The sequence below is a fragment of the Microbacterium esteraromaticum genome (genome assembly GCF_014084045.1).
In the GTDB taxonomy this organism is placed as follows: Bacteria; Actinomycetota; Actinomycetes; order Actinomycetales; family Microbacteriaceae; genus Microbacterium; species Microbacterium esteraromaticum_D.
The window spans coordinates 1,188,848-1,245,567 of the sequence record NZ_CP043732.1 but is presented as its reverse complement, the minus strand read 5'-3'; the positions used below and the strand labels follow the sequence as shown (position 1 = coordinate 1,245,567).

56 protein-coding genes and 1 tRNA gene (1 of these 57 cut by a window edge) are annotated in these 56,720 nt (G+C 69.3%); 32 read left to right on the top strand and 25 right to left on the bottom strand.

Annotated features, from left to right (window positions below; genetic code table 11):
• Positions 1-371: 371 nt before the first annotated feature.
• Together FVO59_RS05980 and FVO59_RS05975 are read left to right on the top strand one after the other, a co-directional pair.
• Entirely contained in the window at positions 372-929 is a 558-nt protein-coding gene (locus FVO59_RS05980) for a hypothetical protein (protein ID WP_182255663.1), read from the top strand.
• Between the two features lie 2 nt (positions 930-931).
• A complete protein-coding gene (locus FVO59_RS05975) occupies positions 932-1,522 on the top strand; it encodes a TetR/AcrR family transcriptional regulator (protein ID WP_182255661.1) in 591 nt (196 codons plus the stop codon).
• A 681-nt stretch (positions 1,523-2,203) separates the two neighbouring features.
• Here FVO59_RS05975 and FVO59_RS05970 read toward each other — a convergent pair.
• Positions 2,204-3,733 (bottom strand): FAD-dependent oxidoreductase, encoded by a 1,530-nt coding sequence (locus FVO59_RS05970; RefSeq protein WP_259363469.1) that lies wholly within the window; start codon positions 3,731-3,733, stop codon positions 2,204-2,206.
• Between the two features lie 154 nt (positions 3,734-3,887).
• On the opposite strand from FVO59_RS05970, the gene FVO59_RS05965 reads away from it, so the two are divergent.
• Positions 3,888-4,811, top strand: coding sequence for an N-acetylglucosamine kinase (locus FVO59_RS05965; RefSeq protein ID WP_182255657.1), 924 nt, complete (start codon positions 3,888-3,890; stop codon positions 4,809-4,811).
• Between the two features lie 255 nt (positions 4,812-5,066).
• Here the strand turns inward: FVO59_RS05965 and FVO59_RS05960 are convergent, their stop codons facing one another.
• A complete protein-coding gene (locus FVO59_RS05960) occupies positions 5,067-5,774 on the bottom strand; it encodes a ZIP family metal transporter (RefSeq protein WP_182255655.1) in 708 nt (235 codons plus the stop codon).
• A 73-nt stretch (positions 5,775-5,847) separates the two neighbouring features.
• Between FVO59_RS05960 and argG the strand changes: the two genes are divergently transcribed.
• From argG to FVO59_RS05930, 6 genes are all read left to right on the top strand, one after another.
• A complete protein-coding gene (gene argG / locus FVO59_RS05955; RefSeq protein ID WP_182255653.1) occupies positions 5,848-7,278 on the top strand; it encodes an argininosuccinate synthase in 1,431 nt (476 codons plus the stop codon).
• Between the two features lie 149 nt (positions 7,279-7,427).
• On the top strand, positions 7,428-8,054 hold the full coding sequence (locus FVO59_RS05950; protein ID WP_182255651.1) for a TetR/AcrR family transcriptional regulator: 627 nt from the start codon (positions 7,428-7,430) through the stop codon (positions 8,052-8,054).
• A complete protein-coding gene (locus FVO59_RS05945) occupies positions 8,051-11,029 on the top strand; it encodes a YhgE/Pip domain-containing protein (RefSeq protein ID WP_220465701.1) in 2,979 nt (992 codons plus the stop codon). The genes FVO59_RS05950 and FVO59_RS05945 overlap by 4 nt, the downstream gene beginning before the upstream one ends.
• Positions 11,026-13,209, top strand: coding sequence for a YhgE/Pip domain-containing protein (locus tag FVO59_RS05940; RefSeq protein ID WP_259363468.1), 2,184 nt, complete (start codon positions 11,026-11,028; stop codon positions 13,207-13,209). The genes FVO59_RS05945 and FVO59_RS05940 overlap by 4 nt, the downstream gene beginning before the upstream one ends.
• A gap of 104 nt (positions 13,210-13,313) precedes the next feature.
• The gene (locus FVO59_RS05935) at positions 13,314-15,956 is read left to right on the top strand and encodes a penicillin acylase family protein (RefSeq protein WP_182255647.1); all 2,643 of its coding nucleotides are present in this window, start codon (positions 13,314-13,316) and stop codon (positions 15,954-15,956) included.
• 9 nt (positions 15,957-15,965) lie between these two features.
• Positions 15,966-16,727: an alpha/beta fold hydrolase gene (locus FVO59_RS05930; protein WP_182255645.1), complete on the top strand. Its 762-nt coding sequence runs from the start codon at positions 15,966-15,968 to the stop codon at positions 16,725-16,727.
• Between the two features lie 224 nt (positions 16,728-16,951).
• Here the strand turns inward: FVO59_RS05930 and mnhG are convergent, their stop codons facing one another.
• The 6 genes from mnhG to FVO59_RS05900 are packed head-to-tail and all read right to left on the bottom strand — an operon-like array spanning position 16,952 to position 23,246.
• On the bottom strand, positions 16,952-17,350 hold the full coding sequence (gene mnhG / locus FVO59_RS05925; RefSeq protein WP_182255643.1) for a monovalent cation/H(+) antiporter subunit G: 399 nt from the start codon (positions 17,348-17,350) through the stop codon (positions 16,952-16,954).
• A complete protein-coding gene (locus FVO59_RS05920; protein WP_182255641.1) occupies positions 17,347-17,616 on the bottom strand; it encodes an MrpF/PhaF family protein in 270 nt (89 codons plus the stop codon). The genes mnhG and FVO59_RS05920 overlap by 4 nt, the downstream gene beginning before the upstream one ends.
• Positions 17,613-18,179, bottom strand: a complete 567-nt coding sequence (locus tag FVO59_RS05915; RefSeq protein WP_182255639.1) for a Na+/H+ antiporter subunit E — start codon at positions 18,177-18,179, stop codon at positions 17,613-17,615. The genes FVO59_RS05920 and FVO59_RS05915 overlap by 4 nt, the downstream gene beginning before the upstream one ends.
• Entirely contained in the window at positions 18,179-19,732 is a 1,554-nt protein-coding gene (locus FVO59_RS05910) for a Na+/H+ antiporter subunit D (protein WP_182255637.1), read from the bottom strand. The genes FVO59_RS05915 and FVO59_RS05910 overlap by 1 nt, the downstream gene beginning before the upstream one ends.
• Entirely contained in the window at positions 19,729-20,328 is a 600-nt protein-coding gene (locus tag FVO59_RS05905) for a Na(+)/H(+) antiporter subunit C (protein ID WP_182255635.1), read from the bottom strand. Before FVO59_RS05905 ends, FVO59_RS05910 begins: the two co-directional genes overlap by 4 nt.
• On the bottom strand, positions 20,328-23,246 hold the full coding sequence (locus FVO59_RS05900; protein ID WP_182255633.1) for a Na+/H+ antiporter subunit A: 2,919 nt from the start codon (positions 23,244-23,246) through the stop codon (positions 20,328-20,330). Before FVO59_RS05900 ends, FVO59_RS05905 begins: the two co-directional genes overlap by 1 nt.
• 107 nt (positions 23,247-23,353) lie before the next feature.
• Here FVO59_RS05900 and FVO59_RS05895 point away from each other — a divergent pair, with 107 nt between their 5' ends.
• The gene (locus tag FVO59_RS05895) at positions 23,354-24,169 is read left to right on the top strand and encodes an aldo/keto reductase (protein WP_182255631.1); all 816 of its coding nucleotides are present in this window, start codon (positions 23,354-23,356) and stop codon (positions 24,167-24,169) included.
• A gap of 32 nt (positions 24,170-24,201) precedes the next feature.
• On the opposite strand, the gene FVO59_RS05890 is transcribed toward FVO59_RS05895, so the two are convergent.
• The gene (locus FVO59_RS05890; protein WP_182255629.1) at positions 24,202-25,281 is read right to left on the bottom strand and encodes a LacI family DNA-binding transcriptional regulator; all 1,080 of its coding nucleotides are present in this window, start codon (positions 25,279-25,281) and stop codon (positions 24,202-24,204) included.
• Between the two features lie 70 nt (positions 25,282-25,351).
• On the opposite strand from FVO59_RS05890, the gene FVO59_RS05885 reads away from it, so the two are divergent.
• The 3 genes from FVO59_RS05885 to FVO59_RS05875 all read left to right on the top strand — a co-directional run bounded on the left by FVO59_RS05885 (position 25,352) and on the right by FVO59_RS05875 (position 28,028).
• Entirely contained in the window at positions 25,352-26,575 is a 1,224-nt protein-coding gene (locus FVO59_RS05885; RefSeq protein ID WP_182255627.1) for an MFS transporter, read from the top strand.
• A gap of 9 nt (positions 26,576-26,584) precedes the next feature.
• Positions 26,585-27,280 carry an endonuclease NucS gene (gene nucS / locus FVO59_RS05880; RefSeq protein WP_182255625.1) on the top strand — a complete coding sequence of 232 codons (696 nt, stop codon included), beginning with the start codon at positions 26,585-26,587 and terminating at the stop codon, positions 27,278-27,280.
• A gap of 79 nt (positions 27,281-27,359) precedes the next feature.
• Positions 27,360-28,028, top strand: coding sequence for an HAD hydrolase-like protein (locus FVO59_RS05875; protein WP_182255623.1), 669 nt, complete (start codon positions 27,360-27,362; stop codon positions 28,026-28,028).
• Positions 28,029-28,121: 93 nt separating this feature from the next.
• Here FVO59_RS05875 and FVO59_RS05870 read toward each other — a convergent pair whose 3' ends face one another.
• Positions 28,122-28,328: a cold-shock protein gene (locus tag FVO59_RS05870; RefSeq protein ID WP_110555044.1), complete on the bottom strand. Its 207-nt coding sequence runs from the start codon at positions 28,326-28,328 to the stop codon at positions 28,122-28,124.
• 552 nt (positions 28,329-28,880) lie between these two features.
• Between FVO59_RS05870 and FVO59_RS05865 the strand changes: the two genes are divergently transcribed.
• From FVO59_RS05865 to FVO59_RS05840, 7 genes are all read left to right on the top strand, one after another.
• On the top strand, positions 28,881-29,840 hold the full coding sequence (locus FVO59_RS05865) for a hypothetical protein (RefSeq protein WP_182255621.1): 960 nt from the start codon (positions 28,881-28,883) through the stop codon (positions 29,838-29,840).
• Positions 29,837-31,321, top strand: coding sequence for a hypothetical protein (locus FVO59_RS05860; protein WP_182255619.1), 1,485 nt, complete (start codon positions 29,837-29,839; stop codon positions 31,319-31,321). Before FVO59_RS05865 ends, FVO59_RS05860 begins: the two co-directional genes overlap by 4 nt.
• 133 nt (positions 31,322-31,454) lie before the next feature.
• Complete coding sequence (locus FVO59_RS05855) at positions 31,455-31,628, top strand: CsbD family protein (RefSeq protein ID WP_182255617.1); 174 nt, start codon at positions 31,455-31,457, stop codon at positions 31,626-31,628.
• Positions 31,629-31,721: 93 nt separating this feature from the next.
• Positions 31,722-32,018, top strand: coding sequence for a glutamate-cysteine ligase family protein (locus FVO59_RS16390; protein WP_259363467.1), 297 nt, complete (start codon positions 31,722-31,724; stop codon positions 32,016-32,018).
• Positions 32,015-32,779 (top strand): carboxylate-amine ligase, encoded by a 765-nt coding sequence (locus tag FVO59_RS05850; RefSeq protein ID WP_259363521.1) that lies wholly within the window; start codon positions 32,015-32,017, stop codon positions 32,777-32,779. Before FVO59_RS16390 ends, FVO59_RS05850 begins: the two co-directional genes overlap by 4 nt.
• Before the next feature lie 17 nt (positions 32,780-32,796).
• Positions 32,797-33,618 (top strand): shikimate 5-dehydrogenase, encoded by an 822-nt coding sequence (locus FVO59_RS05845; protein WP_182255612.1) that lies wholly within the window; start codon positions 32,797-32,799, stop codon positions 33,616-33,618.
• Positions 33,619-33,668: 50 nt separating this feature from the next.
• A complete protein-coding gene (locus FVO59_RS05840; protein ID WP_182255610.1) occupies positions 33,669-33,986 on the top strand; it encodes a DUF7882 family protein in 318 nt (105 codons plus the stop codon).
• A 237-nt stretch (positions 33,987-34,223) separates the two neighbouring features.
• On the opposite strand, the gene FVO59_RS05835 is transcribed toward FVO59_RS05840, so the two are convergent.
• Positions 34,224-34,307: transfer RNA gene (locus FVO59_RS05835), tRNA-Leu, on the bottom strand.
• 199 nt (positions 34,308-34,506) lie between these two features.
• Here FVO59_RS05835 and FVO59_RS05830 point away from each other — a divergent pair.
• From FVO59_RS05830 to pknB, 7 genes are all read left to right on the top strand, one after another.
• Complete coding sequence (locus FVO59_RS05830; protein WP_182255608.1) at positions 34,507-35,199, top strand: FHA domain-containing protein; 693 nt, start codon at positions 34,507-34,509, stop codon at positions 35,197-35,199.
• Positions 35,200-35,305: 106 nt separating this feature from the next.
• Positions 35,306-35,797, top strand: coding sequence for an FHA domain-containing protein FhaB/FipA (locus FVO59_RS05825; protein ID WP_182255606.1), 492 nt, complete (start codon positions 35,306-35,308; stop codon positions 35,795-35,797).
• Between the two features lie 14 nt (positions 35,798-35,811).
• Positions 35,812-37,110 carry a PP2C family protein-serine/threonine phosphatase gene (locus tag FVO59_RS05820; RefSeq protein ID WP_182255604.1) on the top strand — a complete coding sequence of 433 codons (1,299 nt, stop codon included), beginning with the start codon at positions 35,812-35,814 and terminating at the stop codon, positions 37,108-37,110.
• Positions 37,107-38,489, top strand: coding sequence for an FtsW/RodA/SpoVE family cell cycle protein (locus FVO59_RS05815; protein ID WP_182255602.1), 1,383 nt, complete (start codon positions 37,107-37,109; stop codon positions 38,487-38,489). Before FVO59_RS05820 ends, FVO59_RS05815 begins: the two co-directional genes overlap by 4 nt.
• A gap of 70 nt (positions 38,490-38,559) precedes the next feature.
• Positions 38,560-40,014: a peptidoglycan D,D-transpeptidase FtsI family protein gene (locus FVO59_RS05810; protein ID WP_182255600.1), complete on the top strand. Its 1,455-nt coding sequence runs from the start codon at positions 38,560-38,562 to the stop codon at positions 40,012-40,014.
• Positions 40,011-41,807: a serine/threonine-protein kinase gene (locus tag FVO59_RS05805; RefSeq protein ID WP_182255598.1), complete on the top strand. Its 1,797-nt coding sequence runs from the start codon at positions 40,011-40,013 to the stop codon at positions 41,805-41,807. Before FVO59_RS05810 ends, FVO59_RS05805 begins: the two co-directional genes overlap by 4 nt.
• Positions 41,808-41,847: 40 nt before the next feature.
• Positions 41,848-43,578, top strand: a complete 1,731-nt coding sequence (pknB, locus tag FVO59_RS05800) for a Stk1 family PASTA domain-containing Ser/Thr kinase (RefSeq protein ID WP_182255595.1) — start codon at positions 41,848-41,850, stop codon at positions 43,576-43,578.
• On the opposite strand, the gene FVO59_RS05795 is transcribed toward pknB, so the two are convergent.
• The 3 genes from FVO59_RS05795 to FVO59_RS05785 are packed head-to-tail and all read right to left on the bottom strand — an operon-like array spanning position 43,554 to position 45,072.
• On the bottom strand, positions 43,554-44,198 hold the full coding sequence (locus tag FVO59_RS05795; protein ID WP_182255593.1) for an anthranilate synthase component II: 645 nt from the start codon (positions 44,196-44,198) through the stop codon (positions 43,554-43,556). The two genes, pknB and FVO59_RS05795, sit on opposite strands and share 25 nt — an antisense overlap.
• Complete coding sequence (locus FVO59_RS05790; RefSeq protein ID WP_182255591.1) at positions 44,195-44,350, bottom strand: hypothetical protein; 156 nt, start codon at positions 44,348-44,350, stop codon at positions 44,195-44,197. Before FVO59_RS05790 ends, FVO59_RS05795 begins: the two co-directional genes overlap by 4 nt.
• Positions 44,350-45,072: a class E sortase gene (locus FVO59_RS05785; RefSeq protein WP_259363466.1), complete on the bottom strand. Its 723-nt coding sequence runs from the start codon at positions 45,070-45,072 to the stop codon at positions 44,350-44,352. Before FVO59_RS05785 ends, FVO59_RS05790 begins: the two co-directional genes overlap by 1 nt.
• Positions 45,073-45,189: 117 nt before the next feature.
• Between FVO59_RS05785 and FVO59_RS05780 the strand changes: the two genes are divergently transcribed.
• Positions 45,190-45,429 (top strand): cell division protein CrgA, encoded by a 240-nt coding sequence (locus FVO59_RS05780; RefSeq protein ID WP_182255587.1) that lies wholly within the window; start codon positions 45,190-45,192, stop codon positions 45,427-45,429.
• A 209-nt stretch (positions 45,430-45,638) separates the two neighbouring features.
• Here the strand turns inward: FVO59_RS05780 and FVO59_RS05775 are convergent, their stop codons facing one another.
• On the bottom strand, positions 45,639-46,523 hold the full coding sequence (locus tag FVO59_RS05775; protein ID WP_182255585.1) for a rhomboid family intramembrane serine protease: 885 nt from the start codon (positions 46,521-46,523) through the stop codon (positions 45,639-45,641).
• A gap of 25 nt (positions 46,524-46,548) precedes the next feature.
• Positions 46,549-47,106 (bottom strand): peptidylprolyl isomerase, encoded by a 558-nt coding sequence (locus FVO59_RS05770; protein WP_182255583.1) that lies wholly within the window; start codon positions 47,104-47,106, stop codon positions 46,549-46,551.
• Positions 47,107-47,249: 143 nt separating this feature from the next.
• Between FVO59_RS05770 and FVO59_RS05765 the strand changes: the two genes are divergently transcribed.
• Together FVO59_RS05765 and FVO59_RS05760 are read left to right on the top strand one after the other, a co-directional pair.
• Positions 47,250-47,747, top strand: coding sequence for a DNA helicase (locus FVO59_RS05765; RefSeq protein ID WP_182255581.1), 498 nt, complete (start codon positions 47,250-47,252; stop codon positions 47,745-47,747).
• Positions 47,744-48,232 (top strand): aminoacyl-tRNA deacylase, encoded by a 489-nt coding sequence (locus tag FVO59_RS05760; RefSeq protein WP_182255579.1) that lies wholly within the window; start codon positions 47,744-47,746, stop codon positions 48,230-48,232. The genes FVO59_RS05765 and FVO59_RS05760 overlap by 4 nt, the downstream gene beginning before the upstream one ends.
• A gap of 4 nt (positions 48,233-48,236) precedes the next feature.
• Here FVO59_RS05760 and FVO59_RS05755 read toward each other — a convergent pair whose 3' ends face one another.
• The 3 genes from FVO59_RS05755 to FVO59_RS05745 form a co-directional block, all read right to left on the bottom strand.
• The gene (locus FVO59_RS05755) at positions 48,237-48,671 is read right to left on the bottom strand and encodes an NUDIX hydrolase (protein WP_182255577.1); all 435 of its coding nucleotides are present in this window, start codon (positions 48,669-48,671) and stop codon (positions 48,237-48,239) included.
• Between the two features lie 39 nt (positions 48,672-48,710).
• Entirely contained in the window at positions 48,711-49,022 is a 312-nt protein-coding gene (locus FVO59_RS05750) for a DUF7882 family protein (RefSeq protein WP_182255575.1), read from the bottom strand.
• Between the two features lie 95 nt (positions 49,023-49,117).
• Positions 49,118-50,065, bottom strand: a complete 948-nt coding sequence (locus FVO59_RS05745; RefSeq protein WP_259363465.1) for a helix-turn-helix transcriptional regulator — start codon at positions 50,063-50,065, stop codon at positions 49,118-49,120.
• Between the two features lie 156 nt (positions 50,066-50,221).
• On the opposite strand from FVO59_RS05745, the gene FVO59_RS05740 reads away from it, so the two are divergent.
• Positions 50,222-50,677, top strand: coding sequence for a hypothetical protein (locus tag FVO59_RS05740; protein WP_182255573.1), 456 nt, complete (start codon positions 50,222-50,224; stop codon positions 50,675-50,677).
• Between the two features lie 6 nt (positions 50,678-50,683).
• Here the strand turns inward: FVO59_RS05740 and FVO59_RS05735 are convergent, their stop codons facing one another.
• The 6 genes from FVO59_RS05735 to FVO59_RS05710 all read right to left on the bottom strand — a co-directional run bounded on the left by FVO59_RS05735 (position 50,684) and on the right by FVO59_RS05710 (position 56,207).
• Positions 50,684-51,814, bottom strand: a complete 1,131-nt coding sequence (locus FVO59_RS05735; protein WP_182255570.1) for an aminotransferase class V-fold PLP-dependent enzyme — start codon at positions 51,812-51,814, stop codon at positions 50,684-50,686.
• Between the two features lie 166 nt (positions 51,815-51,980).
• The gene (locus FVO59_RS05730; protein WP_259363464.1) at positions 51,981-52,787 is read right to left on the bottom strand and encodes a sulfite exporter TauE/SafE family protein; all 807 of its coding nucleotides are present in this window, start codon (positions 52,785-52,787) and stop codon (positions 51,981-51,983) included.
• A 50-nt stretch (positions 52,788-52,837) separates the two neighbouring features.
• Positions 52,838-54,382, bottom strand: coding sequence for a gamma-glutamyltransferase family protein (locus tag FVO59_RS05725; protein ID WP_182255568.1), 1,545 nt, complete (start codon positions 54,380-54,382; stop codon positions 52,838-52,840).
• Complete coding sequence (locus FVO59_RS05720) at positions 54,379-55,104, bottom strand: FadR/GntR family transcriptional regulator (RefSeq protein WP_182255566.1); 726 nt, start codon at positions 55,102-55,104, stop codon at positions 54,379-54,381. The genes FVO59_RS05725 and FVO59_RS05720 overlap by 4 nt, the downstream gene beginning before the upstream one ends.
• A 57-nt stretch (positions 55,105-55,161) precedes the next feature.
• The gene (locus tag FVO59_RS05715) at positions 55,162-55,518 is read right to left on the bottom strand and encodes an RraA family protein (protein ID WP_182255564.1); all 357 of its coding nucleotides are present in this window, start codon (positions 55,516-55,518) and stop codon (positions 55,162-55,164) included.
• Entirely contained in the window at positions 55,410-56,207 is a 798-nt protein-coding gene (locus FVO59_RS05710; RefSeq protein WP_182255562.1) for a hypothetical protein, read from the bottom strand. Before FVO59_RS05710 ends, FVO59_RS05715 begins: the two co-directional genes overlap by 109 nt.
• A gap of 169 nt (positions 56,208-56,376) precedes the next feature.
• Here FVO59_RS05710 and FVO59_RS05705 point away from each other — a divergent pair, with 169 nt between their 5' ends.
• Positions 56,377-56,720 carry the 5' portion of a hypothetical protein gene (locus FVO59_RS05705; RefSeq protein WP_182255560.1) on the top strand. The gene runs 478 nt beyond the window's last position, so the window shows 344 of its 822 coding nt (coding positions 1-344); the start codon lies at positions 56,377-56,379; its stop codon lies off the right edge, out of view.

Genomic DNA, 56,720 nt, shown 5'->3' with positions numbered 1-56,720 from the left:
AAATCCGGCAGACCGACCCGGATCCGGATGCGTTGACCACAGGCATCCGGATCTCGGCAGACCCGCCGGATCTCGGGCGCCCGGTCCAGCGCCTCCCCCAGATCCGGAGGACCGCCCCACATCCGGATGCTTCAGCCACAGGCATCCGGATCTCGGAGGGCCCGCCGGACCTCGGTCGCCCGGTCCGGCAACGCCCCCAGATCCGGAGGACCGACCCACATCCGGATGCTTCAGCCACAGGCATCCGGACCTCGGCACACCTGCCGGATCTCGGGCGCCCGGGAGAGGCTGCCGGAGCACCGACATTCCATCGAATCTGTTCCATGACGCCGCGTTTGAGTACACTCGTACTAACAAACGGGGGAGGCGCCATGATCCTGACGGCGATCGTGATCTGCGAGGTGGCATTCTGGGTGGCGATCGTCGCGGGACTCGCCACGCGGTACCTGCTACGGCGACCCGGCCTCGGCGCCGCACTTCTCGTTCTCGCTCCTGTGATCGACGTGATCCTGCTCGCGCTCGTCGCGATCGATCTGCTGGGCGGCGGCACCGCCTCATGGCAGCACGGACTCGCGGCGATCTACATCGGCGTCTCGGTCGCCTACGGAAAGCGCATGATCGCCTGGGCCGACACCCGGTTCCGTCACCGATTCGCCGGTGGACCCGCACCCGAGCGCCTCACCGGCGCCCGCTACACGACGAAATGCTGGCGCGACGCCCTGCTCACCGGCATCGCGATGAGCATCGCCGCCGCGATCCTCGGTGCGATCATCCTGCTCGTCGGCGATGCGGAGCGCACGGCAGCCCTCTCGAACTGTTTCGGCACGCTCGGGATCATTCTCGCCATCGACCTCATCTGGGCCCTCAGCTACACGGTGTGGCCGAAGCCGGCATCCGCTCCCCCCGCGAGCGTCGTGCCAGAATCCTGACCATGCCGCGAAGAATCGACGCCGACGAGCGCACCGAGCAGATCGCCGCCGCCGCCGTGCGCGTGCTCGAGCGCGACGGACTCGCCGGGCTCTCGGTGCGCGGTGTCGCGGCCGAGGCGGGCATCGCCGCCGCGTCGCTGCGGCGCGCGTTCCCCACCCAGCATGCGCTGCGCGTCTACTGTCTCGAACTCATCGAACAGCGCGTCACGAGCAGAATCCTGGCACTCGACGTCACCGGCCGGCCACTGGCCGACGCCCTGCTCGCGCAGCTTCTGCCCCTCGATGCCGTTCGGCGCGCGGAGCTGCTCGCCCAGGTTCAGCTCGGCGTGCTCGCCCTCACCGACGATGAGCTGCGACCCGCCGCCATCGCCCTGAGCGCCGCCGTCGACAGGGCATGCGCTGCCGCCATCGAGATCCTCGCCGCCGCGGGGCGGCTCGGCCAGCGGCGCGATCCCGCCTACGAGGCCAGACGACTGCGTGCGCTGATCGACGGCATCGCGATGCACGGGCTCTGGAGAGGGCATCCGCAGGCCGCCGAGCAGATGCTGGAGACCCTCGGGCGACACCTGGATGAACTGGCGGGGAACCGCTGACCCGACGCCGCTCGCGGCATCGGGTCAGCCGCGTACGGGCATCCGGTCGCCGAGATCCGGCCGCCCGCCCGAGATCCGGATGCTTCGGCCACAGGCATCCGGATCTGGGCACACTTTCCGGATCTCAGACGCCCGGCGCTCGCGGTCGGTCGCCTCACCGCCGGGCTACGAGGCGCCCGGTGAACGGACTCGCCGACGCGTGACCTGGCTGCCGCCACCGCCCTGAGATCCGGCAGACCGACCCAGATCCGGATGCTTCGACCACAGGCATCCGGATCTCAGCGCACCTGCCGGATCTCAGGCGCCCGGCGCTTGCTCGCAGTCGCCGCACCGCCGGACCACGAGGCGCACTCGTGCCGCCGTCACGGCCCCGAAATCCGGCAGACTGACCCAGATCCGGATGCTTCGACCACAGGCATCCGGATTCCGGCACACCTGCCGGATCTCAGGCGCCCGGCGCTTGCTCGCAGTCGCCGCACCATGGGACCACGAGGCGCACCGGTGCCGCCGTCACCGCCCTGAAATCCGGCAGACCGACCCAGATCCGGACACTTTGGCCGCAGGCATCCGGATCCCGGCGCACCTGCCGGATCTCGGGCGTCGGGGCGGCCGACAGCGACGGACAACCCCCAAACACTCCCGGACAACCCCCGAACACCCCCGGAAAACCACGCGATCGACCTACGGCAGCTCCTCCACGGGCACGTGCTCGTCGCCGGGCAGCTCTGGCTCATCGATGGGCTTGAGGTCCTCGACCGCAGGGCCTTCCAGCAGAGTGCCGTCGGCGGCGAAGCGAGAACCGTGCAGCGGGCAGTCCCACGAGCGCTCTGCACTGTTCCACGACACGATGCCGCCCAGGTGCGTGCAGACCGCCGACATCCTGCATGTGACCCCGTCGACGGTCGAGACCGCGGCGGGCTCCTTGTCCTCCGCGCCGACCACGCCCTCGCCCTCGCCCGGAGGCTCGTCGGGCAGCGGGTGCAGACTTCCGACCCACCCCGATGCCAGCTCGCCAGCCACCTGAGCGTTCGCGACGACACTGTTCGCGACGTCCTTCGGCAGCGTGACGCGGTGATGCAGCGTCTTCGCCCACGAGATGTTCCCGTCGAGGATGTCGGCGGTCATGCTCAGTGCCGCGGCGACCCCGTTGGTCATGCCCCACTTGTTGTAGCCGGTCGCGAGTGTCACGTGCTTGCCCGTGCGGGGCATCCACCCGACGAACGGCACGAGGTTCATCGACCGGTAGTCCTGCGCCGACCAGGCGTGGGTGCGCTCAGCACCCGGGAAGTGCTTCTTCGTCCACTGCTCCAGGTCGTCGACGAGACGCTGCGTGTCGTCCTCCCTGCCGACGACGTGGCCGTTGCCGCCGACCACCAGCAGCTCCTCCTGTCCGGTCGGCGCCGTGCGCAGCGACCGGCTCGGCGAATCGATCGAGAGGTACATCCCCTGGGGCAGCTGCCCCGGCACCCGGTACGCCTGCGCATATGAGCGCAGCGGCTTCACCTTGGCGAAGTACAGACCGCGATCGAGGATCGGGATGCCCGTGGCCAGCACCACCGTGCCCGCCCGCACGTCCCCGAGCGAGGTGGTGACCTTGCTCGGCTCACCCGTCTCGACGTCTTTCACCCTGGCGCCCTCGATGATCACGCCACCGCGCTCGCGCAGATCGGCGGCGAGCGCGGCCAGCACGTCCATCGGCTGGAACTGGGCCTGGTCGCGCAGGCGCAGGCCGCCGTGCGTCTCGAACGGCAGGTCGAGGGTGTGCAGGCGCTCGACATCGAGACCGGCCTTGCGGCACGCCTCGTACTCGGCATCCAGCCTCTTCACGCCGTCCGGCGTCGAGGCGTAGGTGAACGCGTCGCGTCGCTGCACCTCGACGCCGTGCTCGTCGAGGTAGCGCAGCAGCCACGCCTGACCCTCGCGGTTGCCCTCGACGTACGCCTTGAGCACATGGCTCGACCCGCGGGACAGGATGCCCGAGAGCACGGTGCCCTGCAGCAGGCTCAGCTTCGCGGTCGTGTGACCCGTCGACACGGCACCCACGAAACGCGCCTCGAGCACGGCCACCGAGAGGCCTGCGCGGGCGAGCAGAAGCGCCGTGGTGAGTCCTGTGATGCCGGCCCCGGCGACCACGGCGTCGTACCGCGCGCCCGGTTCGAAGGTGTCGGAGGCGATGCGCTCACGCTGGTCGTCGAGCCAGAGGGACGTCACGGGTGTCTCCTTCGCTGGGGGCGAGTGGGCCACCAGTACATCGTGATCCTCTGCCCGGCGAAGGGGCCTTGACATCTTCGTCACGACGAAGGGCGCCGGTGTCCTACGCTGGCATCTGGTCGCGCGGCGCGATCAGATCGAGAGGACTCCGAACGTGTCTGAGCAGACGCTTCTCGCCATCGACGGCGGCCAGACCGGCATCAAGACCCGCCTGGTCGCGGCAGACGGATCCGCCAGCGACCGGCTGCTGCCCGCGGTGTTCACCAATCGACCGCTGTCGCCGCAGCTCGCCGCCGTCGTCGCCGAGATCGCACGAGCCACCGGCGAGGTTCCGCACACCGTGACCGTGGGAGTGTCAGGCCTCACCTCCGCCGAGGCAGAGGCGGATGCCCTGATGCAGCGCCCCGATCTCGCCGGCGTGCAGCGGCTGGTGGTGACCCACGATTCGGTCACGTCGTTCCTCGGGGTGCTCGGCGATCAGCAGGGTGCGGTGGTGGCCGCCGGCACCGGAGTGGTGACACTCGGTGTCGGCCCCGTGCATTCGACGCGCGTCGACGGCTGGGGCTACATCATGGGCGACGCGGGCAGCGGGTACTGGATCGGCAGGGAGACTCTGGATGCCGTGATGCGCGCTCATGACGGACGCGGACCGGCGACGTCTCTGACCGCGGTGATGCAGGAGCGCTGGCCCGACCTCGAGACCGCCTACGTCCCCCTGCAGGCGTCGGAGGACCGCGTGCGCACGGTGGCGTCGTTCGCGGCACCGACGGCCGCCCATGCGGCATCCGGCGACCCGGTCGCGATCCGCATCTGCCGCGAGGCGGCCGCGGAGCTGGCGGCCGCGGTGCTCGCGGCCCTGCGCGTCACCGAGGCACCCGCCGACGCCGCGATCGGCGCGATCGGCGGGGTGTTCGGCTCAGAGCTCATCCGCACCGCGTTCGAGAACGCCGTGCGCGCCGAGCGTCCGGATGCCCGGTTCGTCCCTCCCGCGGGAACGGGCCTCGACGGGGCCGTCGCCCTCGCGCGCCTCGGTGCCGGGCATCCGCTGCGCGAGCGCTTCGCCGAGCGCACCCGCTGACCCTGGTCGTCTCCTCGCTTCGGCTCGCACGCTCGGGAGGAGAAGGCGCGCTCGGGAGGACCCGATGCGCCCAGCGCTCCTCCGGTGCGTGCGTTCTCCTCCCGAACCCGCAGCCTGAAGCTCGCACCGTCGTACCGCACACCCGGCACCCAGACTCCACACGGCTCGCACGCTCGGGAGGAGAAGGCGCGCTCGGGAGGACCCGATGCGCCCAGCGCTCCTCCGGTGCGTGCGTTCTCCTCCCGAACGCCCGGCTCAGGCGGCGAGCGCGAGCCAGGCCGCGAACGCGAAGCCGATGACGGTCGCGAGACCCGTCGCCTCCTTGGCCTTCTGCTGCGCCTCGGGAACCATCGAGTCGACGAGCATCACCAGCAGGGCTCCCGCTGCGAAGCCGTTGGCCGCGGCGCGGAACCCGTCGCCGACGACGGATGCCAGGGCGAACCCGGCCACGGTGGCGAGCGCGCAGAGCACCGCGACACCGGCCCACAGCAGCACGACGCGCCCGCGGCGCATCCCGGTGCGGAGCAGGTCGGATGCCGAGCCGATCGACTCGGGCAGATTCGACACGACGATCGCGACCACCAGGGCCACGCCCACGCCCTCGCCAGCGGCGAGTCCGATGCCCAGCACGAGCTGCTCGGGGATGCCGTCGAGCAGCGCTCCGACGGCGAGCGACCCGCCACCGGCATCCCGCTTCGTCTTCTCCTGCCGCGCATCGAGGATCCGCGCGGCGACGTAGTAGCAGAGCGCTCCCGCCGCCACGCCTGCGACGAGCGGTCCGTGGCCGGCGAGGGCGACGCCCTGCTCCCACAGTTCGAAGGCGATGGATGCCATCAGCGCACCCGCACCGAACCCGAGGATGATGCCGAGCAGCCGATCCGGCCACGTCCGCACCAGGGCGAGCAGCGCTCCGACGAGCAGCGGAGACGCCGCCACCGCACCCCACAGCACCGCCTGACCCATGTCGCACACGCTACTCGGGTGCCCGGCGTCTCCCGACCGGGGCGACACGCCGCACGCCGATAGACTTGACCCCATGTCCAAGGTGCTCCAGTCCCTCCCCGTCGGCGAAAAGGTCGGCATCGCTTTCTCCGGAGGGCTCGACACCTCCGTCGCCGTCGCATGGATGCGCGAGAAGGGCGCCGTGCCCTTCACCTACACCGGCGACCTGGGGCAGTACGACGAGAGCGACATCGCGTCGATCCCCGGCCGGGCGCTGGAGTACGGCGCCGAGGCGTCGCGACTGGTGGATGCCAAGACCGCGCTCGTCGAAGAGGGCTTCGTCGCCCTGTCGTGCGGCGCCTTCCACATCCGCTCCGGCGGCAAGACGTACTTCAACACCACTCCCCTGGGCCGCGCCGTCACAGGCACGCTGCTGGTGCGCGCGATGCGCGAGGACGGCGTCGACATCTGGGGCGACGGATCGACCTACAAGGGCAACGACATCGAGCGGTTCTACCGCTACGGCCTGCTCGCCAACCCGCGCCTTCGGATCTACAAGCCGTGGCTCGACGCCGACTTCGTCACCGAGCTCGGCGGGCGGCAGGAGATGAGCGAGTGGCTCGTCGAGCGCGGCTTCCCGTACCGCGACTCGGCCGAGAAGGCCTATTCGACGGATGCCAACATCTGGGGCGCCACGCACGAGGCGAAGACCCTCGAGCATCTGAACGTGTCGCTCGAGACGGTCGACCCGATCATGGGCGTGAGGTTCTGGGACCCGTCGGTCGAGATCGAGACCGAGGACGTCACGATCACGTTCGAGGGCGGCCGTCCGGTCGCCATCAACGGCGCCGAGTTCAGCGACCCGGTCGCCCTGGTCATGGAGGCCAACACGATCGGCGGCCGCCACGGACTCGGGATGAGCGACCAGATCGAGAACCGCATCATCGAGGCGAAGTCGCGCGGCATCTACGAGGCGCCGGGCATGGCGCTGCTGTTCATCGCCTACGAGCGCCTGGTCAACGGCATCCTGAACGAAGACACCCTGGCGACCTATCACGAGCAGGGCCGCCGCCTGGGCCGCCTGATGTACGAGGGGCGCTGGCTCGAGCCGCAGTCGCTGATGCTGCGCGAGTCGATCCAGCGCTGGGTGGGCCTGACCATCTCGGGCACGGTCACGATCCGCCTGCGCCGCGGCGACGACTGGACGATCCTCGACACCGTCTCGCCGAACCTCTCGTACGGCCCCGAGAAGCTCTCGATGGAGCGCGTCGGCGACGCTGCCTTCGGCCCGGTCGACCGCATCGGCCAGCTCACGATGCGCAACCTCGACATCGCCGACTCCCGCTCGCGTCTCGAGCAGTACGCGGGCCTCGGTCTCGTCGGCGGTGCCACCGGCGAACTCGTCGGCAAGGTCACTGCGGGCGGCGCGGCCGAGATCTCGGCGTCCGAGACCGACGACGAGCAGCTCGCCGAGGCGGTCGATCTGGCCTCGGAGGGCGGCGCGTTCGACTTCGGCGCCGACTGATCCCCCCGTTCGAAGGAGGGCGGATGCTTCGGCATCCGCCCTCCTTTGCGTGGCATCGGCGCGCGTGGGCGCTGGCAGCGAACGCACCCGGACCTGAGAGTTCGCCGATTATGTTGCACAGCCATGTGCAACATAAGTATCCTTGAGGCATGCCTCGCCCACCTCGCTCCGACGCGCGCGCCAACCGCGCCGGCATCCTCGACGCCGCGCGCAGCACCCTCGCGATCGACCCCCACGCCAGCGTCGACGTCATCGCCCGCAGCGCCGGACTGAGCCGCCGCACGCTGTACGGCCACTTCGACGACCGCGACGCGCTGATCCGCGAGCTGATCGTCACCGGTGCGCAGCGCTTCAACGCGATCGCCGAATCGGTCACCGACCCCGACGCGCGCATCGCACTGGCGCGGCTCGCCGCGCGCCTGTGGCAGGAGGCCGCCCACGTGCAGTTCATCGCAGCACTCGCCCTCGACGAGGCCCATGTCGAGCACACCGCCGACGCCCTCGCCCCGCTGCGCCGCGCCGTCTCGCAGCTCGTCCAGCGGGGACAGGATGACGGCAGCTTCCGCGCCGACCTCGCCGCGCCCACCCTCTCGCGCCTGATCGAAGAGGTCGCCCGCACCGTGGTCGCCCGCACCGTGGTCGCCGGCACGGATGCCACCAGCAGCGGCGCCGCGAACCTCGCCGTGCGCACCGTGCTCAGCATCGCCGGTCTCTCATGGCGCGAGGCCGACGACCTGCTCAGCGCGCACCCCGACATCACGGACGTGCCCGCGTGAGCGCAGAACCCACGCCGGGCAGGCCGAACGCCTGGAGCGTGTACCGCCGCGACCTCGGCCGGCTGGCGCGCGTCAGCAAGGCGTGGATCATCATCATCGGCGTCATCGTCACCCCGTCGCTGTACGCCTGGTTCAACATCGTCGCGTTCTGGGATCCGTACTCGAACACCCAGCAGGTCAGCGTCGCGATCGTCGATCAGGACGAGGGCGCGTCATCGGAGCTCACCGGTCGCATCGACATCGGAGGCGAGCTCGTCGGCCAGCTGAAGCAGAACGACAAGCTGGGATGGACCTTCGTCGACGAGGACGAGGCCATGGACGCCGTGCGCAGCGGCAGCAGCTACGCCGCCATCATCATCCCGCCCGACTTCAGCCGTGACTTCCTCAGCATCACCACCGGCGATTTCACACGTCCTGAGCTGACGTACTACGTCAACGAGAAGGCGAACGCGATCGCCCCGAAGATCACCGATGTGGGCGCCTCGACGCTCGACAACCAGATCAACAGCACGTTCGTGTCGACCGTGGCCGAGGCCGTCAGCGAGCAGCTGCGGAAGGCAGGCCTGGATGCCGAGGACCGCCTCGGCGACGCCCGCGACTCCACGGTCAGCGCTCTCGACGATGCGACGGCGAAGATCTCATCCGCGCGCGTCCGACTCACCGAGCTGCGGACGGGACTCGATGATGCCGGAAACGGCATCGACCGGGCATCCGGCACCCTCGACACCGTGGATCGCACGCTCGGAGAGGTGCAGGGAGCCGTCGCCGAGGCGCAGAGGATCGCGGCAGAGGCGCAGCAGGAGCTGCTGACCCTCACCGACAGCGTCACCTCGGCCTACGTCTCGGGGTCGACCCTCATCGCGGATGCCGCCGCCAGGATGAACGGCTCGATCGCGACACTCGCCGCAGGACTCCAGCAGGCGAACGTGGCGGTCGGCACCACGGTCGACGACCTGACCGCTGTGATCGAGACGAACGCCGACGCTCTCGACGAGCTGCAGGCCGTTCTCGATGACACGCAGCCCGGATCCGAGGCCGCGCAGCGGCTCGGCGTCGCGATCGACGCCCTGAAGGAGCGCAACACGGCCGACCAGCGAGTCCTCACGCAGCTGACGCAGCTCAACGACGACGTCTCGAGCACGATCACCGCAGTCACCGGCGCTGCGGACAGCGTCAGCAGTGCTGTCTCACAGGCCGCCGAATCGGCCACAGCCATCCGCGACGCGCTCACCACGAGCGTGCCGCAGCTGAACCGCGCGATGTCGCAGCTGTCGGCCAGCGCCGACGCGTTCTCGTCGGCCCTGGGCGCTCAGCGCACCCAGGTCGCGCAGGCGCAGGGCCTGCTCGCCGGCCTGAAGACCCAGCTCGCCGGCACCTCCGATGCCCTCGCCGCGCTCGACGGCAACCTGGCCGCCGCAGAGAACGGCCTGGGCACCGTGCGCACCGATGTGCTCGCGCTCGGGTCGGCGGACATCTGGAACAGGCTCAGCACCGTCAGCGGCCTCGAGCCCGACGAGATCGCGCGCTTCATGGCATCCCCGGTCGAGGTGAGCACGAATGCGATGTTCCCGACGGCCGCGTACGGCTCGGCCATGGCGGCCCTGTTCACCAACCTCTCGCTGTGGATCGGCGCCTTCGTGCTGATGGTGATCATGCGGGTCGAGGTCGACACAGAGGGCGTCGAGGGCATCACCGTGCGGCAGGCGTACATCGGTCGCTGGCTGCTTTTCGCGACGATCGCCGTGTTCCAGGCCGTGCTGGTCTGCGTCGGAAACCTCGTGATCGGCGTGCAGACCGCGAACGCGTTCGCATACGTCGGCACCGGCGTGCTCATCGGCCTCGCCTACCTCAGCATCATCTACGCCCTGTCGGTGTGCTTCGGCATCGTCGGCAAGGGCCTGTGCATCCTGCTGGTCATCTTCCAGATCCCCGGCGCCTCCGGGCTCTATCCGATCGAGATGATGCCCGCCTTCTTCCGCGGCCTGTACCCGTTCCTGCCGTTCACCTACGGCATCGACGCCATGCGCGAGACCATCAGCGGCTTCTACGGCCTGCACTGGTGGCGCTTCATGGGCACGCTGGCGCTCTTCGTCACTCTGGCCTGGCTGCTCGGGCTGTTCCTCCGCGGCCGGCTCGGCAGCTTCGCGCTGCTGTTCAACCGGCGCCTCGCCGAGACCGGGTTGATGATCAGCGAAGACGTGCAGATCACAGGACGCCGGCGCACCCCCGAGATCATCCGCGCACTCACCGACGGAGACGGGTTCCGTGCCGATGTCGCTCAGCGCGCCCAGCGCTTCGGCGAGCACTACAGGACGCGCCTGCGCCTCACTCTGCTCGTCGGGGCTGCGGGGATCGTGGTGCTCGCGCTGTGCGGGTGGCTGATTCCCGACGCGAAGGCGGTCGTGCTCGGCCTCGCAGCCCTCTGGTGCCTGCTGCTCATCGGCTTCGTGGTCACGCTGGAGTACATCAGACAGAGCATCGAGCAGGCCGCAGAGGTCGGCGAGATGCCGGACGCCGAACTGCGCCGTGCGCTGTCGGTCGAGAACTCCGGGAAGGGCGAACTGCTCGCCGGCGCGGCCGCGTCCGTGGGCGCCGCGACCTCCGCCTCCGCCGCTGCGGGCGGCGTCTCGGCCGCCGATCCGTCGGGTCCGGTCACGGCTCGCACCGCCGCGCTGGATCATCCGGATGCCGTGGACGGCATGCCTGCGGATCCGGCCCAGGTTGCCGGGACGACGGCCGACCCGGATGACGACACCGTCGTCTTCGACGAGCTGTTCGCCGAAGACGCCGCGCAGGTGCCGGACATGGATGCCTCCGCGGCGCACCCTGCTGAGGATGACGCTGCGGAAGCCACCACCGAGACCGCGGCCGAGTCCATCGACGCCGAATCAGGGCATCCGGAACCCGGCCCTGCACCCGATCCAGCCACAGGGACCGACACCGACAAGACGCACGAGAAGGAGGACGAGAAGTGAGCAGCATCCTCGCCGTCATGCGGCACGACATCCGCCGCGCGACCAGCAGCGTCATGGCCGTCATCGTGCTGTTCGGGCTCGTCGTCATCCCGTCGCTGTTCACCTGGTTCAACGTCATCGCGAGCTGGAACCCGTTCGACAACACCCGCAACCTGACCGTCGCCGTCGCGAACACCGACGACGGGTACCAGAGCGACCTCGTGCCCATCCGGCTCAACGTCGGTGAGCAGGTCGTATCGGCGCTGCGCGCCAACGACGACCTCAACTGGGTCATCACCTCTGAAGACGACGCCGTCGACGGCACCCGCTCGGGCGAGTACTACGCCGCTATCGTGCTGCCGCCGACGTTCAGCGCCGACATGATGACCTTCTACACGAGCGGAGCCGACCGCACTCGCATCGACTACTACCTCAATGAGAAGAAGAACGCGCTCGCGCCGAAGGTCACGGGGCAGGGCGCGAGCGAGGTGTCGACGAGCATCAACGAGGTGTTCACGGAGACCCTCGGCGAAGCGGGCATGAATATCGTCACGTCGCTCTCGGACTACCTCGACGACGCCGACACCCAGGTCGCCCTCTCGAAGCTGCAGGCCCGCGTCGACTCGGTCGGCGCCCAGCTGCGCGCCGGGGCCTCGACCGCCGACATGTTCAGCTCGCTGATCGCGTCGAGCAGGCCCCTGGTCGACAGCGCCTCGGGGCTCATCAGCGGATCAGGCGACGCCCTGCGCGACGCCCGAGGAGCGTTCGGCGGCGGAGAGGACGCCGCGGCGTCGCTGAAGAAGGTGCTGTCGTCATCGACTGCGGCGCTCGGCGACGCCTTGACGCAGACCTCCGCCAGCTACCAGGGGGTCTCGGACAGCATCGACGACGTGTATGCCGCGATGGGCTCGCAGTCGGCCAGCGCCGCCGGCACCATCGGCGCCCTCGCCGACCGGGTGCAGGTGCAGATCGACCAGCAGCAGAACCTTCGCGACGGACTCGTGAACGACGTGCGCCCCGTGCTGCCCGAGAGCCTGCTCGACGCGTTCGACGCCTCGGTCTCGCGCATCGACGCCGCCATCGCGCGCCAGCAGGCGCTGCAGGACCGCCTGGACCAGGCGGCATCGCAGGTGACCGACGCGAATGCGTCGAGTCAGGCGACTCGCGACGAGATCAAGACGCTCGCCGCCCAGGCCAAGGCCGCCGTCGACGACGCCAGACGCTCGTACTCCGACAGCCTGCAGCCCAAGCTCGACTCCCTCGCGTCGACCCTTTCGAGCATCAGCGGCGGCATCGACGGGGTCGCAGGGGATCTGTCTTCTGCCGCGGGGTCGCTCACCGGCTCGTCGTCGACCGGCTCGGCACTGGCCGATGCCCAGAAGCTGACGACCGGCATCTCTGCATCGCTCACCGACACCGCAGACCGCTTCGCCGAGCTCAGCGCAGCACTGACGACAGCGATCGACACCGGCGATCTCAGCGAGCTGACCGAGCTGATCGGCACCGACCCGCGGGCCCTCGCCTCGCAGCTCGCCGAACCCGTCGAGCTCACCCGTGTTCCGGTGTACTCGGTCGTCAGCTTCGGCGCCGCCATGACCCCCCTGTACACGGTGCTCGCGCTGTGGGTGGGCGCGCTCCTCACCTCAGTGGCGATCCGCGTCGACCCGCCCCGCGACGGCTCCACCGGTCTTCCCGACCTCTCCCCCACCGAGACGTACCTGGGGCGGTTCGGCATCTTCGCGCTCGTCGCATTCCTGCAGAGCTCTCTCGTGTGCCTCGGCAGCGTCTTCTTCACGCAGGTGCAGCCGCAGCATCCGTTCCTGCTCGTCCTCGCCGGTTGGGTCGCGGGCCTGGTGTTCACGCTGATCATCTACACGTTCGTCGTCACCTTCGGCAACGCGGGCAAGGCGCTCGCGGTGCTGCTGCTGGTGATTCAGATCTCCGGGTCGGGCGGGGCGTATCCGCTGCAGGTGCTGCCGCACTGGTTCCAGAGCATCAGCCCTCTCCTGCCTGCGACACACGCCGTGAACGCGATGCGTTCGGCGATCGCGGGGATGCATCAGGGCGACTACTGGGTGTCGCTGGGCTGGCTGGCTGCCTTCTCGGTGCCGGCGCTGCTGCTCGGACTGGTTCTTCGACGGCCGTTCATCCGCAGCAACCAGCGGATGCTGGCCGCGCTGAAGTCGACGAAGCTCATGTGAACGCCGTCGGCGAGTGGGTAGGATGCCAGGGCACGCGCTTTCCCGAGACGCGCACCCGGACTTCGTGATACGCAGTCCCACCTACCCGTGAGGAATCTCCGCCGATGACGACTGATTTCCCTGTTGCAGCACCACCCCGAAGCCTCGCTGCGCGCGTCGGCAGGATCGCGTTCCTCGTCATCGCCGGCCTCGTCGTCGTCGCCGTCGCAGCCGCGTTCTTCGTCACCTGGACGATCCAGCGGTCCTTCCCGCAGACCTCGGGCGAGGTGCCGCTGAAGGGCCTGGAGAAGTCGGTGACGGTGCAGCGCGACGACCGCGGCATCCCGACCATCACGGCGTCCACGGCCGAGGATCTGCTCTTCGCACAGGGCTTCGTGCACGCCCAGGACCGGTTCTTCGAGATGGACTTCCGCCGCCACGTGACCTCTGGTCGTGTCTCCGAGATGTTCGGCGCATCGCAGGTGGCGACAGACAAGTTCCTGCGCACCCTCGGCTGGCGGGCCACCGCCGAGCAGGAGGTCGAGGCACTCGACGAGAAGACCCTCGGCTACTACCAGGCGTACGCCGACGGCGTGAACGCCTACCTGTCGACGCGCTCTGGTGCCGAGCTGTCGCTCGAGTACGCCGTCCTGGGCATGCAGAACCCCGACTACGAGCCCGAGCCGTGGGAGCCCGCTGACTCCGTCGCGTGGCTGAAGGCGATGGCCTGGGACCTTCGCACGAACATCGAGGACGAGACCGACCGAGCGCTGCTCGCGGCCGAGCTCGCCGCCGCCGGAGAGACCACCGAGCAGACCGGCGAGCTCGTGAAGAGGATCTACCCCGACTACCCGTTCCAGCAGAACCCCGTGATCGTGCCCGAGATCTCCACCGTGGAGCCGGTGTCGACCGATGCTGCCCCCGCGTCGTACTCGGCCGGCACCCGGCCCGAGGTCACCGATGCGCTGCGCACCGTCGAGTGGCGGGAGGCCGACAGCGTCATCGAGGCCGCGAGCATGCTGCTCGGCGGCGGCGGAGAAGGCATCGGATCGAATTCGTGGGTCGTCTCGGGCGATCTGACGCAGAGCGGGATGCCCCTGCTGGCGAACGACCCGCACCTCGGGGCCGCGCTGCCGTCGGTCTGGTACCAGGTGCAGCTGAAGTGCCGAGAGGTGAGCAAGGCGTGTCCGTTCGACGTCGGCGGATTCTCGTTCTCCGGCATGCCCGGCGTCGTCATCGGGCACAACGCGAAGATGGCCTGGGGCTTCACCAACCTCACCACCGACGTCGCCGACCTCTACATCGAGAAGATCGACGGCGACTCGTACTGGCGTGACGGGGCGCTGGCCCCGCTCGAGATCGAGGAGGACGTCATCAAGGTCGCCGGCGGCGACGACGTGCCGCTCACCATCAGGCGCACCGCGCACGGACCGATCATCTCCGGGCTCACCGACGAGTTCACCGCCATCGGCGACGACCCGGTCGTCGAGGTCGGCGACGCACCGCTCCCCCTCGAAGGAGCACCCGAGATACCCGCCGGAGACAGCGCTGTGAGCCTGCGCTGGACGGCGCTCGACCCGGGCACGACCTCCAGCGCCCTGTTCGCGATGAACGTCGCAGAGGACTTCACGGACTTCCGCCGTGCGGCATCCCTGTTCGATGTGCCCGCGCAGAACCTCATCTACGCCGATCTCGAGGGCAACATCGGCTACCAGGCCCCTGGGCGCCTCCCGATCCGCGGAGCCGGCGACGGCACCCTGCCGCAGCCCGGCTGGGACAGCAGCTACGACTGGAAGGGCTTCATCCCCTTCGACGAGCTGCCGGTGTCGTACAACCCGCCCGAGGGCTACATCGTCACGGCCAACAACGCGATCGTCGACGACGACTACGACTACTTCCTCTCGAAGGACTGGGACTACGGCTATCGCGCAGCGCGCATCGCCCACCTCATCGAGCGTCGCGCGGCGGCTGCTCCCCTGACCGCACAGGACATGCGCGAGATCCAGATGGACGACGAGATGTGGATCGGCAAGCAACTTGCCGCTGTCATGGACACCGTGCCCGTCGAGCGAACGGGCCCGAAGGCGGCGATCGCCCTGCTGCGCACCTGGGATGCCCAGAACGCGCCGGGCTCCCCCGCCGCGGCCTATGCCAACGTGCTCTGGTCGAACCTGGTGCGCAACGTGTTCCGCGAGCGCGAGGTGCCGATGCCCGTGGGCGATCAGGGCCGCCTCTTCACGGTGGTCGGAGCGATGCTCGAAGACGACGCCGACCCGCTGTGGACGAACGAGCGACTCGACGTCGACGGCATGGAGTCGATGCTCGCGCTGTCGGCGGACCAGGCGTACGACGAACTGGCCGAGCTGCAGGGAGAAGACGTGACCGCCTGGCGCTGGGGCGACCTGCACGCCCTCTCGCTGACCCACTCCACCCTCGGCACGTCGGGCATCGCGCCCGTCGAGATGCTCTTCAACCGCGGACCCTATGCCGTGGGAGGCGGAGCATCGGTCGTGAACGCCACCGGCTGGGAGCTCGGGGAGTCGTACGCCACCGTCACCGTGCCGTCGATGCGCATGGTGATCGACCTCGACGACTTCGACGCCTCGACGTGGAACCACCTCACCGGCGCGAGCGGCCACGCCTTCAACGCGCACTACACCGACCAGACCGGCGACTGGGCGAAGGGCGTTCAGAAGCCGTGGGCCTTCTCGAAGAAGGCGATCGCCCAGGCGACCGTCGACCGGCTGGTGCTCACCCCCGCCGGGTAGCGTAGAGGGATGCCGGAACGACTGCTCGCGCCAGAGGGCACCTCAGCCGACATCGGCGAGTTCACCCATGCCGGGGCGACGGTGATCCACGAGGACTTCGGCAGCGGGCCGCACCCGATCGTGCTGGTGCACGGCATCGGAATGGGCCGCAGCGTCTACCTCGACCTCACCACTCATCTCGACGGCCGGATCATCGGGCTCGATCTGCCCGGCTTCGGCGAGGCGCCCGAGCCGCCGCGCACTCTCACGATGGAGCGGCACGCCGACCTCGTCGCCGCGTACCTGCGCAGTCGCGGCATCTCCGATGCAGTGATCGTCGGCCATTCGATGGGCAGTCAGATCGCCGCCGAGGTCGCGGTCAGGCATCCGGACGTCGTCTCGGCGCTCGTGCTCGCCGGTCCCACCGTGAACAGCGCGTCGCGCAGCATCCGGGCCCAGGCCGGGTACCTGCTCTGGGATCTGCTGCACGAGCGTCCGGTCGTGCTGTGGCGAGGTGCCCGCGAGTACCTGCGAGGCGGCCCGAACCTCGTGCGCAAGATGCGCGCGACGATCGTGCACCGGCCCGAGAACGCGTATCCCCGCGTGAGGGTGCCGGTGCTGGTCGTCCGCGGCCAGCGCGACCCGCTCGCGCCCATGAAGTGGTGCCGCGAGATCCTCGACATGGTTCCGGATGCCCGCTTCGCCGAGATACCCGATCACGGCCACGGCACGCTGATCAGCGACTCGGGCGGCGCCGCCGACACGATCCTGGACTTCGTCCGCAGCCTCTGACCGCGGCCCGGCTCGCCCGGCGCGTCGCCCGACCTGCACACATGTCGGCGAAACGGACGCATGTCGGCTGAATCCCGCGGAATCGACCGACATCCGTGCATCCGACCGACATCCGTGCATCATGCCGACGGCGGCGCGCGAGCGAACGCGGCGTGCCCGCTCAGCCGGCGGCCCGCTCAGCCGGCGGCCCGCTCAGCCGGCGGCCCGCTCAGCCGGCGGCCCGCTCAGCCGGCGGCAGGCGGGGTCTGCTTCGACTCGGCGTACTCGTCGACGACCAGGCTGTGCGCCTGGATCGTGCCGTTGCGGTACGCCTGCCGGCCGACCATGTGGGCCGACAGCGGCGCGGTGGCGAACTGCAGCAGGATGACCGGGATGACGATCACCAGCCCGAGCAGCATGCCGCCGATGGTCCGCTGCGAGATGGCGATCGCGAGGCAGATGAGCACCAGTCCGAGCACCTGGGGCTTGGTGCCCGCGTGCAGCCGGCTGGGCACGTCGCGGAAATGCAGCAGGCCGACCGCGGCCGAGAGGCAGAGGATCGCGCCGAGCAGCACGAGGATCAGCGCGATGGTCTCGGCCACCGGCGCCGGCAGGGCGATCTCGAGGAAGGATGTCACGGTCATGGCGTCGTGTTGTCCCTTCGAGCGACGTAGCGGGCGACCGAGATGGAGGCGAACACGCCCACCGCGGCGATGATCAGCATCACGGGGATGTTGCGGGTGTGGCCGTTGATGGCCATGTCGGCGCCCAGCACGCACATCACCTCGGTGAGCAGCACGTCCGAGGCCACGGTGCGATCGAGGATCGACGGGCCGCGGATGATGCGGACCACGCACAGGATGGCCGCGAGGCCGAAGACGACGAGGATGGCGATGAGCAGCGGGTTCATCGAGCGCCTCCCGACTCGTCGGCCTTCAGAGCGGCATACTGCTCCGGCGTCCCGACTGCGCGCACGATCCTGCGCTCCCAGCCGAGGACCTCGGCGCGGAACCGCTCGACGTCGTCGCGGTCGCGCACGCCGATCACGTGCAGATACAGGATGCGTCGGTCGCGGTCGCTCTCGACGACGAGCGACCCGGGGATCAGCGATGCCGTCACCGCGACGTGAGTGGTGACGATGTCGTCGGCGTACCGCAGCGGCACCTCGATGATCGCCGACCCCGGCTGTCGCCGGAAGTCGAACACCTGCACCGTCACGCTAACCGCGCCCATCACCACCGCGCCGAGAAAGCGCACGATGAAGACCAGGGAATGCCACGCGTTCACGCGTCCGACCAGCTCGACCGTCGGCAGCCGGAACACGCGGGTGACGAAGACCGCCACCAGGATGCCCGTGACCACCGCCAGCGGGGTGAACTGGTGCCACAGCAGCAGCCACAGCAGCACGAGCCACAGCATGAACGGCAGCTGCAGCACGATGTCGCGCAGGATTCGGCGGCGGGTCTCACGCATCAGTGCGCCCCCTCGTCGAGCTGCTCGATGGTGACGGGCTTCAGCAGACCGGCCCCGATGCGGTCGCAGAGGGCGTAGAGCGGACCGGCGAACACGGTGAGGGCGATGGTCACCGTGACCATGCCCGCGGTGGCATACGTCATGATCCCGGGGATCTCGCGCGTCTCGCCCTGCTCGTCGGCGGCCGGGGCGTTGCCGAGGTACTCGATGCGGCCGTCGTTCTCGGCGGCGCCGTCGTCTTCGCGCCAGAACGCGAGGTTCCAGGCGCGCATCAGCGCGTACAGCGTGAGCAGCGAGGTCAGGATGCCGCCGAAGATGAGCACGATCATCAACGGCGTGCCGACGCCGGCGGCCGCCTCGAACAGCGCCACCTTGCCGATGAACCCGGAGAACGGCGGGAGGCCGCCCAGGTTGATGGCGGGGACGAAGTACAGCACCGCCAGCACGGGGGCCGCCTTCATCAGCCCGCTCACCCGCAGGATCGACGTGCTGCCCGCTTTGCGCTCGATGAGCCCGACGGCCAGGAACAGAGTGGTCTGCACGACGATGTGGTGCACGATGTAGTACACCGTGGCCCCGATGGCGTTCTCGGTCGCGATCGCCAGGCCGAAGATCATGTACCCGACGTGGCTGACCAGGGTGAACGACAGGATCCGCTTCAGCTCAGCCTGGGCGACCGCGCCGAGCACTCCGATCACCATCGTCGCCAGCGCGACGATCAGCAGCAGGGTGTTGATGTCGTTGCTCGCGAACAGCTGCGTCTCGGTGCGGATCAGCGCGTACACGCCGACCTTCGTCAGCAGGCCCGCGAACACGGCTGTGACCGGCGCGGGAGCCGTCGGGTACGAGTCGGGCAGCCAGAACGACACCGGGAAGATCGCGGCCTTGATTCCGAAGGCGATCAGCAGCATGAGATGCAGCACGAGCTGGGTCTCCTGCGGCAACTGCGCGACCCGTTCGGCGACCTGGGCCATGTTCACCGTGCCGACCGCGCCGTAGATCATCGCGATCGCGGCGAGGAACAGGATCGACGAGACCAGCGAGACGACGATGTACACCGCCCCGGTGCGGATGCGCGATTCGGTGCTGCCGAGTGTGATCAGCACGTACGAGGCGACCAGCAGGATCTCGAAGCCGACGTACAGGTTGAACAGATCGCCGGCGATGAACGCGTCGAAGATGCCGGCGGCGAGGATCAGGTACGTCGGGTTGAAGATCGAGATCGGCGTCTCCTCGGCGCCGTCAGCGGCACCCTGACCGATCGAGAACAGCAGCACCGCGAGCAGCACGATGCTCGAGATCAGCACGAGCAGCGCGGCGAGCCTGTCGACGTACAGGATGATGCCGAACGGCACCGGCCAGCCGCCCACCGACACCGCGAAGGGCTCGTCTGCGGCGTCCACGGCCGCGAGCAGCACCGCTGCGATGATCGACACCGCCACGAGGGTGCCCGTCGTGACCACGACCTGCAGGCGGGGGTTGCGCCCGAAGATGAGCGTGACGGCGGCGCCGAGCAGCGGCAGCATCACGATGAGCGGAACGAGCGCGCTCATGAGCGATCCCCTCTCCCGTCGCCGTTGCCCCCGTCGTCGTCCCCGTCGCCGTTGTCCTCGTCGTCGCGGCGCGGCCGGGCCTCCGATGCGGGGCGGTCCGCCATGTCGACGGGGGCGTCGTCGTCGATCGCGGGGTGGTCCCGCATGTGCAGCACCGTGATCGGAGCGGTCGTGACGCCGACGAAGTCGGTCGTCGCCTCCTCCTCCTCGAGCGTCGACTCGTCGTCGAAGAGCTCCTCCTCGGCATCCGTGCGCTCGCGCACCGCGATGTCGCCGAGGTCGTCCTCGACGGTGTCGGCCTGGCCGAGCTGCCACGAGCGGTAGATCAGCGCGAGCAGGAAGGCCGATACGGCGAAGGTGATCACTATGGCGGTCAGCGTGAGGGCCTGCGGCAGCGGATCGCTCACCACGCCCTCCTCGCCGTAGAACGGGGCGGCTCCCGGAACGCCCATCACGATCAGCAGCAGCAGATTGGTGGCGTTGCCGAGCAGCAGGAACCCGATGAGCACACGGGTGAGGCTGCGCTCCATCATCGCGTAGACCCCGGCTGCGAACAGCACGGCCATGATCAAGATGAGGGTGATCGAGACGTCCATCAGATCACCACCCCGCGGCTGCGCATCTCCAGCGCCTGCCGGTCGACCTCGGCACCGAGGCTGCGCAGCACGTCGAGCACGAGCCCGATCACGACGAGGTAGACGCCGACGTCGAAGACGGTCGAGCTGACGAACTCGAGGTGGCCGAGCAGCGGCACCTCGGCCTCCCACACCGTGCTCTGCAGCGGCGCCATTCCGAAGAACAGCGGCAGCAGCGCGGCGCCGACGGCGACGGCGAGTCCTGCGCCCAGCAGTCGACCGGCATCCGTGGGTGCGGCGGCGCCCAGCTCCCAGCGTCCGCCGGCGATGTAGCGCATCACCAGCGCCATGCCGGCGACCAGCCCCCCGGCGAAGCCGCCGCCAGGCCCGTTGTGGCCGGCGAAGAGCAGGTAGATCGACACCAGGATGATCGTGTGGAACAGCACGCGCACGATCACCTCGAGCAGGATCGAGCGGTTCTCGGCCTTCACCTGCTGTCCGCTCACCAGCCACGCGCGCGGCGCGCCGCTGTTCTCGGCCGTCTGGAAGCGCAGGCCCTCATCGGTCTCGACGAGCGGCCGGCGGGCGGTGGAGCGCCGTGCGGTCTCGGGCAGATCGCGGGTCGCCGACAGCAGGTCGGCGCGGTGGGTGACGAAGACGAGGGATGCCACACCCGTCGCGGCCAGCACGAGCACGCTCAGCTCGCCCATCGTGTCCCACCCGCGCAGGTCGACGAGGGCGACGTTCACGACGTTCTTGCCGTGCCCGAGCTCGTAGGCGAGCTGCGGGAAGTCGAGCGAGATCGGGTCGAACATGCGCGCCTGGGTCGCGACGATGGCGACGAGGGCCATCACGACGCCGACGCCCACCGCGAGCACCGCGCGCGGGATCCGGCCGACCGATGCGTTGTGCTCGCCCATGCGCGAGGGCAGTCGGCGAAGCACGAGTGCGAAGGTCACCATCGTGACGGTCTCGACCAGGATCTGCGTGAGCGCGAGGTCGGGGGCGCCGCTGGTCGCGAACAGCACCACCATGCCGAGGCCGGTCACCGAGACCAGAACGACGCCCGTGTAGCGCTTGCGGGCCCGAACGGCGACGATGCCCGCGACGGCCATCACGGGTGCGACGACGATCTGCACCGGGGTGTGCCAGGCCGAGAGCGCGATGCGGTCGGGCATCGCCGCGACGAGCGCGGTCGCCTCGGCCGCCAGCAGCACGATGAAGATCGTGCCGACGTACAGCGGCAGCGAACCTCGCTGCGTGACGCTCGTCGTCAGCACCGAGAGGCGGTCGACCCCGCGCATCACCAGGTAGTAGGCGTCGGCGGCGGTGAAGCGCAGCAGTCTCCGGCGGCGGTCCCAGCGGGTCCGGATGCTGAGCACGAACACCCCGATGCCCGCGACGATCGCGCCGATCGACAGCAGCAGCGCCGGCTCCAGGCCGTGCCAGAGCGCGAGGTGGCCGGGCGATTGCGGACCGAGCGTCTTCGCGTAGCCCTGCAGCGCGACATCGATCGCAGGAGCTCCGATGCCCGCGCCGACCGTCAGGCCGGCGAGGATGATCGGGGCGGAGAGGAACCCGACGGGCGGATCCGGCCAGGCCGTCTCGGGCATGCTCACGCCGTCGGCATCCTTCTTCCGCCAGAACGCGCCCCACAGGAACCGACAGCCGTACGCCGCAGTGAGGATCGCGCCGAGGGTGACCCCCACCAGCGCGACCCAGCCCCATGCCGAGCCGTGCTGCGCGTCCTCGAGCAGGGCGGTGAGCGTCGACTCCTTGGCGACGTACCCGATCGTCGGGGCGACGCCCATCATCGAGGCGACCGAGATGAAGGCCGCGGTGGTCATCACCGGCGCCTGGCGTCCGACGCCGGAGAGCTCGTCGATGTCTCGCGTGGAGAGCTGTCGGTCGATCACGCCGACGATGAGGAACAGCGCGGACTTGAACAGCGCGTGCCCGATCACGAGCGCCAGTCCGGCCAGTGCAGCCGCCGGGGTGCCGTAGCCGACGACCACGGCGAAGAAGCCGAGCTGGCTGACCGTGCCGAACGCGAGGATGCGCTTGAGGTCGGTCTCGCGCAGGGCCTGGATGCCGCCGAGCAGCATCGTGAGCACGCCGAGGGTGATCACGATCGGGCGCCACGGGGCCGACAGCGCGAAGATCGGCGCGAAACGCGCGATGAGGTAGATGCCGGCCTTCACCATGGCGGCGGCGTGCAGGTACGCGCTCACCGGGGTGGGCGCCGCCATGGCGCCGGGAAGCCAGAAGTGGAACGGGAACAGCGCCGACTTCGAGATCGCGCCGATGAGCAGCATGACGATCGCGGCGTCGACCAGCGGACCGGTGGGGGCGAGGGCCAGCAGCTCCCGGATGCTGGAGGTGCCGGCGTCGACGACCAGCAGGATCACGCCGACGAACATCACGAGCCCGCCCAGCGTCGTCACCAGCAGCGCCTGCAGGGCGGCGCGTCGGCTGGCGGCACGGCGCCGGTAGTGGCCGATCAGCAGATACGAGAGGATGCTCGTGAGCTCCCAGAACATGACGAGCATGACCAGGTCGTCGGTGAGCACGAGTCCGTACATCGCTCCTGCGAAGCCCAGCAGGACGCCGGCGAACTGACCGACGTCACGTCCGTCGTCGTGGAAGTACCAGCGGCAGTAGAGCAGGACGAGCGCACCCACGCCGGTGACGATGAGGGTCAGCACCCAGCCCAGCACGTCCATGTGCATCGACAGGTTCAGGCCGAGCTGCGGGATCCACCTGTATGCCTCATAAGGGGCATCCGCGGAGTCCAGCACCTGCGGCGTCTGCGTGAGCGCGTGCACGAACGCGGCGGCGGGGACGAGCGCGCCGAGCACGAACGCCTGTGCTCCGAGCCAGCGAACGAGGAGGGGGAGGATGATCGACCCTGCCAGGAACACGGCGAGGAGCAACAGCATAAGCGGCTCCTCGGGCTCGTCGAGGCCTTGCGGCACAGGCGGGCGATGTCTCTCTATTCTATGGGGGCGTCCACGCCCCTCGGCGCGGCGGATCGTAATCTGAGCGCATGAGCGTTCACTTCCCGCACGGTCCGACGGTGCCCGCGATCGGCATCGGGACCTGGTTCGTCGGCGATGAGGCATCGCGTCGCGACGACGAGATCGCGGCGATCCGCGCCGGGCTGGATGCCGGGCTGACCGTCATCGACACGGCCGAGATGTACGGCGACGGCCGCGCGGAGGACCTCGTCGGCGAGGCGATCCGCGGGCGCCGCGACGAGGTGTTCCTGGTCAGCAAGGTGCTGCCGCACAACGCGTCGGCGGCCGGCGTGCGTCGAGCGGTGCAGGGCAGTCTGCGGCGGCTCGGCACCGACCGGCTCGACCTGTATCTGCTCCATTGGCGTGGCTCGGTGCCGCTCGACGAGACCGTGGCGGCCTTCGAGCGGCTCGAGAGCGACGGCGACATCGCCGCCTGGGGCGTGAGCAACCTCGATCCGGATGACATGGCCGAGCTGCCGAGCGGATGCGCGACCGATCAGGTGCTCTACAACCCGGTCCGCCGCGGGCCGGAGCTCGACCTCCTCCCGCTGCTGCGCTCGCTGGGCATGCCGATGATGGCATATTCACCGCTGGAGCAGTCCCGGCTCCTCGATCGCCCCGACCTGACGCACCTCGCCGCCGAACTCGGCCTCTCCCCCGCTCAGTTGGTGCTGGCGTGGGTCATCCGGGAGGGTGACGTGCTGGCGATCCCGAAGGCGGGTTCGGTGACCCACGCGCAGGAGAACGCGGCCGTGCTCGATCTCGCCCTTCCGGCTGATGCGCTGGCCGAGATCGACCGGCTCCTCCCTGCTCCCCGCCATCCGGTGCCGCTCGAGATGCTCTGAGGCATGCACGGCGCCCGAGGTCGGCCCCGGTGTCAGTCGGCCGCGGGCGGCGGGCCGGCCGTCTCGCCGGCGCGGAACTCGCAGGTGAAGTGCACGGACCGCCCCTCTTCGCCCTCGAGCATCCGGGCCACCTGCTCCCCCGCCGCCCTGCCCTTGGCCAGAGCCGGCTGCGCCATCGTCGTCAGCACGAGTGAGCCGAGCCCGTCTGCGGCGATGCCGTCGAAGCCCACCACCGTGAGGTCGTCGGGGACGCGCAGGCCGAGCTCCTCGGCCGCGCGGATCGCGCCGACGGCGAGCAGGTCGCTCTGCGCGACGATGGCGGTCGGCCTGTCGTGGCGCAGCTCGGCATCGTCGCGGGTGAGCAGCATCCGCGCCGCGAGGTAGCCCTCGTCCACGAGGCTGCCGGCTGCGGTGATCCCCGCGCCGACGGGGAACACGTCGCAGAACCCGGCAAGCCTGTCGAGCGTGACGGGCACGGTGGCCTCCGCCACCCGGTCGGGGGTGATCGCGGCGCGTTCGCGTGTGAAGTCCAGGGGAAGGGTGATCGTCGCCGCGCGTCTATGCCCCAGCTGGAATACCTTTCGGGCTATGGCGGCGCTCGCCTCTCTGTTGTCGAGAGACACCTGCGGCACGTCGTCTCCGGCGTCGCCCTCGATCACGACGACCGGCAGACCGCGCTGCCGCACCACCTCGAGCACCTCGCGGGTGCGCGTCGAGCATCCGATCAGCACGACGGCATCGACGGGGGCGTCGGCGATGGGCGGCGGCTCGTCCTCCCGCGGGTCGTCGCGCAGCAGCAGGATGCCCGCGCTGATCGACGCCAGGGCATCCGTCAGGCCGTCCATCATCGCGGTCGTCACGGGGTCGAGGAAGGCATGGCGCAGCTCTCCCCCGAGCACGACGCCCACGATCCCGCTGCGTCCGGTGCGCAGCGAGGCCGCGCGCGGGTCGGGTCCGGTGTAGCCCAGCGCGGCCGCGGCCGACAGCACCCGCTCACGCGTCGCGTCGGCGACGTTGACCTTGCCGCTGAACACCACCGAGGCGGTCGAGGTCGACACCCCTGCCTCGCGCGCGACGTCGGCGATGGTCGCTCGTCGCGCTCCCGTGCTCATGATCCGAGGATAACCCGATGAGTTCGCCGCGGGTTCACGCGGATCGAATCGATTCGATTACGATGGACGGATGGACACCGCTCTCACCCGCTCCCAGTTCGTGCGCTGGCGCATCGCCATCTTCGCGATCTTCCTCGCCAGCGGTCTGTCGATCGCGACCTGGGCCTCGCGCGTGCCGAGCATCGCCGCGGCGCTGCAGATCGACAAGGCGCAGATCGGCCTGCTGCTGCTCGGCATGGGCATCGCGTCGATCGTCGGCATCTCGACCGGGCCGATCGTGATGGCCCGCACCGGCGCGCGCCTGGGGATGCTGATCGGGATGGCCGTGTTCGGGTCGGGCGTCATCCTGATCGGCCTCGGCACAGACGTGCTCGGGTCGGTGCCCGTCGTGATCGCGGGTCTGGTGCTGTTCGGCTTCGGCAACGGCTCCGTCGACGTGATGATGAACGTCGAGGCGACGGCCATCGAGCAGCACATGGGCCGCACGATCCTGCCCGTGTTCCACGCCTTCTTCAGCTTCGGCACGGTCATCGGAGCCGGTGCGGGCGCCGGCGCGGCGCTGCTGCACCTCGACGTCGCCACGCACGCCGGCATCATCGGCGCCATCATCATCGCCGCGGCCGTCGTCTGCTTCTTCCAGGTGCCTGTGCGCGAGGCGGCCCTCGACCCCGCCCCAGACGAGAAGGCGCCCTTCCGCCAACGTGTGCACACCGCGCTCGAGGCCTGGCGCGAACCGCGCACCTACGCGCTGGGCGTGGTCATGCTCGGCATGTCGTTCGCCGAAGGCGGCGCCAACGACTGGATCGCCCTCGGCGTCGTCGAGGGCCACGGGGCAGAGGCCGGCATGGGCGCGCTCGCCCTCACCGTGTTCTCCGTGGGCATGACGGTGGTGCGGCTCTTCGGCGGTCCGCTCGTCGATCGCTTCGGCCGGGTGGCGGTGCTGCGCGTGCTGGCCGTGACCGCGGCATCCGGCATCCTGCTCTTCATCCTCGCCCCCAGCCTGCCGCTGGTGCTGCTGGGCGCCGTGCTCTGGGGGATCGGCGCCTCGCTCGGATTCCCGCTGGGCATGTCGGCTGCGGCCGACGACCCCGCCAAGGCCGCGGCGCGCGTGAGTGCGGCGGCGACCATCGGCTACATCGCGTTCCTGGGCGGCCCTCCCGTGCTGGGGCTGATCAGCCAGCACTTCGGCCTGCTGAACACGCTGTTCATCCTCGTCGCGCTCGTGATCATGTCCGGCCTGTTCTCATCGGCCGCCAGGCCGCTCCGCGCCGGCGAGCCCGTGACGACGAAGTAGGCTCGTCGGGTGCGTCTCGTCATCGCCCGCTGCTCGGTCGACTACACCGGTCGACTCAACGCCCACCTGCCCCTCGCCACGCGCCTGCTGGTGCACAAGGGCGACGGCAGTCTGCTCGTGCACTCCGACGGCGGCAGCTACAAGCCGCTGAACTGGATGAGCCCGCCGTGCTCGCTCGCCCCCGAGGTCCCGGGCGAGGAGGAGGCGAGCGCCGGCGTCATCGAGGTGTGGCGCGTCACCCACAAGAAGACGGGCGACGCGCTGCGCGTGCAGATCTACGAGATCATCCACGACTCCCAGCACGAGCTCGGCATCGACCCCGGTCTGCAGAAGGACGGCGTGGAGGCCGACCTGCAGCGCCTCCTGGCCGAGCAGGTCGACCTGATCAGCGAGGGCGCGACGCTGGTGCGTCGCGAGTATCCGACCGCGATCGGCCCCGTCGATCTGATGGTGCGGGATGCCCATGGCGCCGCCATCGCGGTCGAGGTGAAGCGCAGGGGAGACATCGACGGAGTCGAGCAGCTCACCCGCTACCTCGAGCTGCTCGGCCGCGATCCCCATCTCGCCCCCGTCTCGGGCGTCTTCGCCGCGCAGGAGATCAAGCCGCAGGCCCGTGTGCTGGCAGAAGACCGCGGCATCCGCTGCGTCGTGCTCGACTACGAGGGCATGAAGGGCATCGAGTCGGGCATCCCCCGCCTGTTCTGAGCGCTCTCGATCCGTCACGGCGACCAGCCGCCCGTATCTCCTGGAACGAGGGCACTCGCAGGCGGCATAGGCTGGACACATGCCGTCTTCGACCTACACCTGCATCCTCTGGGACGTCGACGGGACCATCGCCGACGCATCCGCCGGCATCCTGCCCCGCCTCCGGCAGGTGCTCGCCTCGTACGATCTGCCCGAGCCCGATGCCGACGCGCTGTCGCTCTGGATCGGTCCGCCGATCCTCGAGTCGTTCCAGCTGCGTGCCGGGATGGACGCCGTGCAGGCGGAGGAGGCGGTGACGCGGTACCGCGGCCTCGCCGCCGCAGACGGGTACGCCGCATCGGTCGACCTCTACCCCGGCGTCGCCGATGTGCTGCGTGCCGTGCACGCCGCGGGCATCCCGCAGGCGACCGCCAGCACCAAGCCGGAGAACCAGGTGCAGGCCATCCTCGATCACTACGAGCTGTCGCCGCTGTTCACCGCGGTCTCGGGCGCGCGAGTCGGCATGATCGGCAACCACGACGGCAAGTCCTTCGTGATCGCCCAGGCGCTCGAGCGGCTGCGTGCCGCCGGAGCCGACGTCTCGCACCCGGTGCTGATCGGCGATCGCCACCACGATGTCGACGGTGCCGCCGAGCACGGCATCCCGGTCATCTTCTCGGAATGGGGATTCGGCCGGCCCGCAGAGGCCGAGGGCGCGAAGGCCCGTGTGGCCGACGCCGCAGAGCTGCACGCCCTGCTGCTCGGCTGAGCGGCCGCGGCCCGGTGCGCACCGGCGGCGCCGGCTGCCCTGAAACGCAGAACTCCCCGGTGCTGTTCAGCACCGGGGAGTTCGGAACCCGCCTCAGAGAGGGCGGATGTTCTCGGCCTGCAGGCCCTTGGGACCCTGCGCCACATCGAACTCGACGCGCTGGTTCTCGTCGAGCGAGCGGTAGCCGTTGGACTGGATCGCGGAGTAGTGCGCGAACACGTCGGCGCCTCCGTCATCGGGGGAGATGAAGCCGAAGCCCTTCTCCGAGTTGAACCACTTGACCGTGCCCTGGGTGCTCATTTACTGCCGTTCTGCTGATTGCTATGCCGACGCAGGATGCCCCGACTGCGCTAACGCTATCCCAGGCGACCCTTCCGTCAACAGGCCGGAGCAGAAGGTGATGCAAATGTTGCATGAAATGTGGATGGCCCCCACCGCGGGGGAGCGGTGGGGCCGAAGACGACCGGAGGGTGCGTCAGAGTCCAGCATACACAGGTTCCAAGAAATTTGTCCCCCATATGGGGGACAAATCGACGATTCGGTGTCATGATGAGAGCGGCACCCTCGCCTTGCCTTCTGGGGAGGCACAGGCAAAGGGCCGGTTGCATGCGGAGATCGTCGGAAACTGGGGAGTAGCCGTCACCGAAAGGGGATTTCGGGGAACAAGCGATCAGATCCCACCGCACGCTCCTCCAGGGCAAGACCTGAAGGACCTCATGGGGATTGCAGGCTCGGAGAGGATCGTCAGCACAGTGAGGCTGACACCCTCTCCGAGCCGCTTCATGTCGGCAGGTTTCGGCTCGCTCGCCGAGGCGAAGTACGCTGGCGTCACCCGCCTGGCCGAGGAGTGCGATGCCCACCGTCCCCCCGCGTCGTCGCGCCTGGACGCGCGGCACCACCGCGCTGCTGATCGTGTGCGTCGTCGTCGCCGGTCTCGCGGTCGCCACGGCTGCTCTGCTGCCCGGCCATCTGCGCGACGGAGCACGTCGCGACGCCGAGGCCGCGCTCCGGGCTTTCCTCGATGACGCGACACAGGGCGACCCCGACTGGCGCGACCTGGCGAGCCCCATGCTGCACGGCGTGGCGCCGATCGGCGCGCCGGTGGTCGGGGAGGAGCAGACGGCGGATGCCCTGCAGCTCACCGCCTCGTACACCACCGGCGACCTGCGGTTCGCCGGCAGAACGCTCGAGAGCAGCGACACGGCGAGCGCCATGGTGACCATCCGCTACCGCTACCGGATCCTCGGCGAGCGCGGCACGGCGTCGATTCCCCAGCGGGTGTGGCTGACCAGGCCGTTCTACTACGACTCCGCGGTGCCTCAGCGCGCCGACGCGAAGAAGACTCCCTCGGCGGTCGGCCCGTGGCGGGTCACCGGCATCACGCTTCCCGCGGCAGACGAGCGGGGTGCACGCGCAGCATCCGATCTCGTCTCCGACGCGCGCAACCCCGCCGACGACTTCGCGTGCGAGACCCCTGCCCGCGCTCTCGCAGAGATCTCAGACGAGGCGCGCATCGACGCCACTCTGACCTCGAGCTGCTTCCTCGGCGCGGACGACGGCGCGGACGTGCTGGCCGAGGGGATCGATCGGGAGGCCCTGATCGCCGCGTTCCCCGCCATCGACGACACCGATCCGGCGACCATGCCGCCTGAGCTGATGCGCGTCGAGGGCGATGCGATGCACGCACTGCGCGCGCCGTTCACGCAGTATCTCGTGGCCGATCGCTATGTGCTCACCTTCGCCGCGGTGGGCACCGAAGACGACGAGTCCGCCACGCGCCTGGTGCGCATCGAGGACCTGGGGGCGCGATGACCGATCCGCGAACCCCCGACCCGATCGATCGTCCTGAGCCGACCGGGCACCCCGACCCGCTCGCCGATGCCGACCCGACCGGCCAGCCCGAGCCGACCGGCCACCCCGACCCCATCGGCCAGCCCGAACCGACCGGCCACCCCGAACCGATCGGGCACCCCGAACCGCACACCCCGCAGGTGCCGCGCCGTCGTCTCGCGCCCGTCCTCATCGTCGCCGCCGCGGCACTCGTCGTCGCGGCGAGCGCGGCGTGGGCGGCACCACGATGGCCGGCGGCCGTGGCATCCGGCCCCGTGGCCGACTTCACCGATCCCGATCCTCAGTCGCCCTGGCTGCCCGACTACGTGCCGGACTCGGTCCGACTGCCGCACGCCTGGGTGTCGATGAACGAGGCGCTGCGCGACAAGGATCGAGAGAGGTTCCTCTCGTACGCGACCGAAGAGGCCCGCGACGATCTCGCGCTCTGGTGGGACAACACGACGAAGATCGGCTGGGAGACGGCGTACATCGTTCCCGCCCTTGGCAGCACCGGGGGAGAGGGCGCCTTCGTCGGCGCCGAGCTGGCCTTCTCCGCACGCCCGCTGCGCGGCAGCGGCGACGCCGACGCCGGTTACCGGCTCACGCAGGGCTTCGGCTACGACATCACGACCACGGGCTCGGGCGAGAAGCTGCGCATATCGTCGTTCGAGCCCTGGACGTCGATGCCGTGGGATGAGGGCCCCATCCACGTCGCCACGCGCGATCACGTGGTGCTGTACGGGATGGAGGACGAGGCGGCACTGGTCGACGCCCAGGCCGACACCGCCGAGAAGGCGGCCGTCAAGGCGATCGATGCGATCGCCGACCTGGGCGGCGCGGTGCCGATGACCGGGTTCGTCTCGGGCATCACCGACTCGGCCGAGCGGATGAACCGCTGGTACGGCGGAGAGGAGGAGGCCGACGACCTCGGCGTCGCGGCGTACGCGCAGGCCACCCAGCGACCCGCGTCGCGCTCCGATCTCTTCGAGTCCGACATCGCCGTGGGCGGATCTACCTCGGGAGTGCAGGTGGTGATGGGTCCGCTCAGCGCCGACCACCGCCTCGCCACGTTCACCCACGAGTTCGCGCACGGTCTGCACTACGCGGCCGCTCCGCTGACCTCGTTCGACGAGCCCCCGATCGCCGCGTACGAGGGCTTCGCGACCTACATCGAGCTGCGCACCGGCCTCACCGAGCGCAACTGGCTCGGCTACTGGGAGGTGCAGGATCTGGTTGCAGAGCACGGCGCCGCGGCGCTCGACGACGAGACGTTCTCAGAAGACGACGCCTGGCTGTCGTACGTCGCCGCGGGGTCGTACTACCTCTTCCTCGCCGAGAACGGGGGCGACCCGTGGCAGCTCGCCCTCGACGGCGCCCGAGCGCTCGACAAGAACCTCATCCAGATCGTCGACGACCCGCGCTTCAGCGAGCAGGCCTGGAAAGACTGGCTGGCTCGCCAGTAGCATCCCGAACCCCGTCCGCGCTAACGCGAGCCGCGGCGCCTGTCAATCCCTTGGCTCGAATCGGTACTCCGATGACACGCTGGCATCTCCACGTCAGACAGGGCGGTGACCCGCCCCGAACGGAGGGAACGACATGGGAGCCATGGACGATGCCAAGCACAACGCCGAGAAGCTCGTCGGCAAGGCCAAGGAGGGCATCGGGGATGCCACCGACAACGAGCGCCTTGAAGCCGAGGGCAAGCGCGATCAGGTGAAGGCCGACGCCAAGAAGATCGGCGACGACGTCAAGGACGCCTTCGACAAGTAGTCTTCGCGGCCGTGACGACCGACAGCGCGCCGTCGACCCCCGGGTCGGCGGCGCTTGTCGTATCAGCGCACGCACACGAAAGAGGAGGGGCCGATGGATGCCACACGATTCGGCATCGAGGAGGAGTTCCTGCTGCTCGATGCATCGGCCCTCGTGCCGCTGTCAGGCAGCGAGATCGTCGAGCGGGTGAAGGGTCCCGCCCCCGGCGGCGGCTCGGTCACCTCGGAGTACCTGACGTGCCAGTTCGAGTGCGCCACCGATCCGGTGCGCACGCTCGAGCAGGCGGGTTCGCAGCTCGCCGCCATGCGCCGTATGCTCGCCGATCTCGCCCCGAGAACGCGCTCGTCGCGGCCACGGGTGCACCGCTCACGCAGTCGGGGGCCCCGCTGATCTCGCCTTCGAAGCACTATGACGACGTGTCGACGCTGCTCGGGCAGCTCACCAGGCAGCATGCCGTCAACGGTCTGCACGTGCACGTCGAGGTGTTCGGCGACGAGCAGCGGGTGCGCGCGCTGCGCCGGGTGCGGGCCTGGCTGCCTGTGCTGCTCGCGCTGAGCGCCAATTCGCCGTTCAGCTACGGGGTGACGTCGGGGCTGGCGAGCTGGCGCAGCGTGCTGATCCGCCGGCTGCCGGTGTCGTGGGCGCCACCCGAGTTCTGCGATGCAGACGAGTACCACCGCACGGTCGAGCAGCTGGTGACGATCGGCCTGCTGCCCTCGCGAGGATCGACGTCGTGGGCGGTGCGGCTGTCGGAGCGCTTCGACACCGTCGAGGTGCGGGTGGCCGACGCCCAGCTCCGGGTCGACGACGCGCTGCTGCTCGCGTCGCTGATGCGCGCGATCGTCGTGGCCGAAGACCTGCCGGACGCCGTCCCTCCGCCGGCCGAGCTCGACGCGTCGCTGTGGCTGGCCGCGCGCCACGGCATGCAGGCGCGCCTGTTCACCCCTGACGGCGGGATCGAAGACGCCTGGTCGGCGACCCAGCGGATGATGCAGGGCATCCGCGACGCCGTGGCCGAACAGGGCGACGAGGAGTTCGTCGACGAGCACCTCTCGCGCCTGCGCTCCGAGGGCACCGGGTCGCAGCGCCAGCTGCGGGCCTACGAGTCGGGGGGAGTGCAGGCGCTGGGCGGCCTGTACCGCGAGTGGTGACGGTCTAGCCTGATCGCGTGACCATGCTGAACAAGGACATGACGCTGTGCATCTCGCTGTCGGCCCGCCCGAGCAACAACGGCACCCGGTTCCACAACCACCTGTACGAGGCGCTCGGGCTGAACTGGATCTACAAGGCTTTCGCACCCGCCGACCTGAGCCAGGCGATCGCCGGGGTGCGAGGGCTCGGCATCCGGGGCTGCGCGATCTCGATGCCCTACAAGGAGGACGTCATCGCCCTCGTCGACCGGATGGACGCCTCGGCGACGGCGATCGACTCGGTCAACACGATCGTCAACGATGACGGAGTGCTCACCGCGTACAACACCGACTATTCCGCCATCGCGCAGCTCATCGACGAGAACGCCCTGTCTCGCGGATCGTCGGTGCTGCTGCGCGGATCGGGCGGCATGGCGAAGGCCACCGCCGCCGCGTTCCGCGACGCCGGATTCGAGCGTGTGACGATCGTCGCGCGCAACGAGGAGCGGGGTCGCGCACTGGCCGATCTGTACGGGTTCGCGTGGCGATCGGAGCCGGGGGAGGAGACGGCCGACGTGATCGTCAACGTCACCCCGATCGGGATGGCAGGGGGAGCGGATGCCGATGAGCTGTCGTTCCCTGCAGCGGCGATCGCGGCGGCATCCGTCGCCTTCGACGTCGTCGCGCTGCCCGCAGAGACGCCGCTGATCCGCGCCGCGCGGGCGGCGGGAGCGACCGTCATCACCGGCGCCGAGGTGGCCATCAGGCAGGCGCTCGAGCAGTTCGTGCTGTATACCGGAATCCGACCCTCGGACGGGCAGGTGCGCGCGGCCGAGGACTTCATGCGGGCCGGCGGCTGATCGGCGTCAGAAGCATCCCCGCGGGTGGTGTCGGCGGCTTATCATCCAGTATGGGAAGACTGAGGTACGACGGCACCGCGGCGCCGATCACCATCGACGATTCGACACTGGCGCACCTGAAGATCGTCATGGGCACGAAGCTGCGGCGCAACGAGAGTTTCCTGATGACCTGGCTGCGCACCGACGACGCGGAAGACGCACGCACCACCATCTGGGTGCATCCGGCCATCCCACTGCAGTTCGGGTTCGACGTGCCTGCGCTGCCGCCGATCGAGCCCGAGCGCATCTCGGCGATCATGACCGCGCTGAACGCGAGCGGCGAGCTCGTGCTCGACGAGTACCTGCCCGCGCCGGCAGAGGCCGTCTGAACCAGGACGACGGCACTCGGGAGCGCCGACGCTCCGACAAGAGCCCGGGCGAGGGGGGACCTGAGTCCCTCGCGGCCACTCCGCCCGCCGCCTCGTCGCCGAGTTCGACTCGCATTCGGCAGGCTGGGCGGCGCGCGGAGCCTCCGGCCGCGTGGGGCCCAGCGCTCCACGGTGCCCTCCTCGGGCACGAGAATGAGCAAGGCCCCGAATCTTCGATCCGGGGCCTTGCTCATTCTGTGCGCGAGGGGGGACTTGAACCCCCACGCCCTTGCGAGCACTGGCACCTGAAGCCAGCGCGTCTACCTATTCCGCCACTCGCGCATCGTCTCGTTCCGAAGAACTCAACCTGTCAAGACTAACATGCCTCAGCGTGTGGTCCGTAGCCGGCGCACACTCCGCGCGCGTCACGCGGCGCCCATCGTGAGACGTGCCGCATCCGATGCCGAAAGACGCGCCGCAGGTGCATACTCAGCCCGGATGGATACGATGGCGCTACCGGTCGGCATGCCAGAGGAACCCCGTGGGACTACTTGACAGCTTTGAGAAAGGTCTGGAACGCGCTGTGAACAGCGCGTTCGCCAAGACCTTCCGCAGCGGCGTGCAACCCGTCGAGATCGCCTCCGCGCTGCGGCGCGAGGCGGACACGAACGCGGCCGTGGTCAGCCGCGACCGCATCATCACACCCAGCGACTACCTCGTGCGGCTGAGCCCTGAGGATCACGAGCGCATGCGAGCCCTCGGGCGGGCGCTGCACGACGAGCTGTTCGCGCTGCTGACCTCGCACGCCCGCACGCAGGGCTACAGCTTCGCGGGACCGCTGCACATCGCGACCGAGGCCGACGAGCGCGTGGCCACCGGCGTCGTGCGGGTCACCTCGTCGTCAGTCGAGGGCAGCGTCGAGTGGCAGGGCGTCGTCGAGATCGACGGCCGCCGCCACCCGCTCACGAGCGCCCGCACCGTGATCGGACGCGGCAGCGACGCCGACATCACCATCTCCGATGCCGGTTCCAGCCGTCGGCACGCCGAAATCCTCTGGGACGGCGAGCGGGGGATGCTGCGCGACCTGGGCTCGACGAACGGCACCAAGGTCGACGGGCAGAAGATCCGCGAGATCGCCCTGGCACCCGACACATCGTTCACGATCGGCCGCACCGAGCTGACCTTCCACGTCGTGCCGGTGACCGCGAACCCCCGACGAGGTGCTGTCCAATGAGCGTCCTTCGCCACTTCGACTCGCTACGCTCGCTCAGCATGGCGCTCGCTACGCTCGCTCAGGAACCGGCTGGTCTCCTGACCTTCCGTTCAGAAGGAGCCACCCGATGAGCGAACTGGTGCTCCTGCTGCTGCGCATCGGCTTCCTGGTGCTGCTCTGGTTCTTCGTGTTCGGCGTCGTCTACTCGCTGCGTGCCGATCTCTTCGGCGTCAGGGTGCGCAAGATGCCCGCCGGCGAGGCGGCCGCCGTGCCGGCTGCGTCACCCGCTCCGCAGCCGTCGAAGAGCACCTCCAGCAGCCGCACCCCCACCCACTTGATCATCACCTCCGGCCCGAAGACCGGCCTCGAGGTGCCGCTCGGCTCAGCCGACTCGCTCTCGATCGGCCGCTCCAGCGAGTCGGGTCTCGTGATCCGCGACGACTACACCTCCAGCCACCACGCCCGCCTGTCCAAGCGCGGCGACATCTGGACCATCCAGGACCTCGACTCCACCAACGGCACCTACCTCGCCGGCCGCCGCCTGGGCGACAAGCCCACACAGGTAGAGATCGGAACGCCCATCAAGGTCGGCGCCACGACGTTCGAGCTGCGATCGTAAGGCTCCGCACCGAGATGGTCTTCGAGGGCTCGAGCGCCGCGATCTCCCACACCGGGAAGGTCCGCTCCAACAACCAGGACTCCGGCTACTCCGGCGCCAACCTGTTCGTCGTCGCCGACGGCATGGGCGGGCATGCCGGCGGCGACGTCGCCTCGACGATGGCCGTCAGCCGCATGGAAGCCCTCGACCACGCGTACTCCTCCACCGACGACGCGCAGGCCGAACTGCAGGCGGCGGCGACCACCGCGGCGTCCGACCTGGTGCGGGCCTCGAAGGAGCGACCCGAGCTCGCCGGTCTCGGCACCACCCTGTGCGCCATCGTCATGGTCGACGACCACGCCGTGATCGGGCACATCGGCGACTCGCGCATCTACCTGTACCGCGACGACGCGCTCACCCAGATCACCACCGACCACACCTTCGTGCAGCGACTCGTCGACTCGGGCCGCATCACGGTGGAGGAGGCCAGGTACCACCCGCGCCGCTCGGTGCTCATGCGCGTGCTCAGCGACATGGACATCGCGCCCGACCTCGACATGTTCGTCATGCCGACACAGCCCGGCGACCGCTGGCTGCTGTGCTCGGACGGCCTGTCTGGCGTCGTCGACGACGAGCACATCGCGAAGGCGATGCGACTCGGGCTCGCCCCAGGACGCACCGCAGACAACCTGCTCAAGCAGGCCCTCGACGGCGGCGCCCCCGACAACGTCACGATCGTGCTCGTCGACGTGGGCGGCGCGCATCCCCTCTCGTCGGGCACGCCGACCATCGTCGGCGCGGCATCGAACCCCGCCGACCTCCCTGTACCCGCACCGCGACCGTCGCTCACCGGATGGCTGCACCCCGTGCTGCAGGCCGCCAACGAGCCGAGCCACTTCGAGCCCGACTCGGACGACTACTTCGAGGAGATCATCGAGGAAGACCGCCGTCGCGCCAGACGTCGCCGGTTCGCGTGGCTCTTCGCCCTGTTCCTCGCTGTGCTCGCGCTCGTCGGCGCCGGGTTCATCGCCTACAACTGGACGCAGACCCGCTACTTCGTCGGCGCCGACGACGACAGCGTCGTCATCTATCGCGGCGTGCAGCAGAGCATCGGACCCTTCTCGCTGTCGACAGAGGTGAAGGACACCGGCATCCTGCTCGCCGACCTGCAGTCGTACCAGCGCTCATCGGTCGAGCGGACGATCAACGCCCGCTCGCTGGCAGACGCCGAGGCCATCACCGACCGACTCGCGAAGATGGTGCTGCCCATCGAGCCGGTGCGACCCGATCCGACTCCGACCCCGACCGCCACGACGGAGGTGCCGACGCCATGACCGCCGTCTCGGCCGACACCAGCGTGCTGAAGGCGCTGAAGAAGATCCGGATGCCGCAGAAGCAGCGCAACCGGGAGTTCTGGCTGCTGCTCTTCGCCCTGCTCATCTCCGGTGCCTCTCTGACGCTTGTGCAGCTCGGGGCGCTCGACCGGATCGACCCGATGATCCTCGTGATCGGCGGCGGGCTCGCCGTGCTCGTGTTCGCGCTGCACGTGGTGCTGCGCGTCGTGGCAGCCGATGCCGACCCGTTCGTGCTGCCCATCTCGACCGTGCTCACCGGGCTCGGCATCGCGATGATCTACCGCATCGACATCGCCAAGAACTACACCGGCTGGGACATGTTCTCGAGCAAGCAGCTCGCCTGGACGGCGATCTCGCTGGCCGGCGCGATCGCGATCGTCATCGCGCTGCGCAACTACCGCGTGCTCTACCGGTTCACGTACATCTCGGGGCTCGCCGGCATCGTGCTGCTGATCCTGCCGTTCATCCCGGGACTGCGCGCCAGGGGCGTCAACGCCGACGTCTGGGTCTCGCTCGGCGGCATCTTCTCGTTCCAGCCCGGCGAGCTGGCCAAGATCTGCCTGGCGATCTTCTTCGCCGGCTACCTGGTGCGCACCCGCGAGAGCCTGACCTCGGTGGGCAAGCGGTTCCTCGGCATCACCTGGCCGCGCATGCGCGAGCTGGGACCGGTGCTCGTGGTGTGGCTGATCTCGCTGCTGATCATCGTCACCCAGCGCGACCTCGGAACCGGCGTGCTGATCTTCGGCATGTTCATCGCGATGCTGTACGTCGCGACCGGCAAGACCAGCTGGGTGCTGATCGGTCTCGCCGGCGTCGCCGCAGGCGCATTCCTCGCCACGCGCATCCTCGCCTACGTGCAGCGCCGGTTCACGAACTGGATCGACGCGTTCAACCCCGATGTCATCGCGCGCGACGGCGGCAGCTACCAGCTCGTCGAGGGCATCTTCGGCCTCGCCCACGGCGGGCTGATCGGCACCGGCTGGGGCAAGGGACGCCCGCAGATCACACCCCTCGCGCACAGCGACTACATCATCCCCAGCCTCGGCGAGGAGCTCGGCATCGTCGGCCTGTTCGCGATCCTCTGCCTGTACATGGTGTTCGTGAGCCGGGGCCTGCGCATCGGCATGGCCGGCCAGGACGACTTCGGCAAGCTGCTCGCCACCGGCCTGTCGTTCACCATCGCGCTGCAGGTGTTCATCATGGTCGGCGGCGTCACCCGGGTGATCCCGCTCACCGGCCTCACGACTCCGTTCCTCGCCGCGGGCGGCTCGTCGCTTGTGGCCAACTGGCTCATCGTCGCGCTGCTGCTGCGCATCAGCGACGCGGTGCGCCGCCAGCCCCGGGTGGTGATCGGATGACGAAAGCCCTTCGACCCGTCGCTTCGCTCCTCGCTCAGGAACCGGGGCGCCCCACCGCAGGCGGTGTCGCATGACGAAAGAACTACGCCGTCTGAGCTTCGTGATCCTCGCGATGTTCCTGTCGCTTTTCGTCGCGACCAGCTGGATCCAGGTGGTCGATGCCGACAACCTCGCGCAGAACACCGCGAACACACGCACGCGCCTCGACAGCTACCAGATCCAGCGCGGGTCGATCATCGTCGACGGCACGGCGATCGCCACCTCCGTGCCCGCCGACGACCGCTACCAGTACCAGCGCGTCTACAGCGATCCCGCACTGTGGGCGCCCATCACGGGCTACTACAACCCCGTGCTCGATTCCCGCACCGGCATCGAGCAGGCGCTCAACTCCGAGCTGTCCGGCACCGGGGCGAATGCGTTCTTCGGCGAGATCGAGCGGATCCTCTCCGGTCAGCCGCAGCAGGGTCTCAGCGTGGAGCTCACGATGGACCCGCGGGTGCAGCGCGCCGCGTACGACGCCATGCAGGGGCTGCAGGGCTCGGTGGTCGCCATCGAGCCGGCCACCGGCCGCGTGCTGGCCATGGTCTCCACTCCTGGCTTCGACACCAACGCCCTCGCCGCTCACGATCCGGCGGCCGTCAACGCCGAGCACGATCGACTCGCGGCCGATGCCAGCAAACCGCTCTACAACCGCGCGATCGGCGGCAACCTCAACCCTCCCGGTTCGACGTTCAAGGTCATCGTGGCGGCGGCGGCACTGGAATCGGGCGAGTGGACCCTCGACTCCACCTTCCCCAACCCCGCCAGCTACACGCTGCCCGGAACCAGCCAGCAGGTGTCGAACGCCTGGGGCGGAAAGTGCGGCGACGGCGAGACGGCGACGCTCGCACAGGCGCTCACGCTCAGCTGCAACATCCCGATGGCCGAGCTCGCGGTCGAGCTCGGCGATGAGCGCATCCGCGAGATGGCCGAGAAGTTCGGCTTCGACGCCGAGCTCGAGATCCCGCTGACGGTCACGCCGTCGCGCTACCCGACCGGCATGAGCGACGACGAGGTCGCGCAGACCGGATACGGGCAGTTCGATGTGCGGGCGACGCCGTTGACCATCGCGATGTCGATGGCCGGGATCGCCAACGAAGGCACCGTGATGAAGCCGCGGATGGTGGATGCCGTGATCGGCGACGACTTCGCCGTCCACACGCAGTTCGACGACGAGGCGTTCGCGCAGGCTCTCGACCCCGAGACCGCCGACGCGCTGACCTCGGTGCTGGTCGAGGGAGTCGCTTCCGGCGCGGCGACGGGTGCAAGAATAGAGGGCGTCGATGTCGCCGGAAAGACAGGCACGGCGGAGAACGGCGGCAAGCCGTACACGCTGTGGTTCACGGGTTTCGCGCCTGCGGAGGATCCGCAGGTCGCGGTGGCAGTCGTCGTCGAAGACGGCGGTGGAAGAGGCACATCGGGCAGCGGCAACGCGATCGCCGCTCCGATTGCCAAGAAGGTCATAGAGGCGGTGCTGGGCAGATGAGGCCGACGCAGGGTGTGTCGTTCGGAGGACGCTACGAGCTGTTGTCGCGGATTGCGATCGGCGGCATGGGCGAGGTGTGGGAGGCGACGGATCACGTCATCGGCCGCACCGTCGCCATCAAGATCCTCAAGGACGAGTACATGGGCGACCCGGGGTTCCTCGAGCGCTTCCGCGCCGAGGCCCGTCACGCCGCACTCGTCAACCACGAGGGCATCGCCAGCGTGTTCGACTACGGCGAGGAGAACGGCTCTGCCTTCCTCGTCATGGAGCTCGTGCCGGGGGAGGCGCTCTCGACGATCCTCGAGCGCGACGGCGCGCTGAGCTCCGACAAGACGCTCGACATCGTCGCGCAGACGGCATCGGCCCTGCAGGCCGCTCACGCAGCGGGCCTCGTTCACCGCGACATCAAGCCGGGCAACCTGCTGATCACCCCCGACGGCCGAGTGAAGATCACCGACTTCGGCATCGCCCGCATCGCCGACCAGGTGCCGTTGACCGCCACCGGGCAGGTCATGGGCACCGTGCAGTACCTCTCACCCGAGCAGGCGTCCGGCCACGCGGCGTCGCCCGCGACCGACGTGTACTCGCTCGGCATCGTCGCGTACGAGTGCCTGGCCGGCAAGCGCCCGTTCACGGGCGAGTCGCAGGTGGCCATCGCGATGGCGCAGATCAACGAGCAGCCACCGCCCCTGCCCGACTCCGTTCCGGTGCCGGTGAGCAACCTCGTGATGGCGATGATCGCCAAGAAGCCGGCCGATCGGCCGTCGTCGGCGGCGACCGTCTCCCGCGCGGCGCAGGCACTGCGACGTGGCGACCTGAACTCGGCCGCGATCGCCGTTCCGGCCATCGCGGGTGGGGGAGTGGCGGATGCCGATGATGCGACGCGCATCCTGACCGGGATGGGCGGTGACGACGCCACCCGCATCCTGCCGACGACTGCGCAGCTGCCGGCCGGCGCCGCCGTCGCCTCCGCGACGGCGACAGAGCCCGACGAGAAGCAGAAGCGCAAGCGGAGCCCGTGGACCTGGCCGCTGATCGCGCTGATCGCGCTGCTCGTGCTCGTGCTCGGCGGCACGCTGATCGCCATGCTGACCAACCAGGACGACGGCAAGCCGACCAGCTCGACATCGACTCCGGCGAAGCCGAAGCCCAAGCCGAGCTCGGCGACGCCCAGCGAGCCCGAGAAGGAACTGGTCAACGTCGGCGAGCTCGCGCTCGTCGACCGCCCCTGCGAGGAGGCACGGCAGATCCTCGAGGACAACGAGCTCGTGGGCGAGTGCGTCGAGGGCAACACCGCGGCTCCCGCGAGCGACCGCGAAGGGTGGGTGCAGAGCGTCAGCGACACCGGCAATGTCGAGGTGGGCACGACCATCACCCTGACGACGTACAAGGCCGCGGTCAGCATCCCGACGCCGAGCTCGGCACCGACGCTCAGCGGCACACCGACCACGGGCGCCACGGTCACCCTGAACTGGACGAACTTCGAGTGCCCGTCGGGGGTCCCGGCGCTGAGCGCCTACGAGGTCACGATCACGAACGCGACGTTCGACGATGGCAGCACGACCCGTAACTTCGGCCGCAGCGCTGGCGCTCCGCCTGCGCTCAACGCCCAGATCACCGTCACCGGTCTTCCCAACGCCACGATCACGGCCAGCTACGTCGCGTACTGCGGAAACGACATGGCCTCGCCGCGGTCGCCGCAGATGGAGAAGCAGATCCAGGCGCCGGCCACCCCCACCCCGCCCGCAGGCGAGGGCGACGGCGACGCCGAGGGCTCCGCCCCCACCGGGTAATCTGGAAGGCGTTGTCGAAGAGATCTGAGGGGGGTCGTCTGTGTCGCCAGAACCGCGCATCATCGCCGGGCGCTACCGCGTCGATGAGGTCATCGGGCAGGGCGGCATGGCCAAGGTGCACCGCGGCTACGACCTGACACTCGGACGCGAGGTCGCGATCAAGATCCTCGATCCCGAGCTCGCTCGCGACACGGCTTTCCGCACGCGCTTCCGCCTCGAGGCGCAGGCGGCGTCGCGGATGTCGCACCCGTCGATCGTCCGGGTCTTCGACGCCGGCGACCCCTCGCTGCAGCCCGCCGACACCCGCTCGCCGTCCGGCGCCGCACCGGATGCCCAGGCCGAGCCGTACATCGTGATGGAGCTCGTGCAGGGAACCCTGCTCAAGGACATCATCGCCCGGGGGCCGGTGCCGCTCGCCGATGCGATCCGCTACGCCGACGGCATCCTCGAGGCCCTCGAGTACTCCCACCGCGCGGGGGTCGTGCACCGCGACATCAAACCCGGCAACGTGATGATCACCGAGCGCGGCACCGTGAAGGTGATGGACTTCGGCATCGCCCGCGCGGTGTCGGACTCGTCATCGACCGTCGCCGAGACCACGCAGATCATCGGCACCGCCGCCTACTTCTCGCCCGAGCAGGCGAAGGGCGAGGCCGTCGACGCGCGCACCGACCTGTACTCGGCCGGCGTGGTGCTGTACGAGATGCTCTCGGGCCGCCAGCCGTTCCGCGGCGACTCGCCCGTCGCCGTCGCATATCAGCACGTGAGCGAGACTCCGCTGCCTCCGACCGAGGTCAACGAGCAGCTGCCGCGATCGCTCGATGCCATCGTGCTGCGAGCCCTCGCGAAGGACCCGTACCAGCGCTTCCCCGACGCCGGCTCGTTCCGCATGGCTCTCAAGGGCGTGTCGAGCGGCGAGGCGCCGAGCAAGAAGGACATCGGCGCGCTCACCAGCGAGCTCTACGGACCCAACCCGCGTCAGGCGCAGGAGACCGCCCGTTCGCTGCGTCAGCTGAGCACCGACACCACGATGACGCGCACCCAGTCGGGACCGCCCGTCGCGTGGATCTGGGCAGGTGTCGCACTGCTCGCGGTGCTGCTGATCTCCGTGCTCATCTGGGTCGTGACCCTGACGATGCGTCCGAACGACGTGCCGACCACCTCTGTCACCGTCCCGAACCTCGTGAACCTCACCTCCGCCGAGGCCGAGTCGGCCCTGGAGGACAAGGGGCTGATCCCCGACATGCGCGAGGAGTCGAGCGTCGACTTCGCCGAGGATCACGTGATCCGCTCGTCGCCCACCACCGGCGCGAAGCTCACCGAGGGCACCTCGGTGATCGTGTACGTCTCGACAGGCGCCGACACCATCGAGATGCCGGTCGTCGAGGGCCTGTCGCAGGATGCCGCGAAGACGGTGCTCGACGACGCGGGGCTCGAACTGGGCACCGTGAGACCGCAGAACGACAAGGACGCCGCGGCCGGCACGGTGCTCAGCGCCAGCGAGGCGGCGGGATCGCAGGTCGCACCCGGAACCGTCGTCGATCTCGTCGTCGCGAACGGACAGGTCACCCTGGAGGACATGACCGGCTTCTCGATGGATGCCGCGAAGAGCCAGCTCGAGAAGCTGGGCCTCACCGCCGAGCCGATCGAGCTGGGCGCCTGCACCGACGGTCAGACCCCGAACGTGGTCATCTCGATGTCGAAGTCGCCGGGCGAGGTGCCGATCCACTCCGCGGTCGAGCTGCGCTACTGCGTGCCACCCGCGGGCTGACCGGGGGTCATCCGCGACGGCACCGACGCGAGCCAGTTGCCGAGCAGGCGGTGGCCGCCTTCGGTGAGCACGCTCTCGGGGTGGAACTGCACGCCGACGATCGGCAGGCTCTCGTGCTCGACGGCCATGATCGTGCCGTGCTCGGCACGCGCAGTCACCCTGAGCACCGGCGGCAGCGCGTCGTCGGTGAGGGCAAGCGAGTGGTAGCGTCCCGCGGCGAAGGGCGACGGGATGCCCTCGAACAGCATCGACCCGTCATGGGTCACCTGCGAGACCATGCCGTGCATCAGCTCCGGAGCGCCGCCGACCACTGCGCCGAAGGCCTCGCCGATGGCCTGGTGGCCGAGGCACACGCCGAGCAGCGGCACGCCGATCTCGGCGGCGAGGTGCACAACCGCGTTCGATGCGCCGGCGTCGGCCGGCGTGCCCGGCCCCGGCGAGATCATCACCGCATCGAACCTCTGCACCAGATCGAGCCAATGACGGCGCACATCGGCATCCGGAGCATCGCCTGCGACATCCGCCTCGACCATCACCACCTCTGCGCCGAGCTCGCGCAGGTACCCGATGAGCGTGTGCACGAAGCTGTCGTGGTTGTCGACCACGAGCACGCGCGTCACTGCAAGTCCACCTCTCCCGGTGTGATCAGCGGACTGATCCACGGGAACACGTGGAAGAACAGCGCGTAGAGCACGGCGGCGATCATGGCGAGGACGAGCAGCAGGCGAACCCACCACGGTCCTGGCAGCAGGCGCCAGAGAGCGGCATACATCAGCGGACTCCTTCGGCGGATCCGCTCGCCTCGCCGACCGGGGCGAGTGATGCGGGCGGGCCCTCGGCACGGGGCTGGAAGCTCTCGAACACGCCGTAGGCGACGATGCGCTCGGCGAGCGAGTAGAGGGGCGAGCAGGCTGTGAGCGTGATGAAGCGGTCGCCGGGGGGCACCTCGGGCATCTGCGGCACGTCGAGCAGCACATCGCCCGCCGACGGCTTCACGTACTGCAGGTTGCGGAAGCGATAGGTGTACCACCCGACCTCGGTCTCGACGACGATCGCGTCGCCCAGTCGCAGCTCGTCGATGCGGTTGAACGGCTTGCCCCACGTGGTGCGGTGACCCGCCAGCGAGAGGTTGCCGATCTCACCCGGCATCCTCGACTGCGTGTACAGCCCGATGCCGAGCCGGTCGAGCGTGCGGGCCCGGCTCGTCCCGCCGGCGATGTTCACGTTGTAGTCGTCGCCGAAGCGCGGGATGAGCATGTTGGCGAAGATCTCGGCGTCTGCCGGGTGCTCGAGCACGGGCGGCTCGTAGACCGTGGTGCCGCCCTGCTGCTCCGAGGGCGGCGGCTCGGGGGCGGGCTGGTCGGCCCATCGCTCCGAGAGCTCGGCGCCCTTCGCGTTGTTCTCGGCGCCGATGATGACATCGCCGATCCACATCTGCCAGGCGATGAACAGCAGCACGACAACGCCCGCGGTGAGCAGCAGTTCGCCGAGCACACTGCCGACCGTGGCACGGGACCCGGTCCGTGACCTCGTCGAGCGGGGTCGCGACGCCGGAGAAGTCGCGACCGCATGCATGAGGGGAAGTCTATTCGCCCGGCTAGAATGATGCGCATGGCACGTGACCGCAACTCCGAAGAACCCGCCGTCGAGCGTCCCGAGGGCGAAGCCGCTCCGAACGCGGTGTGGTTCAAGCCCGTCATGGTGGGCTTCATGCTGCTCGGCCTGGCGTGGATCCTGGTGTACTACATCTCCGGCTCGCGATTCCCGATCCCCGGCCTCGACTCATGGAACCTCGGCATCGGCCTCGGCATCGCCCTGATCGGGTTCCTGATGACCACCCGCTGGCGCTGACGCCGAGCGGATCACGCGCCCCCTCGCCTTCAGGTGAGGGGGCGCGTTGCTTTCCCCAGCGACTTGTTAACAACCCTGTCCACCTGTGAATAACACGGGTGTAATTCTCCCCACATGTGGACAGCCCTGTGGATAACTATGGGGAAATGCTGTGCACACTCCTGTGCATGACCTGTGCACGGCGTGTGCAGAACTGCCGTCGGTCGGGGTCAGAGGGTGCCGCGGATGACCACCGGCGATACGACGAAGGCGAGGGCGAGCAACGCGATCACCAGTGCGATGAGCAGCAGGATCTGCACCACGCGCTGCGAGCGCCGACGCGTGCGCGCGAAGATCACGCCGATGAGCGCGCCGACGGCGGCACCGCCGACGTGGGCCTGCCAGGCGATGTTGAGGGTCTGGATGAAGCCGATGGCGAGGTTGATCGCGAGGATGACCAGGATGCCGCGGATGTTCGCCCCGATGTGCCGGCCGATGACCAGCAGCGCGCCCATCAGCGCGAAGATGCCTCCGGAGGCGCCGACGGTGGCGACGCCAGGATCCAGCAGCGCCATGGCGACGGATCCGCCGAGCCCGCCGATCAGGTACAGCGCGACGAAGCGCCAGCGGCCGAGCAGGGGCTCGAGGCTGCGGCCGATCATCCACAGCGCGAGCATGTTCAGCAGGAAGTGCATGATGCCCGAGTGCACGAGCATCGCGGTGAGCAGTCGCCACGGCTGGAACGTGAAGTCGCCGGCGAACATGTCTGGGAACAGGTACGGCGTCGCGAACAGCAGAGCGCGGTCGACGAGCGGGCCGAGCAGCACCTGCAGCACGCCGACGACAGAGGTGACGGCGATGATGGCGTACGTCGCGATCGGCTGCGACGAGGCGGCGGCATCCGGGCGCCAGGCTCGGTTCGCCCGGCGCTGCGCCGGTGTCTGCGCCTTGCGGTCGGCCTTCATGCACTCGGGGCAGATGACCCCCACAGGTGCCTGCGTCTGGCAGTCGGCGCAGACGGTGCGCGTGCAGCGCTGGCAGAGCACGAAGCTCTGCCGATCCGGATGCCGGTAGCAGAAGTTCTCGCGGTTCCGCGTGAAATCAGGAGAGGTCATCCGGATCGGCTCGAGCTGTCGTGACTCAGTTGGCGACGATGTCGACCGAGTGCAGCACGACGTCCTCGACGGGACGGTCCTGCGCACCGGTGCGGACGGCGGCGATCTCGTCGACCACGGCCTTCGAGGCGTCATCGGCGACGACGCCGAAGATGGTGTGCTTGCCCATCAGCCACGGGGTCGGGTCGGTGGTGATGAAGAACTGCGAGCCGTTGGTGCCCTCCGGCTGGCCGGTGATGGCGTTGCGGCGCAGACCCGCGTTCGCCATGGCGAGCACGTACGGGTCGTTGAAGTTCAGCTCGGGGTGGATCTCGTCGTTGAAGTTGTAACCCGGTCCGCCGATGCCCTGACCGAGCGGGTCGCCGCCCTGGATCATGAAGTTGGGGATGATGCGGTGGAAGATGACGTCCTTGTAGAGGGGGCCCTCGCCCGGCTTTCCGGTGGCGGGGTGCGTCCATGCCTTCGAGCCGTCGGCGAGGCCGACGAAGTTGGCGACCGTGTTCGGGGCGTGGTCGCCGAACAGGTTGATGACGATGTCACCGTGGTTGGTGTGCAGGGTTGCGACGTGAGATGCGTGAGGCATGGCTCCATTCTCGCAGAGGGCTGCTGTGCGGGCGCGGCGTATTGTCTCGTGTCGACGGTCGTGCCGCCAGACTCTGCTCGTATTCAGTGTGTTGTGGTTGGATGATGGCGGAACGGACATCGACCGACCGACGGGAGAGCAACGTGAATCTCAGCCGCAAGCGCAAGAAGGAACTGCGTCGACTTCAGCAGGACGCCGGACGACTCTGGGAGTCGCAGCAGGTTCTCGTCGGGAACGCTGCCGACATCGCCCGTGAGGCCGGCCGCCAGCTCGGCAACTTCAACCGTGAGCAGGTCGTGCCCACCGTGCAGGAGACGTACGAGCGTCGCCTCGCACCCACGGTCGACCGCGGCGTGAGATTCGGCAAGCACGTGGTCGACGACCGCGTCGTGCCCATCGTCGGAGGCGTCGTCGGCACCGCCCTGTCGGCGTGGGATGTCGCAAACAAGAAGCGCCACGACCTCGGCTTCGGCCCGCGTCACGTCGCGCCGCAGAAGAAGAGCATAGGCGTGGGCTCGGTCATCGCCATCGTGCTCGGCGCCGCCGCGGCCATCGGGGTCGTCGCCGCGGCCTGGCAGGCGCTGCGCGCCGATGACGAGCTGTGGGTCGCAGACGACCCGCTCTCGCCCCCCAACGCATGACCGAGGCCGACCCGCATCAGCGGGTGCGCGCCGCTGCGGCCGCCCGGGGCCTCGACATCGAGATCCGCGAGCGGCCGCAGGCACGCAGTCTGCCCGAGGCGGCTGCGATTCTCGGCCTTCAGCCGTCCGACATCGTCAAGACCCTCGTCGTGAAGAGGTCAGACGACACCTATCTGTTCGCGCTCGTGCCGGGCGGCCGGTCGATCTCCTGGCCCAAGTTGCGCGCGATCGTCGGAGTGAACAAGCTGCGCCTGCCCGAGCCAGAGCTCGCCCTGGCCGCGACAGGGTACGAGCGCGGCACCATCGTGCCGATCGGCAGCACGACGGAATGGCCGGTGTACGCCGACGAGAGCATCGTCGGGCGCCGCATCGCGATGGGCGCCGGCGCCCACGGCTACAGCCTGTTCACCGAGGCCGATGATCTGATCCGCGCGTACGGCGCGACGGTCGCCGATATCTCCCAGCCCGAGCAGTCGCGCGACTGACCGCTCACCGGCTCAGCAGGCCCGCCATGCGCAGGCCGATGTCGACGAGCTTCACCCGCTGCAGCTCGGCGACCTCGTCGAGGCTGAACCAGGCCGCCATGTCGGTCGATCCGTTCGTCTCGAAGCGCAGCGAACCGCCCGTGATCTCGGCGCGGTAGACGATGCGAAGGGTGTGCAGCGGCAGCTTGTTCTCGTCGCGTCGCACCCGCCGCGAAGCCGGGATCACGCGGGAGTGGATGCCGAGCAGCGCCGTCGTCTCGATCTGGAACCCGGTCTCCTCGCGCAGCTCCCTGCGCACGGCGAGCTCGGGATCCTCACCCTGCTCCAACCCGCCGCCGGGAAGCGTCCAGGCGACACGACGCCCCTCTACCCAGCGCGCGAGCAGCACTCGGCCGTCGTCGTCGGTGACGATGCCATAGGCCGCGACGCGAAGTTCCATGAGTTCACAGTAGCCGCGGCCCCCGCACGGGGGCGATGGTCAGGCGTTCTCGAGCGGCTCTATGTGCTCCTCGGTGAGCAGGATGCCGCCGCTGGTGTTGGCGGAGTTCGACAGCTCGTTGAGCCACTGCTGGCTCAGCTCGGGAGCAATCGGCTCATCGAAGACGAAGCGCAGCGGGATCGACGGGTGCAGCCACAGGGTCGATCGTCCCGTGGCGTCAGGATGCCGCCACGACAGGGTGAAGCTCTCGTTCCGGCGCAGTTTGAGGGCGATCACGACCTTGAGATGCGCGAGCGTCCGATCATCGACCTCGATCGGATCGGGTGAGTTGCCGTAGTAGATGAGTCCCATTTGTCATCACCGTACGAGGGCGGGGGATGTTCCGCACCTTTGTGTCGGCGAATGGACCGTGAACGCAAGCAGTCTTCGTTCTGTGACCGATGCGCTCAGTCGCCGTTCTCCAACGTCTCCCTGGCCGACCGGCCGTACGTCTGCTGGTACAGCGCGTTGAAACGGGAGGAGTTGCCGAAACCCCATCGCCGCGCGATCTGCGCGACGGATTCGTCTCCTGCGCCGTTTCGCAGATCGCGATGCGCCCCGTCGAGGCGCACACGGCGCAGGTACTCGGTCGGGGTGGTGTCGATGCTGCGCCGGAACGAGTACTGCAGGCCTCTGGTCGAGATGTGCACGGCCTCCGCGACATCCTCGACGGTGATCGGCAGGTGCGCGTTGTCGTCGATGTAGGCGAGCGCCCTGCGCACAGTGGCGCCGCCGTGGCCTGCGCCTTCGCCCGCTCCCTTGACGAGCGCCGACGAGAACGTCGAGGGGAAGCAGGTGAGGATCGTCGTCAGCGCGTGACGGGCCAGACCGGCCTCGATCAGCTCATCGCCGTCATCGCCCGCCAGCGCCGAGGTGAGCAGGTGATCGAAGGCGCGCACCCATTGGCGCGCGGCCGCGTCGGAGCGGGGGTGCACCGATGTGAGCCGCAGCGAGAGCAGGTCGTCACCCGTGATCCGACGCGCGAGCTGCTGCGCGCGGCCGCGATCGAAGATGAGGGCCGACACCTCGGCGATGCCCTTCCATTCGGCTTCGACCTGCGCGCTGTCTGTGGCCCAGGGCATCCCCGGCTCGATGACCGATCTGCGGCTGCGCAGCCGGCCGTCGGAGGTGACGACCCGGCAGGCGAAGAGCTGATCCTCGGGCTGCACGTGCGCATGCACCTCGGCAGTCAGCGAGTACCTCACGATCGACACGTCCTTCAGCGTCGCAGAACGCCAGCGGAACGCGAAGTCCGCCGGATCGATGCGCAGCAGCGATGCCGACGGCACGAATGTCTTCCAGATCTCCTCGACGTCGTCGACGTCGTCGGAGTCCATCCGCAGAATCTCCGCCACGGAACCCTCCTGTGCACGCGGGTGAATCGGGGAGTGCGTGCCCGTACAGGATAATCCGCGGCCCCCTGGTTCACAGGGATGCGAAGTCGATCAGGAATGGAGAAGCCGCAGCCCCCGAGCCGCTCTATCGTGGACCCACACCCCGAGGAGGACACCATGGCGAAGACGGAGCAGACGGCGAATTTCACCGAGGCCGAACGCGATGCGATGAAGGCGCGGGCTGCAGAGGGCAGGGCGGCTCGAACGCGCGGGAAGAAGGACCCGGCGCAGGTGCGTGCGGAGGGCGAGGCGGAGGTGCGCTCGAAGCTCGCCGACATGCCCGATGACGATCGCGAGCTCGGCGAGCGCCTGCACGCGATGGTCGCCGAGGTCGCCCCGCACCTCGTGCCCAAGACGTACTACGGCATGCCCGCGTACGCGAACGAGGCCGGCAAGGTGGTGTGCTTCTACAAGCCCCGCTCGAAGTTCAAGGTGCGCTACTCGGCGTTCGAGTTCGATCAGGCCGCCAACCTCGACGACGGCGCCGTCTGGCCGACGGCATACGCGGTCACCGCACTCGGCGACGACGAGCTCGCCTTCCTCGCCGAGCGGGTGCGGCGCGCGGCGTCCTGAGCCGGGTCAGCCCTCGAGCTCGGCCACGGCCTTCTCGAGGCGCGCGACCGCGGCATCCACGTCGCCCAGCTTGTCCAGCCCGAACAGCCCCACCCGGAAGCTCGAGAAGGCGGCAGGCTCGTCGCAGTGCAGCGGCACTCCGGCGGCGACCTGCAGACCGTGGTCCGTGAAGGCCGCGCCGCTTCGCAGGTCGGGGTCGGCGGTGTGTACGACGACGACCGTGGGGGAGGCGAAGCCGGATGCCGCGACCGATGGCAGTCCGCGCTCTGCGAGCAGCGCGCGCACGCGGGTGCCGAGCTCGATCTGCGCGGTGCGCAGCGCATCGAAGCCGCGCTCGCGCGTCTCGATCATCTGCTGCAAGTTGCGGGCGATGGTGTCGGTCGGCATCGTCGAGTGGTAGCCGGCCGAGCCGTCGCGATAGCCGTCCGAGATCGTGAGCCAGCGGTTCAGGTCGAGGGCGAAGCTGGTCGGGGTGCCTGACGCGACGGCATCCCGGCCCCTGCCGCTGAGCATCACGTAGCCGACGCCAGGGGAGCCGCTCCAGCCCTTCTGCGGGGCCGAGAGCAGCACGTCCACGCCGAGGGCCTTCATGTCGACCCACATCGCGCCGGATGCGATGCAGTCGAGCACCAGCACCCCGCCGACCTCGTGCACGGCGTCGGCGAGCGCCCGGACGTAGTCGTCGGTGAGGATGATGCCTGCCGCGGTCTCGACGTGCGGAGCGAAGACGACCTCCGGGCGCTTCGCGCGGATCGCGGCGACGACCTCGACGATCGGCGCAGGACTCCATGCCGCCTGCACGTCGTCGCTGTCGGGGCGGGCGAGGCAGACCGTGGTGTCGGAGGCGACGCCTCCCATCTCGAGGATCTGAGACCAGCGGTACGAGAACAGGCCGTTTCGCACGATGAGGGCGCGCCTGCCGGTGGCGAGGTGCCTGGCGACCGACTCCATCGCGAAGCTCCCCCCGCCGTTGACGAGCGCGGCGCTGTCGGCGTTGTACGCCTCGCAGAGGATGTCGATGGTCTGCTGCATGATGCCCGCGAACCGCTTCGACATGTGGTTGAGCGAACGATCGGTGAACACCACCGAGTACTCGAGGAGTCCGTCGGGATCGATGTCAGCGTGCGGCAGTGTCATGCATCCAGCCTGGCATCCGGACGCCGAGAACGACAGCCGGCTCGGCGCGAGCCGCGTCAGCGGGCGTGGTCGATGAGCTCCAGCTCACCCTTCGGGAACAGGGGCGGGCCGCTGCTCGCCCAGCTGAGCTGCTCGACAGGCTCGAGCCGTAGCATCCGGCCGAGTGCTACTCCCCCTTGGCGGCCCGCCGGGCGCGCAGAGTGCGCATCAGCATCTGCACCAGGATGAAGGTCAGATAGAGCGAGAACGCGACGTTGCCCCAGAACGGGTCGATCCAGATCGCCAGCGCCGTGCCCAGCGGCACGGCCACGCAGGCCGCGAGCCCGACCGCGGCCGCTGCTCTGAGGTCGACGTTCCTGTGCCGCAGATTGCCGATGGTGCCCGAGATCGAACCGGGAATCATCATCAGCAGCGACGTGCCCTTGGCGATCAGGTCGCTCGAGCCGAAGAAGAACATCAGCACCGGCACGACCACGACACCGCCGCCGACGCCGAGCAGGCCGCTGAGCACGCCCGTCACCAGACCGGTGGCGACGAGCGCGATGCCGCTCACCACGTCGATGTCGATCGCGTCGCTGCGCTGTGGCACCACGAACCAGAGGCTCACGATGACGATGGCGAGGAAGGCCATGAACGCCCATCGCACGGCGACCACGGGCAGACGGTTGAGCAGGTGGCTGCCGATCTGCGCACCGACGACGACGCCCGCAGCCAGGCAGAGCGCGGCGACCCAGTCGACGTGCCCCTGCGAGGCGTAGGTCGCCGCACCGACGATCGCGGTGGGCAGGATCGCCGCCATCGACGTGCCCGTCGACAGCTTCTGCGGCATGCTCAGCCACAGCGCGAGGGCCGGCACGATGACCGTGCCGCCGCCGATGCCGAAAAGGCCGGACAGCAGCCCGCCGGCGATGCCCACGAGGATCAGGGGGAACAGCGGTGGGCGCGCGGTCTGGTTCATCATCTGCTCTGTCATGGGTGGCGGAAGTCTCGGTCAGGGGATCAGGGGATCAGGGGATCAGGGGATCAATCGACGACGATCGCCGAGCCGTCGGAACGGGGGTCGCTCGCGGCCTCGAACCCGTCGGCGTGCACGCGGATGAGGTTGGCATGCCCGAGGGGCTCACTGTGCGGCGGAACGACGTTGAGGTCGAACCCGGCGCTGCGCAGCGCGTGCTGTGCCTCGGCCGGCACGTCGGCCTCGACCGTCGCCGACACGTCGCTGTCGCGCTGCAGCTCGTCGACCATCCAGCGCGGCGCGTGCGTCGCCTCGTGCGGCGTCGCACCTTCGAGCACCCGCAGCAGCAGGTGCGCATGGATCTGCGGCTGCGCGGAGCCGCCCATCGTGGCCGGCACCCACGCGACCTCGTCGCCGCGCAGGATGAGCACCGGCATGAGAGTGTGCCGCGGGCGCTTGCCCGGCGCGAACGCGTTCGGCGACGCGGGGTCGAGCGAGAACGAGGTGCCGCGGTTCTGGAAGATGATCCCGGTGGACGGCTCGAGGATGTGCGCGCCGAACCCCCAGTACACCGAGTTGACGAACGACACGGCCCAGCCGTCTGCGCTCGCGGCCGAGAAGCCGACGGTGTCGCCGCTCGCCTTGCCCTCCCCCACGACGGGGAACTCCGGGTCGGGCAGGCCGAGCAGCGTCTCGCCGTCGGGACCGCCGAGCGCCGGATCGGCGAGATGGGCGGCGCGTATCGAGTTCGAAGCGAGGAACGAGCGACCCAGCATGCCGGCCCCGGAGCCCAGCGGATCGGCGATGCCGTCGCCGCGCCTGCCCGTGATGGCGTCGAGCGCCCTGAGAAGCATGAAGCCGGAGGTATTCGGTCCGGAGGTGAGCACGCGGTGACCGAGGAACTCGCGCTCGATCGGCTCGGCCCATTCGGGGCGGTACGCTGCGGCGTCGGCGAGCGTGATCTTCGAGCCGAGGGCTGCCAGACCTGCAACCCAGCGCTGAGCGGTCTCGCCCTCGTAGAACTCGGACGCGCCGTTCTGCGCGATCCGCTTCAGCGATGCGGCGAGCGCCGGCTGCACGAGCGTCTCGCCCTCGGCGATCGGCTCGCCGCCGGGATAGAACACGGCCGCCGCTCCCGGATCGGACGCGAGGCTGTCACGGTCCTTCACGAGCGCTGCGGCGACCGAGCGCGAGTTCGGGAACCCGTCCTCGGCCAGCCTCGTGGCCGCCTCGAAGTGGTCTGCCCACGCGCGGGTCGCGCCGTACTCGTGCAGCTGCTCCCACCCGCGGATGCCTCCGGGCACGGTGACCGTGTCGATGCCGCGCAGCGGCAGGGCGCTGCCGTACGTCTGGCGCAGCGCGTCGAGGGACTGTGCCGACGGGGTGGTTCCGGTGGCGTTGAGGAACCGCACCCGCCCGTCGGGGCTGCGGACGAGGGCGACGAGGTCGCCGCCGAGGGCGACGTTGTTGGGGTAGACGACGCAGAGCGCCGCCGCGGCCGCGATGGCCGCGTCGATCGCATTGCCGCCGACACGCAGAGCGGCGGCTCCCGCCTCGGTCGCGAGATGATGGGATGTGGAGATCGCTCCCCTGGTTCCGGATGCCGCACTCACTGCGTCACGCTTCCCTTCGTGTTCGCCGAGGTGGCGATGCGGTTGCTGATGTCGAGCACGTGTGCTCGCGCCTCCTGCTCGGCGAGCTCGGCGTCGCCCGCGGCGATCGCCTCGAAGATGCGGCGGTGCGCCGCGCTGGAAGCGAGGCGACGGGCCCTGGTCTGATAGCGGCCAGCACGGCTCGGCGCGATGTGCACGGCGATGTGATCGTTGATGGTCTCGAGCAGGGGGTTGTGGGCGTACCTCGCGATGGCCTCGTGAAACGCCCGGTCGAGCTCGGCGTAGCGGTCCTGCGCCGGATCCGCCTCCATGGCCTCGACGAGCTCGCGCAGCATCGCGAGGTCACGGGGGGTGGCCCGTGTCGCGGCGATGCCGGCGATGGGCGGCTCGATGATCGCGCGCAGCTCGAGGATGTGCTGCAGCTCGGCGGTGAGCCCCGCGGCGAGTCGCAGTGATCCGGTGAGCTCGGGGGTGCGCTGCCCCGGCTGCAGCACGATCGTGCCGCGCCCGGGCCGGCGGTCGATGAGGCCGCGGTTCTCGAGCTCGCGCAGCGCCTCGCGGATCGAGACACGCGAGACACCGAGATGCTGGGCGAGTTCGCGTTCGGCCGGAAGCTTCTCGCCGTGAGAGAGCTCACCCTCGACGATCATGCGCTCGAGGTCGACCGAGAGCCGATCGGGCAGCGACAGCGCGGCCGATCGCTTCACCGAATCCCAGTCCATGCTGCTCCTTGGCATATTGGTCCTACCAACAGATCAACAGCCTACCGCATGCCCGGCTCAGTCCAGGGGCGTGCCGGCAGGAAGCACCACGATGCCGTCCTCGTCGGCGACGAGCAGGTCGCCGGGGCGGAACACGACATCGCCGAACTCGAGCACGACATCACGCTCGCCCTCTCCCGCCTTGTGCGAGCGTCGCGGGTTGGTCCCGAGCGCCTTCACGCCGATCGTGTCCGCGGGCGAATGCGCTGCGCCTCGGCAGGATCGTCGGTCGACGCGGCTGGGGTGCGGCCGCCAGCCTACGCGTCCTACTCCGCGTTCTCGCGGGCGGACCTCTTGCTGCGCGCCGTCGTCCAGATCGCTCCGCCGATCAGCGCGAGCGTGATTCCCCGCACGATCCAGAGCCCCGGCCCCCACGCCACCTCATAGTCGCCGGGAATGCCGAGCAGCGCCAGAACGACCTGCCCGACCGCGGCTCTGCTGGCCTCCACCTCATCGAGACTGAGGACGACGGTCACGCTGATGGCCGGGATCGACAGGAGGAGGAGAGGCGCGTACACCCGGAACCCGGCGACGCGATCACCGCGGACGGCATCGACCGCGGCCATGAGCAGCACCCGCAGCGGGAACACGACCAGCATCCAGAACAGGAAGCCCGCCCCGAGGCCGAAGACGAGGAGGAGAGCGAACGTGAACATGACCCCGGCGGCACTTGAGACACTCGTCACGTCGAAGTAGTCAGGATGCGCGATCATCGGCCCGACGCTCATGGCGAGCAGCCCTGCCGGGAGGACGACGAGCGGCCACCACAGCAGCACCCAGTCAGGCTCCTGCTGCCCCAGCTTGCAGAGCACCACCAGCTCGATGATCACTGCCCCGGCGATCATCGGGAAGAGGAACAGCGACAGCAGCATCGGCACGCCGTCGGCGCTGTCGGGGTCCAGCAGCAGCAACGGAATCGCCGCTATCGCGAGAGTCGTCAGCGTGACGAGCGCAACCGGAGACGAGATGCTTCTCACCGGCTGTGTCGGACGGACGATCGGCTTGCCACGGTCTGAAAGGGTTTCGACCGCCTCCCAGAAGCCCACTGCGTTCGTTCTCGCCATGTGTCCTCACGCTCCGTACTCTCGCGGCAGCTGCCCTCGCTGCGGATCTTCGACTTCGGGCAGCGACTTCGGGCAGCGACTCAAGCCTAGGGCTGTCTGGCGCGTCGCTCAGGGGTCCAGCAGATGTCCTGAGCGATCGTCGGAACGTGAGCATGCGATAGTGAACAGCATGTCGCTGCCCGAGGTTCCGAAGGATCCACTCAGCCCCGGTGAGTGGGCTGAACGGGTGACGCGTCTCGAGCCGCATGGGCTGGACATGCTGGAGGCGCATGTTCTGGCCTATGCGACGGACGCGGATGCGCTCTCGAAGCTGTCGCCGTGGAAGATCGCCTGGGGTGTCGCGCCACTGTTCTTGTCGGTGTTCGCATCGATCGGCGGCTTCGCAGCCCTCTTCGGCAGCCCGGAGCACATCAATCGCGGATGGGTGGAAGAGCCCGACATGACTGCCGTGCCCTGGGCTTCGCTCTGCTACGGCGTCGCTATCGTTGGCGTGATCCTGCTTCTCGTCCACTG

Coding starts and splice junctions, on each gene's coding strand:
- FVO59_RS05980 (WP_182255663.1), top strand. CDS start 372: ATGATCCTGACGGCGATCGTGATCTGCGAGGTGGCATTCTGGGTGGCG.
- FVO59_RS05975 (WP_182255661.1), top strand. CDS start 932: ATGCCGCGAAGAATCGACGCCGACGAGCGCACCGAGCAGATCGCCGCC.
- FVO59_RS05960 (WP_182255655.1), bottom strand. CDS start 5,774: ATGGGTCAGGCGGTGCTGTGGGGTGCGGTGGCGGCGTCTCCGCTGCTC.
- argG (WP_182255653.1), top strand. CDS start 5,848: ATGTCCAAGGTGCTCCAGTCCCTCCCCGTCGGCGAAAAGGTCGGCATC.
- FVO59_RS05950 (WP_182255651.1), top strand. CDS start 7,428: ATGCCTCGCCCACCTCGCTCCGACGCGCGCGCCAACCGCGCCGGCATC.
- FVO59_RS05935 (WP_182255647.1), top strand. CDS start 13,314: ATGACGACTGATTTCCCTGTTGCAGCACCACCCCGAAGCCTCGCTGCG.
- FVO59_RS05930 (WP_182255645.1), top strand. CDS start 15,966: ATGCCGGAACGACTGCTCGCGCCAGAGGGCACCTCAGCCGACATCGGC.
- mnhG (WP_182255643.1), bottom strand. CDS start 17,350: ATGACCGTGACATCCTTCCTCGAGATCGCCCTGCCGGCGCCGGTGGCC.
- FVO59_RS05920 (WP_182255641.1), bottom strand. CDS start 17,616: ATGAACCCGCTGCTCATCGCCATCCTCGTCGTCTTCGGCCTCGCGGCC.
- FVO59_RS05915 (WP_182255639.1), bottom strand. CDS start 18,179: ATGCGTGAGACCCGCCGCCGAATCCTGCGCGACATCGTGCTGCAGCTG.
- FVO59_RS05910 (WP_182255637.1), bottom strand. CDS start 19,732: ATGAGCGCGCTCGTTCCGCTCATCGTGATGCTGCCGCTGCTCGGCGCC.
- FVO59_RS05905 (WP_182255635.1), bottom strand. CDS start 20,328: ATGGACGTCTCGATCACCCTCATCTTGATCATGGCCGTGCTGTTCGCA.
- FVO59_RS05900 (WP_182255633.1), bottom strand. CDS start 23,246: ATGCTGTTGCTCCTCGCCGTGTTCCTGGCAGGGTCGATCATCCTCCCC.
- FVO59_RS05895 (WP_182255631.1), top strand. CDS start 23,354: ATGAGCGTTCACTTCCCGCACGGTCCGACGGTGCCCGCGATCGGCATC.
- FVO59_RS05890 (WP_182255629.1), bottom strand. CDS start 25,281: ATGAGCACGGGAGCGCGACGAGCGACCATCGCCGACGTCGCGCGCGAG.
- FVO59_RS05885 (WP_182255627.1), top strand. CDS start 25,352: ATGGACACCGCTCTCACCCGCTCCCAGTTCGTGCGCTGGCGCATCGCC.
- FVO59_RS05875 (WP_182255623.1), top strand. CDS start 27,360: ATGCCGTCTTCGACCTACACCTGCATCCTCTGGGACGTCGACGGGACC.
- FVO59_RS05870 (WP_110555044.1), bottom strand. CDS start 28,328: ATGAGCACCCAGGGCACGGTCAAGTGGTTCAACTCGGAGAAGGGCTTC.
- FVO59_RS05865 (WP_182255621.1), top strand. CDS start 28,881: ATGCCCACCGTCCCCCCGCGTCGTCGCGCCTGGACGCGCGGCACCACC.
- FVO59_RS05860 (WP_182255619.1), top strand. CDS start 29,837: ATGACCGATCCGCGAACCCCCGACCCGATCGATCGTCCTGAGCCGACC.
- FVO59_RS05855 (WP_182255617.1), top strand. CDS start 31,455: ATGGGAGCCATGGACGATGCCAAGCACAACGCCGAGAAGCTCGTCGGC.
- FVO59_RS16390 (WP_259363467.1), top strand. CDS start 31,722: ATGGATGCCACACGATTCGGCATCGAGGAGGAGTTCCTGCTGCTCGAT.
- FVO59_RS05840 (WP_182255610.1), top strand. CDS start 33,669: ATGGGAAGACTGAGGTACGACGGCACCGCGGCGCCGATCACCATCGAC.
- FVO59_RS05825 (WP_182255606.1), top strand. CDS start 35,306: ATGAGCGAACTGGTGCTCCTGCTGCTGCGCATCGGCTTCCTGGTGCTG.
- FVO59_RS05820 (WP_182255604.1), top strand. CDS start 35,812: ATGGTCTTCGAGGGCTCGAGCGCCGCGATCTCCCACACCGGGAAGGTC.
- FVO59_RS05815 (WP_182255602.1), top strand. CDS start 37,107: ATGACCGCCGTCTCGGCCGACACCAGCGTGCTGAAGGCGCTGAAGAAG.
- FVO59_RS05810 (WP_182255600.1), top strand. CDS start 38,560: ATGACGAAAGAACTACGCCGTCTGAGCTTCGTGATCCTCGCGATGTTC.
- FVO59_RS05805 (WP_182255598.1), top strand. CDS start 40,011: ATGAGGCCGACGCAGGGTGTGTCGTTCGGAGGACGCTACGAGCTGTTG.
- FVO59_RS05790 (WP_182255591.1), bottom strand. CDS start 44,350: ATGTATGCCGCTCTCTGGCGCCTGCTGCCAGGACCGTGGTGGGTTCGC.
- FVO59_RS05780 (WP_182255587.1), top strand. CDS start 45,190: ATGGCACGTGACCGCAACTCCGAAGAACCCGCCGTCGAGCGTCCCGAG.
- FVO59_RS05775 (WP_182255585.1), bottom strand. CDS start 46,523: ATGACCTCTCCTGATTTCACGCGGAACCGCGAGAACTTCTGCTACCGG.
- FVO59_RS05770 (WP_182255583.1), bottom strand. CDS start 47,106: ATGCCTCACGCATCTCACGTCGCAACCCTGCACACCAACCACGGTGAC.
- FVO59_RS05760 (WP_182255579.1), top strand. CDS start 47,744: ATGACCGAGGCCGACCCGCATCAGCGGGTGCGCGCCGCTGCGGCCGCC.
- FVO59_RS05755 (WP_182255577.1), bottom strand. CDS start 48,671: ATGGAACTTCGCGTCGCGGCCTATGGCATCGTCACCGACGACGACGGC.
- FVO59_RS05750 (WP_182255575.1), bottom strand. CDS start 49,022: ATGGGACTCATCTACTACGGCAACTCACCCGATCCGATCGAGGTCGAT.
- FVO59_RS05740 (WP_182255573.1), top strand. CDS start 50,222: ATGGCGAAGACGGAGCAGACGGCGAATTTCACCGAGGCCGAACGCGAT.
- FVO59_RS05735 (WP_182255570.1), bottom strand. CDS start 51,814: ATGACACTGCCGCACGCTGACATCGATCCCGACGGACTCCTCGAGTAC.
- FVO59_RS05730 (WP_259363464.1), bottom strand. CDS start 52,787: ATGACAGAGCAGATGATGAACCAGACCGCGCGCCCACCGCTGTTCCCC.
- FVO59_RS05720 (WP_182255566.1), bottom strand. CDS start 55,104: ATGGACTGGGATTCGGTGAAGCGATCGGCCGCGCTGTCGCTGCCCGAT.
- FVO59_RS05710 (WP_182255562.1), bottom strand. CDS start 56,207: ATGGCGAGAACGAACGCAGTGGGCTTCTGGGAGGCGGTCGAAACCCTT.